The organism is Shewanella sp. SM23 (assembly GCF_025654295.1).
GTDB classification, from domain to species: domain Bacteria; phylum Pseudomonadota; class Gammaproteobacteria; order Enterobacterales; family Shewanellaceae; genus Shewanella; species Shewanella oncorhynchi.
Map to the genome: position 1 here is coordinate 1 of NZ_JAKKRM010000025.1, position 56,522 is coordinate 56,522.

The following is a 56,522-nucleotide window of genomic DNA, read 5'->3' on the forward strand; positions in this document are numbered from 1 at the left end:
AAGATAGGTTCTCTTGGCCGAATTCTTCGATAGCTTGCCAGCCATCGCAACCTGAAGCGATAGCGGCTAAAACAAGAAAAATAATATCAACTAAATCATGGTCTAGGTTGATGTGAGAGCGAGGGTCTTCGATGAGTTTCAAGTGTTCAAACAGTGACATTAGGAATAGGTCGTTAGCATAACATGCTTGCTCTGATCCTGTTTAAGCCTAAAAGTTTCCGTTAGTTAACAAAGTATGATCCCGCCCTGCATGATGAACGGGTTCCAAACTCGCAATGGCGACCATTTGTCGGCAAAAAACAACTCGGGCAAATCCAGCCTTATGTGTTAAGCGATAATGCGTTAAAAACAAAAATGGCCATTTTGTCTTCGTTTTATTCGTATCTGACAAGTGAAGAATATTGTGAGCGGAATCCTGCTCAAATCTGGCTTAATCACAGTCGATTTGCAGCAAACAGGCAATATCAGCGTCAAAGTCATGAAGATGAAAATAGTCTCGCATTCACTGAATTACAGTGGTCATATATTATGGCGACCGTTACTGGACTAGCAGAAGAATTTCCTGAGTTACATCAAAGAAGTTTATTCCTCATTACATTGATTTATTGCTGTTATTTACGCGTTTCAGATGTGTCTGCACGTGCGGGTTATTCGCCGGTGATGAACCAGTTTAAACGTAATCAGCAAACGGGCATCTGGAGTTTTCATATTCCGTTGAGTAAAGGTGGTAAAAGACGCAGTGTTGCGATTTCAAAAGCCTTGCTCGATGCGTTAGTCAAATATCGTCAGTTTTTAGGATTAACGGATTATCCAGGACCAAACGAAAATCATCCTTTGTTTGTACGGCACAAAGCTGCTGGACGCGGCCGAGATGTTGGTATCCTCAATGCCAATCTAGGCATTCGTCATGTTCGCGACGAAATTCAAAAAATAATTAATCTGGCTGCAGAACGTATAGAAATCGATGGCTTTACACAAGATGCGGCGCAGATGCGCAAACTAACTGCCCACAATATTCGTCACACTGGCATTACGCACGATATCAATATCAACCGCAGACCGTTATCCCATGTACAAGCCGACGCTGGCCACGAAAGTATCGACACTACATCGCAATATTTGCACACAAGCCAAATTGAACGTCATGAAAGTGCATTCAACAAACCAATCGACCATTTGAAAGGTATAGAGTGATTCGACATGAAGATGCGCACAATGTATATTATGTTAAATATGCTCTATATGGTTCCCATCGCCGCTCTGTTTTTGTGTGGCTTGTCATTCCAAATGAGTTTTGTGTCATTTCGTGAGTCTGACTTTTGTTATTATATATCAAGGCTATAACTCAATCCGCCGACAGCTTTGCTCCATTATGGTGCAAAGCTGTTCATCCAGAGCGCATTAAACTTTGTGTTTGCTGCTTTTTGACAAAGTGCATCTCACACGCAGCTACGCGAACACTTTTGAAGTATAGATATTAATTTTATGAAACTGGGCATCACTTCAGCATCTGTGACACCTGATAAACTGAGTTCTGCGGCAATAATTTCATGGCTATGTGTATCTACGGCAATATGCAGTTTACGCCACACTCGGCGCTTTCCATCTGTGCCATGTTTCTTTACTTTCCACTTACCTTCGCCATAGACCTTCAGGCCTGTCGAGTCGATAGCTAAGTGCTTAATGGCGCCGCGAGTCTTGGTTTTAAAAGCAATATTGACCGTTTTCGCGCGTTTACTGATGCAGGTGTAATGCGGGCAAGATAATGGGATGTCACCCAGTTTAAACACCGAATTGATTAAGCCCTGTAAGGCTCGCAGTGGTATAGAGAAAATACGCTTAACCATCAACGCAGTGGTAATGGCTGAGTAGCTAAACACACGAGGACGACCTTTCTTGGGCTGCTCGACCTTGGCTTCCCACTTAGCAATTGCATCCTCATCAATCCAGAAGGTAAGTGAACCGCGGTTGATTAAGGCTTGGTTGTATTGCTTCCAGTGGGTTGTTTTATAGCGAGGTTTTGACACGGTTAATGGGTAAGTTGATAGGCGATGCCGATCAGATCAGCGGCTAGGGTTTTAGTTCAACCTATTTAGGAAACAAAGCCTATTGGACTCGCAAAACTCGCAAACTAGCCAGAATCACCTAGCAATGCGCTTATGCTTGTTCAAAAAATCACAATAAAATACTAACATTTTGCCGATTTTGAGCCGCCATGGGCATAAGTATGTCATTTTCAGGAGTTTTTATAGATATCGAGTGAAGCGCCCTAACCTTTTTTGGACAAAAATAATTATGTGTACTAGCTCATATATGAACTGATAGTGTTGATTAAATAGCTAGACTTAATCGGACAATCTCAACTCGACACCACCCAGCTCATTTCTGTCGGATAGACGGCACCTGTTACCAAGTGCCGCCTATCCGACATCATAATTTTCATTAAATGAGACTGCTATTGAATACTCAGAAAATATCGCCTGAAATTTGTCTGTAAATTCAGCCCATTTCGATGCACTTTTTGATAGTAATAACAGTATGTTTCTGAACACACTGTTCGCATCACCTTTTGCAGCGGCTTTTCTAACAATCGATGGTGGTTTGTATTCTTCGAGCGCAGGAATGCCTGCTAAACCTGGGACAATTATTGAGTAAGTATTTTCTATATCCTGCAATCTTTCACCTAACACCTGCAATCTTTCACCTAACAATTGAGCAATACTGAACGGTTGATTTTACGATTAAAAGCAATGGTATTGTCATGATTGAAGGCCGCCACTTGGAAGACAGTTTTTGCCAAATCAATGCTGATGAGTTTATAGTTCATATCGGTCACCTCGAGTCAGATTTTGTGCACCTAAATCATGGCACATTGCGATGCCGAGACCGATGTGACCATCTCAACAGCCATTATAGACTGTGTTCTCGTCATCAAATCAGTTATGGATAAATTAGATGTACGATGTCAAGAACATCTCTGAATAATTTTAGAGATATTCATCGTGCATAATTTTAATGATAAATATATATTGCTCAATATCGAATCTGTCAAATCTTTTTGAGTTATATTTCAGCAAGCACAGCATACTCTGCCTCATCTCTGATTTTCGGATTAAATATTGTTTCACGATTTGTATTGTAATAAATATAACTTTTTGCGTAATTTTCAATTAACTTTGTCGACTCATAGTTCAAAGGTTTCTTCCCTTTTAATAGTCCTCGTGTATAGCAGAACATATCAGCCATAGCTTGTGCATTTTTTACTGGCACACTAAAATCATTACACGTTACTTGTGGTATTATTTCAACGAAAGCGTTTTTGAAAGTCTCAGCGGATAAAAAACTATTTTTTGATCTATATATACTATCTCTTATATGAATAGCAATATTATATGTTTGGAAATTGACATCTTTTACAGATTTTGCAGTATGCTCAAATTTCGTAATGTCTGTTTCCAGAGTTAAAATGACTATAGTCTGTAACATTTGAGATCCATATTCTGTAACAAAATACACCTTTTTACCTCCATTCTGAATCATATCCCTTAAGTACTCGAATAAAACAGGGAGCATCTTAGTGTGCCGAACTGGGGTTGAGAAACTTAATGTTTTTGAATAGACTATCACTCTATCTATATCTTTGTAATATTTTGCGGCGTTAATTATAAAGTCTGTGGCTGCAACGTAAGGATCAAAAAACTCTTTATAATCGAATCTGTAGTCAAACACTTCCATAAAATCTTTGGATCCTGTGATATGTTTATATAAGTCTGATAAGCAGAACCCATTTGAAGACAATGCAAGTATTAAGAGCTCTGCATCACCTATATAATTGTCACAAGTGCAACTTTTTGAGCCCTCACGAGCACTTTTTACTTTACAAAGAATACACGTGTTAAAATTATCTAAAAATGTTGTTCTAGATGGCATATTGGCATTTCCTGTTATTGCAACTAAACTCTCTTTTAGGGATTTCAGCCTATATTGTTTGCTCTTTATCTCCAATAGGAACATACAGATCAGGGAACTATTGTGCGTCTAAATGGAGGTAGCTCAAGGGGTTCAGTTCTTATCTTACCTAGGCCTGTTATAAGGAACAGAGATAGTTATCACATGTAACCTTGTTGCGTTTTAACGTTGTCAATAAATTTTTCAGTATTATCACTATTTATTTACCGCTTACTGCAAAATATCAATTATTCGACCTTACTCTTTGAATAATCTTCTTCCATAGTCACTCTCCCTAAGAATCAGCTATATGATATTACGTTCTTGGATCAAGGTTGATTAGATATTGCAGAAATTGTACGAACAATCCTGCTTAAGTCAATTTCTTGTGTTTTTTTGTCCATACTGGTAACCATTCCTTTTTTATTGAATCGATAAATTCAACCAGGACTTTGATGCAAGTCTTAGTCTCGAGCAAACAATGAAGTTTTTGATATCCACATGTAGACCAGTTTGATTCATCAGCACCGCATACTGGCCTATTGCTCGCTGAGACACTGACCATCTAAAATGGTAGCCTCAAACTGTTTTAATCACTGGTGTAACAGCGCTTATCGGCAGTCTACCTCTGATTGTCTCGACTTCCAGCTTTTTGCTGACAAGCATCTTTTGCAGCTGTCAAGCTAGTCTTAAACTCACTCAATCGTTTCGCATTATTTATTTTTAGTAGGCCGATTTGCCCGGTTGCTTTTATAGCAAAACAGATGTTTTATCTCTTATCTGTTTTTATTTCTAGTTTTATGAGAACTATACTGTTTCTGGGCTATCGAAATACTATTAAAGTCATTGCCTGAAAATTGACGCAGGAAAAAGGAGGCTGCTCCTCCTTCCATTTTACCTACATGATGCAGGCTTAAGAGCCAGAGTAACATCTACAGGAAACCAGGCACCGCAATCATCATTCTGGCATACCTTGATTGCGTAATCTCGGGTGGCTGGAGTCAAGCTATGCAGCACAACACTACCGGAGGTAAATTCACCTTCAAATAGAGCATTTGAGCTCATGACTTCACCTGAAGAAACGGAGTACAAGCGATAGCTTATGCCCTCTCTAGTGATACCATCCATCATAGTTAGCTTGTACATTTCACACAGACGAGCCGCATTGCCGAAGTGGTCAAGATACCATTCTTGCTCACAGGTATCTTTGCCTGACAGGACGTGTTCCAGGCGGTTGGCGGTGCCAGCAGTGATCGCGTTGGTCAGATTGAACAGCTTGGTCGCGTCCATCAAACCATCACCACACACGCCAGAACCACAGGTTGAACCCACAGTGTCAGTACGGGCAGTGAATGACAGGGCTTCAGTCAGCTGTGCAGGGGTCGCTTTGGCCACGTACTTGGTCACTGTCAGTGCGGCAGTTACCAGTGGTGCGGCGTAAGAGGTGCCCTGACCATAGCAGGCACTGGTGGAGTCATTGCACATAATCGCCATATCTTCGCCTTGGGCGACGATGTCGACGTGTTCACCATAGTTACTGAACCCAGCCCTACCGCCGGAGCGGTCTACCGCGGCTACGGTGATGACGTTGTCGCACTTGGCTGGAACATAACCGGCAGTATTCGCGTTGTAGTTACCTGCGGCAACCACGATGGTCCAACCTGCGGCGGTAGCGGCATCAATCGCTTCCTGCAAATACGCTGGACAGGCGTCCGTTGTAGCAATCGCTGCGGAGATACTCATGTTGATAGAGCCAGGCTTGCCGGCATATGGAGTTACACCATCGAATGAACGGCCGGTCGCCCACCACAGCGCATCGGCAACATCACTCAGCCAACCGTTACCGCACGTCAGGGCTTTGATAGCGTGGAGTCTGACGTTATTGGTTACACCAGCCATGCCGGTGCCATTATCCATCTTGGCGGCGATGATGCTGCTGACGTTCAAACCATGACTCTGACACATACCAGCCAGTTCTGCGGGAGGGGTGTAGTCGTCACTGCGCTTCTGTTCAGGTCCTCCCTGAACAAGGGCTGTGGTAGAGAAGTTGCGTCCACTGTGGTAAGACACTTCGTCGTTTGCCACAAACTCAGAGTCAATCACCAGTACATCTGGGGCGTCACTGGCCTGGTTGGTGATCTTGCTCATACCAGCGGCATCCCACATACCCACGATATCAGAGCCAGAAGGGCTAATTTCGGCATTCTCAAAGTAGAAACGCTGGGCATAGCTGTATGCTGGATCGTTGGTGGCACTGCTGCTCACGTCACCTGCACTATTGGGCATGCTGTCACGACTGGATACTTCTAGGTCAGCTTCGACATGACCGAACACGCCTTTAGCATTCAGGTGTCGGGCCACTTCGGTAGCTGAATAACCGTAGCTTGGCAGGGTCACAACTTGCATAGGGCTACCACTGGCCACGGCAGACTGCGAGCGCATCTGGGAGGCGTCATTGCCGCTGAGGCACCATTGCGCTTCACCGTGAGGGGTCGCCACGCAGGTTTCACCTGGGGCAACAGGGGCTCGGTTCTGTTGACGACTAGTGCTTTGGATCTCAGTGGTCTGGCCTTTGGTTATCACCGCTCGCACGGTGTCATTGGCTATGGCGGCGAAGGAGGCCACCAGAGCCAGGGTCAGAGTAGACAGCTTATAAGTGACGTTTTTCATGTTATCATTCCCATTCAGAATTCAATTAGTTTACTGAGCACATGTTGGTATCAGTACCGACAATGGCAGCCAGGAAGGAAACTGGTGCTGCGTATTGCCATACGCCGTTTTGATAAGAGCCCAGCGCTGGATTACCTTCGAACATCGACATTCCGTAATCCACTTCATCCAGATACACCCCCGTCACCGTGAAATAGCCGGTGGCGACGCGGGCAAGTGCAGCAACCTCGGCCAACACTTGTGCGCCAGCTTCTGAGTGGATCTGAGCCTTGGTGAGGATGTCATTCATGGCTGTGTTCAGGGCAGTCTCCCCCACCTGACCTGCGTTGTAGGAGGCAATAAGCGCTGGGCCACTGGTAATCCACGCATCGAGCAGCGCTTTGGCATCGCTGCCATTCACTTCAGCCTGAAACTCCGTGCCATAATCGCGGTCAATGGTTTCACCCATTACCATGGCGATTTCTGAAAGTTTGTTCACTAAGGCCAGTGACTGGGTACGCTCCGTAAACTTTGTCATCTCTGCTGCGGTACCGCTGATTTTTGCGATGATGGGACCAGCAGTGTTGTCTTTCAGCACAGCCTTGCTGGTATGAGTTACCTTGCGGTTGGTGCCATCAGTAACTGTCACTGTATTGGTGATTGCTGCACTGGCGTAATCCACGCCACCGGCAGTGACAGTCAGTGTGACTTTGTCGCCATCAGTGACGTACTGAACCGTTGCAGCACCACCAGTTACCGAAGACGATGTATCTACTGAAAACACTTGCTGAGCGCCAGAAACCGCAAGTACATATTGTGCTCCGCCGTTTTCCTGGATGACGTTGGGCAATGCATTCACTATACTCAGCGACAATGCCGGTATACTCGTTCCGCCCCCATTCGAGCCGTTTCCGCCACCCGAAGAAGGCGGTGCAGTAGCAGCGTCGTCACCTCCACCACAGGCTGATAGCGCAAACAACGAAGCAGCGGTTAAAAATAGAAGTGGATTATTGTTGTTCATGAGTTACTCCTGCTGGTTGTGCAATGTCAGACACAGCGAATAATTGATGAGCCTGACAAGGGGTAATTAAAGTCCGATGCGAAGAATCAGCTATCTATCGCGATTATTGTTTTAACTTTTTGGATATTAGAATCATCACCGATTCGAGTATGGGCGCCGCGACTTATTTAGATAGTTCTTGATATTCAATTAAACTTCTACACTCCGGTTGGTTCATGGTGCTCTCATTGTTGTGAGTGCAGATCGGATAAGTAGAACGGAGTTAAGCCGCCAGTTCCTGTATCTGCTCCCAAAACAGCACTTAGCAGTCTGATTCCCAAATCCTCAGAATTTCTCCCGGTGTCAGCTTCGCTGCACACACAGGCCCCAAGGCAGTTAGCTGAAAGTTTTCAGCTAAGTCGTTGTGACAGTAAAAGTACCGTCAGAGCGCATGCTTTAGAACAAAAGTGATTGATTCTGTTGCTGATTACATGATGGCTCTTTTCGCTCGTTATCTCACGTTGATGGCATCATCTTAGGCGTTGAAATTAAATGTTTAAATCTGTATAAGTTGTATATACACATTTCTTCACTACGGCTTACGTGATGGATATTAGAATGGATAAGACCAACACTTTACAAAGAAATCTACTGAGCGAAATAGATATCTACTGTGAGCTGATTATTACTACTGAACTTAGGAAAATGGGCATAGAAATTACGCCTGAAGCTAGCGTTGATGTACTTTGGGAGCAGATTGACCTCGTGTTAAGTAATCTGTGGTTAACCTTGGGCCGAGAGTTGCAACCAAACGCAGGCAATCACGATACTGAATGGATCGTTGGGGAAAGTGTGAAAGAATGGATTGAGCGGAGGGTACGAGATAAACAGTATACTTATGAGGTTCTTCCTGAAATTACAGGACTTAGCGGATTAACCATAAAGAAATTAAAAAGTTCGGAAGAATACTTTCTCTATTTACACAAGAATACTGAAGATAATCTAAGCCAAGTGCTCGGAAATTATGGCTATCCATCAGCTATTCAAACTCTAATACGACTAGCTAAGATCAGGTTGTCCAGCTCATTTGGCCAGATAATTAAAACAATTATAGATAGGGAGGATGATAAGATAGCTCTGCTACGAAAGCAGATTCCATCGTTGGAAACTCATATTGCTAGACAATGGTTATTTGAGTTGCAAAAAATAATTAATGGAGTTGGCGTAAAACTATCTAATAAATTAAAAGCGTTACGAAGCGATTGCGATGTAGGAAATATCATCAGGTTAGCATTGTTAGATGGTGAAACTAGATTGCAACGTCACTTAGGTATAGATGATGCTCGTACATTGAAAAATGAAATTGAGAAAAGTTTCTTTGCTGAGGTAGAAAGGTTAAATACAAATATTTTACAGTGTAAATTGAAGAAGGATATTCCAGTTGGAGTGCTAAATTTTGAAAAAGCACAAATTGAGCAAGAGGTCTGGGAAGATATAGAAGGAAGTAAAAGAGATTTCATTGAGAAAATTAATAGATTTTGTTCTATATATGAGTTTTATACAAGAATAAAAAAAGAATCTGATCTTGTTAATAAATTTGATGAGTGTTCTTATTCGAGGAAACATTGTGATTTTTGTGATCCTTCGATTGGTGTATTCGCTGATAATAACAACTTTCCTTCTCCATTTGACTTGCATATTGAACGCGAATATAGTTTTGATGAGATAAAAGAAACGCGTGATGCTGGGTTTAGCACATCCATAAAAGAAGTTAAATTAGCAGATCTTAACTTAAATAGCTGTAAAATTTTGTATCTAACGACTCAATGCAAAAAAAAGTTTGGCGCATTGAGAACATTGGAAGATGCATCCTTTCGTATTCCATTTTCGATCTGTAGACACTGTGCTGAAAATTTTTCCAGTATTATTGTAGAGCCTGTTTCATCAATTTTGAGACAAATACGTTCTAAATGGGGTGTAAGTCAAAAAGCAATAGCTTCTGAGTTAAAAGTTAATCAAGGTATTATTTCTAGGCTGGAAAATGACAAGATACCATTTGTTGACCCGTTTTTATTAAATAGACTATATGGTCTTTATTTCTTAGGGACATTAAGCGAACAACAGTTTATGGGCCGACAAGAGCGATTTTATATTTATGAATTGCTGAAAGAGCTAGAGATGAGTGGGTTTGAACGGAGTAGAATCAGCGTAGGATATAAGTCAATTAACCCTTCTTCTAGATACTTGAAATCACATGGGTCTATCGGAAGTAAGATGGAGTGTTGCTGTGATGCATTAGTGAGGGATGATACTGGCAAGATAAGAATTGCTTGTTTCCTTTCAGGGTGGCAGACGCATGAAGCTCATGTGCTTATCGCAGCAGGACATAGAATGAGAGCTACACATGTTTATTTTTTTCGCCATGTTTGTTTAGATATCAGGACTGGACATTCGAAAGTCTGCAGCTTGCCTTTTAATAAATCCTTTATGGTCGTTAGGAGCTTAAATGAAAGAAAGAAGTACGCTGAGCTGGATAGAGCGCTACTGAGGGTTTATGGCTTGGAAAGTATGATTAACGATTTTGAATATGCTTCTTTTTCCTTTAATACGGAACGGTTTAGGAGTGGATTTCGTTCTTATGATTTGGAGAATCTATCGCCTGGGTCGATTAATCCTATGCACACCACAAAATGGTATTTTTCTTCATTGCCAAGGATAGAATATGGCGATGGTATGTGGTTAAGATATTTGAAGGATTATAGTCTTGACTTTTTGCTTATTCCCATCTCCTGGGAAGAAAGTGCTCGTGGAAAATTTAGCCAGATAGGGGCTATTTTGCAAGAAGAGATTTATAGGTCAATATTTTCAGGTTTTAAAAGATTTAATGAGGTAATGGATGACTATGAAGTCGACAAAGAGGTTGTAGACTGCTGGATTAATCATTGGAAAAAATCATGAATATGCTAAAAATCACAATTTTTTAAGACCGGGTATTGGTGAGTAAAAATCATCAAACTAAAGTCAATATTGGCATTATTTTGTTGCTGCTGGATGTACTACCTCCAAGAGCAACAAACACTAAACTAAGCAGCATGCAATGTCTGATAAGCGCGAGAAGTAGAGAACAAAATAACCCCCAGTATCGTTTGTCCAGTTGCTCCGTATAACTTAATCCACTGTAATCGCAGCTGTATTTCTCTATTCATAGACACCAATTATATTGAAATGATGTCTATGAATCACACAATTTAGGCAACAACGCCATCCAACTCACACACAATATCGTTGCATTTTGCACCCGTCCAGCTTGAGTTCTGCTTAGAAAAGCTACCTACCATAGCCCTTTCTGAGCTTCAGATAACTGCAGCATAATCCAATTCAGTGCTTAGTTCATCTATCCATCTCCAAATGTACTATAATATCCAGCGGCTTATCTTTTACTTCGTAGATTTGGCGATGCGTTTTATAGCCTTTTGCAGATACTTTTATATCATATTTCCCGGGATTAACATGCATACCATGACGATATTTCTCATTAATATTCATTACTTGAACTACGGCATCAACACCATAACTTGCAAGTACCCGGATATATAAAGGAGCATACTGATAAGGTGGGTTTTCTTGCTCGGCCGGTGTCATTTTTTTTAATGTAATGAGTTTTTCAAACAATCCAGCTTTTACATCGTAAATTTCATAATGTGTGAAATACCCCTCTTTTTCGATACGAACTTCATACATTCCCGGGGGAACGTCATAACGCTCATCTGCGTTCACTATTTGAACTTTTGCAGTCGGACGTGACGTTACTTTAAGCCTTGCCATTTTTTTGACTTTAAGTTCTTTATCAATTAGCTTTTTCTTGGATTCTTCTTCGCCATCTACTTCAAATAGCTCTTTTACCCAAATAATACCATCTGCCAATACGTACTCGACAGACCCCGCATAATAAGCCAACCAATTCTTCGGGCCTTCAATATTGCCTGTCATCCATCTAGCTAGTTCCCAACGGGATTCGCCAAAAGAACCTTTATTAAAGTTGATTACTTTTCCATCAAACTTGACGGGTTTATCTCGAGCACGGTAATCATTCATATAGAAGTTATATGAAATGAATAGCGAAAAAAATAAAATAATATTAATTAGGTTAATTAATTTATTCCAACCTTCTTGACGATGGTAATAATGAAAAATGGAAATAATTCCAACAATAATTGGCCCAATAAAAGCAAAAAATATAAAGGCAGATATCGGCAGGAAGAAAAACAGAAAACCCCAACCCTTGCTTGAGACAACGCCTATTTTTGAAAATTCAGAAGTCAAATAAAAAGAAAGCCCCCCGCCAAGTGCGAGAAAAACAATAGCTGGCCATGATTTTTGTTCTTTTTTTTGTGAGAGATAAACTTCAATACATTCCTTATCTAAAGCTGCAAACGTCCCAGGCAGACAAAAAGACATTAGTATTATCAATGGACTAGCTATCAATAAGCTAGATACTTTGAGCACCATAAAGCCAAGCATCATTAGCCAAGCAAAAATAAAGAAAAAAACTATGGCAGGGCCTAGTGAGCCTCTTTCTGTTGTCGTGTAAGTCGAACCGTTACTACGACGATAGGTGGTCTCATAAATTGTATTTGAATCTGTCTTCGCATATTTCCCCCAGGTCTTGAGTGTAGAATAGGCAGGCAAACCAAGCGCCATTAATCCACCGACAACGGGTAAGCTCATATATGGAAATTTTTTAATGTGCCTTAAAAACATTACTCATCCCTCTTTCTAGCAAGAATTAATGCCAATTATTAACATCACTCAAGGAAGGTGCGGTTAGTCGTTCGCTTCTCCCTACATGACGCCCCATTCCATCTTTATCGACGTCAACTGGGGCTTTGTTTCTTTATAGCGAAAACACTAAGATTAAAAAAATTAGGATGATATCTTGTCGAACCGCAAACAATCAACGACGGTTCAAGAGCTTCAAGCTTGATTTTTTTGTGTTAAAAGAGGCTTTGTTTCCTAAATCGAGTCAGCGAACAAAATTCTCATCATTGTTCAAATATCAAGCTATATAGTGGGTTTCAGGCATACCTAGCCCAGTAAGTTTGTTCAAAGCCCTAATCATCGCGTAAGTTTCTCCCACCTGAGCGTTATAATTCCGCATGCTCAACGTGCCTCCTAGCAGTTGTTTTATCCTGTACATAGCGGTTTCTGAGATTGAGCGGCGATGATAACCATACCGTTTTTTCCATTGCTTATTTGAGCCATGAAGCTGTTGCCAACTGACGGCTAAGTTTCGTGGATGCCCTTGTTTCCATAGTGCAGCACCTTCCCTAGGTGGAATGAGCACTAAAGCGCGTTTTCGACGAACGGCTTCGTGACAGGCTTTCGTGTCGTAAGCACCATCACCCGAGATATTGCGGATTTTTCGATGGGTTTGCTTAAGTAAATTGGGCATCACTTCAGCGTCTATTACACCTGATAAACTGAGTTCTGCGGCAATAATTTCATGGCTATGTGTATCTACGGCAATATGCAGTTTACGCCACACTCGGCGCTTTCCATCTGTACCATGTTTCTTCACTTTCCTGTGGCTTGTCATACAAAATGAGTTTGGGAAATGCGTAGAAACAACGAGTTAGAAAATACGATTTTCTTTGGGAGGCTTTAAATAGTCATAATTTATAATTTTAAGCGCTAATAAATCAATTAGCATCTGATTGAAGATGGCCGAAATATGACTTTATTTATATTTAACAATATAGTTTTTTAAGTAATTTATCACTCTATTTTTATCAGAAGTGTAAGCATGGAATTAAAGTGAAGACTATTTGAACTCAACGAAGACAATCTTTTGAGAAAAAAGCATGGGCTTTGTTTCCTAAATAGGTTGAACTAAAACCGTAGCCGCAGATCTGATCGGCATCGCCTATCAACTTACCCATCAACCGTGTCAAAACCTCACTATAAAACAACCCACTGGAAGCAATACAACCAAGCCTTAATCAACCGCGGTTCACTTACCTTCTGGATTGATGAGGATGCAATTTCTAAGTGGAAAGCCAAGGTCGAGCAGCCCAAGAAAGGTCGCCCTCAAGTGTTTAGCGACTTAGCCATTACCACTGCGTTGATGGTTAAGCGTATTTTCTCTATGCCACTGCGAGCCTTACAGGGCTTCATAAATTCGGTGTTTAAACTGGGTGACATCCCATTATCTTGCCCGCATTACACCTGCATCAGTAAACGCGCGAAAACGGTCAATATTGCTTTTAAAACCAAGACTCGCGGCGCCATTGAGCACTTAGCCATCGACTCGACAGGCTTGAAGGTCTATGGCGAAGGTGAGTGGAATGTGGCTTGTCATTCCAAATGAGTTTTGTGTCATTTCGTGAGTCTGACTTTTGTTATTATATATCAAGGCTATAATTCACTCCGTCAACAGCTCTGCTCCATTATGGTGCAAAGCTGTTAATCCAGAGCGCATTAAACTTTGTGTTTGCTGCTTTTTGACAAAGTGCACCTCACACGCAGCTATGCGAACTCTTTTGAAGTATAGATGACGTGTTAGAAATGAATTTTATGAAACAATGCCCCAATTACTTACAATAATTCATCGGTTTACCAAGCTTAATTGAAATTGGTTCGTAGTTATATTTCCACTGCTTAATCTTACCTATTAATTTGTTGTAATGTTGATGACGTGATTTATCAACATCGGAGTCGCTCGAACACATCACCAGTTTCACCTGACTGTATCTTAAACCATTTAATCGTCGCTACGTGAATGCTTTGGTATATTGGACTCGAAAACTAGCCAGAAACACCTAGCAACGTGCTTATGCTTGTCCAAAAGTCACAATAAAATACTAAGATGTTGCCGATTTTGAGCCGCCATGGACATAAATATGTCATTTTCAGGAGTTTTTATAGATATCGAGTGAAGCGCCCTAACCTTCTTTTGGACAAAAATCATTATGTGTACTAGCTCATATATGAACTGACAGCGTTGATTAAATAGCTAGACTTAATCGGACAATCTCAACTCGACCCCACCCAGCTCATTTCTGGACATTTTCAAGTTAGACTTTTAGCTCGAATTAGTGAATTTAGAATTAAAATTTCTATGGATAACGCCTACTTAAGCAGTTTAACCTCCATAACTTCTGAGTAGCTTAATGTTGAACAGTTACGGTTAGTTATTATTTTAAATGGGATTGATATCCATAACACTGCCCCTGATAGCGTGTTCTGGTCTAATCCCATCGGACACTTAACTTTGAGACAGTATGGTCAATAAATTAAGAGGTCAATATGAGTCTGAACAAATCACATAAGAGTTATCCGCAGGCATTTAAGGATGAAGCCGTCTTGATGGTGCTGGAGCAAGGTTATAGCGTTGCCGATGCGAAAAAGCCTCTTGGAGTTAGCACTAGTCTGCTTTACAACTGGAAGGAAAAACACGAAGCCTTGCAGCAAGGCCTTACCTTAGAATAGTCTGAACGTAATGAGTTGAAGAAATTTCGTATATAAAAAAATTATTACGCATGGAGAAAGAAATGATAAAAATACCCAAGGGGCACACCGAGGCCAGCGCCTTCTTTGCGAGAGAAATAATGAAGTAAAATTTAGTTTCATCAAACAGCAATCTAACCGGTTTCCCATAACACTGTTATCCATCGTTTCACACTGATTCTACTGACCAGCATACTTGCGAGAGCGGTACGAGAATTACCTTCGCTGAAATGGAGTAAGCCTAAATAGCGCCTACGTTTGCGTGCACTTTTCTCCGATTTACTAAGGCTACGATGTTCGGATTATTCATATTTTTTATAATTAAAAAGCGAATATCAATTAGGCCACATAATTAATGTAAATTGTATTGCTGGCGTTGGCTTTATACCTGGGCTGAAAAACAAAAAATGAGTATCGCGCTTAGCGTAATTTTATTGAACATTCATCATATAGGTCATCCTCTGGAGCTGGTTTTGATTAGTATTGGTTCTTGTACAGAACTTGATGATTGTGCTTTTTGGGCTTCTTCGATGCGTAAGTCAATAGTGGCAACTAACTTGGAAAACGCCGCCATCGAAGAAGCTCACGAGTTAGTCACCGTGGCGGACGATGGCGTGACGATGGCGTGACGAGGCGGGTGTGTCACTCCCAAATCGAGGTGTTCTATGTGGAACTTGCGAACGTTCTTTAGCTGCAGCGCTTGGCTCAGCCAAATCCGCAAGGATCGGGCAATCCGGGCGGCCATCGCCATGGCAATTTTCAGCTAGCTGCTCGAGCGTTTGCACCATAGCTTGTAGTTCAACGATCTTCGCCTTCAGTCCGTCGGCATGGGAGAGCGCCAACGCCTTAACGTCGGCGCTCGCGCGATCTCGGTTGCACCACAAGACCAAGAGTTCCGAGATTTGTTCGACAGAAAAGCCAAGGTCGCGTGCGCGACGGATGAAGCGAAAGCTTTGCGCGTCCGCCGAGTTGTAATTTCGGTAGCCAGCATCAGAACGGTTAGCTTTGGGTATCAAGCCAATCTGTTCGTAGTAGCGAATCATCTTCGCCGAGATGCCGGACAACTTGGCTGCTTGACCAATATTCATCATTCTCTCCTTCTAGTAAATTAATCAAATACGCCCAAAAACTGAGGTTTACCTACGCACAGATATTTCTCTGGGCGTAAAGAACACGTCGGCATACAGGTATTCAGATCGCATTCATGTTGTCTATATTCCATCTGAAGATTGCTCAGAGCTAATGTGGTGATCAAATGCATATAGTCCCGCCACACCTCAGGTGTGACGACTCTTGCAGTGGCAAAGAGATGTTCTCGGGCGTCGCTATAATCGTCCTTGAGGTGATCCAAGGGCGTATTTGGTGAAAACATGTTGTGTTACTCCTTCAACAATATTCGTCTACCAAGCGTGACTTTTGCGCTACCACCCCAAAAGCCAATGACTTGGTGTGGGTTTAAACCATCATCGGAGCCCTGAAACGCTTGAGTCGGAGCGCGTTGCCGAGCACAAATATACTGGAAAGTGCCATTGCGGCCGCTGCGAAAATTGGCGAAAGCAAGGTGCCATTCAACGGGTAGAGCGCACCCGCCGCAACCGGGATCAACACGGCGTTGTAGGCGAAGGCCCAGAAAAGGTTCTGCTTAATGTTACGGATCGTGGCCTGACTAAGCGCGATCGCATTCGTCACTCCACGCAAGTCGCCCGACATTAGCACCACGTCAGCAGCTTCTATCGCTACATCGGTTCCCGTGCCGATAGCGAGCCCAACATCAGCTTCGGCGAGTGCTGGCGCGTCGTTGATACCGTCTCCCACGAAGGCGACTTGCGCGCCATTGTTCCGGAACTTCTTCAGCGCCTCGACTTTACCATCGGGGAGGACCTCGGCTAAGACTTCATCGATGCCAAGCTGCTCGGCGATCGCCGCAGCGGTCGCCGCATTGTCGCCAGTGATCATCGCGACTTTCAGTCCGAGCGCGTGCAGCGCCTTGATTGCTTCAGGCGTTGTATCTTTGATTGGATCTGCGACTGCAATCACCGCTGCCAAGCGGCCGTCGATCGCGGCATAAAGTGGGCTCTTGCCTTGCTCGCCAAGACGCAGGGCGGTGGACTGCAAGCTCGACACATCCAGACCGAGCTGCGTCATAAACCGATCCGCACCGACGGCGACGGTACGACCTGCGACCTTGGCCGACACGCCGAAGCCCGGTGTTGCGTCGAAGCTCTCAATAGGTGCAAGGGCGAGGTTCAACTGCTTTGCGGCTGTGACGATCGATTCGGCAATCGGGTGCTCGGAGCGGGTCTCGACGGCCGCAACAAGAGCAAGAACTTCGTTGTATTCAAATCCCTCGGCAGGCACGAGATCGGTCAGCTCGGGGCGTCCTTTGGTCAGCGTGCCAGTTTTGTCGAGCGCGATAACGCTCACATCGCGCAACGCCTGCAAGGCTTCGCCCTTACGAAAGAGTACGCCGAGCTCGGCCGCACGGCCGGTGCCAACCATGATTGAGGTCGGCGTTGCCAGTCCCATAGCGCACGGACAAGCGATAATAAGAACCGCGACCGCATTAACGAGCGCAAAGGTCAGCGCTGGGGACGGGCCGAAGATTAGCCAGACTAGGAAGGTCAGCGTGGCAGCTGCCATCACCGCTGGGACGAACCACATGGTCACTTTGTCGACCAGCGCCTGGATCGGCAGCTTTGACCCCTGCGCTTGCTCGACCAGACGAATGATCTGCGCGAGCACCGTATTCGCGCCGACCTTGGTGACGCAAAAACTGAAAGCGCCCGTCTTGTTGATAGTGCCACCGACAACTTCGGCTCCCACCCCTTTAGATACGGGCACCGGCTCACCGGTGATCATGCTCTCGTCAACATAGGAGGCACCTTCGACGACTTCGCCGTCGACCGGAATCTTCTCGCCCGGACGAACGAGCACTATGCCACCAGTCATCACCTGATCGAGCGGTATTTCAAACGTTTCGCCGTTGCGCTGGACGCATGCGGTCTTAGCCTGAAGTCCGACGAGCCGCTTGATCGCTTGCGAGGTTCGCCCCTTGGCGCGCGCCTCCAGCATGCGTCCGAGCAGGATCAAGGTAACGATGACAGCAGCAGCTTCAAAATAGACGTTGGCAGTGCCTTGCGGCAGCGCTTCAGGGGCAAAGGTTGCGACGATCGAATAACCATAAGCCGCCGCGGTGCCGACCGAGACCAGTGAGTTCATGTCGGGAGCACCACGCAGCAACGCCGGTACCCCTTTTAGGAAGAAGCGCAGACCCGGACCGAACAGGACCAGGGTGGCGAGCACGAACTGCACATACCAGTTGGTCTGTTGCCCCAGAACCCCCATCACCCAATGATGCATGGCGGGAATAAGGTGAGAGCCCATCTCAAGGATGAATACGGGCAAGGTGAGGATGGCTGCAGTGATGAAAGAACGTCGCAGTGCCCGCGCCTCGCTCTCACGACGCTCAGTGTCCTGATCGCCAGCATTCGCCGTTTCGGCGGACAAGCGACGGGACTTGTAACCCGCCTGTTCGACAGCGGCTTCAAGATCTGCCGTGGAGACGACCCCTGCAAAATGGCGCACCCTCGCGCGCTCGGTCGCCAGATTTACAGTGGCTTCGAGCACACCCGGAATTTTTACGAGCGCTTTCTCTACCCGGCCCACACACGATGCGCAGGTCATGTCCTCGATCGCCAACTCGATGGTCTCTTCGCGAATGGTGTAGCCAGCGTTCTGAATGGCGTGGACAACCGCCTGCGGATCGGCTACGCCGGTGAAAGTCATGTCGGCGCGTTCGGTAGCGAGATTGACCACGGCCGTCTGCACCCCGGGGACCGCTTTCAACGCTCGCTCGACACGGCCGACACATGATGCACACGTCATGCCTTCGACAGGCAGGCTCAGACGAGTGCCTGCGGACACGGATTGATTGGCGTTTTGTGGCAAGGAAACAGAAGCCATTGAACTACTCCTTAAATGTTGAGTTAAAAAAAGCTTAATGCTTCCAGCTATGGGAAGGTCAAGTCCTATGTGTGATTTATTTCACGACGCGTCCGTTCGAAATGCCGTCGGCGCCACTGCAGTCCTGATCCGCCTGCGCGCAGATCTCCCAACCGCCACCCAGCGCCTTGTAGATACTGACAACGGCAAGCCGTTGGTGGGTGCGAGCGATTGCCAGCGCACGCCGGCTTGCAAAGTCGGACCGTTCGGCTTCGAGCACATCAAGGTAGATGCCTTCACCAGCTGAGAACCGCACATGGGCAAGACGAGCCGCCTCGCGATTTGCAGCTGACTCAAGCAGACGCAGCTCAAGCGTGCTACCCGCGGCGCCATAGGCTTTGAAGGCATCCTCAGTTTCCTGCAGTGCGCGCAACACGGTCTGGTCGTAGACGATCAACGCCTCTTGGGTACGTGCCTCGCTGGCGGCGATGCGGGCACGCACGCGCCCAGTATCGAAAAGAGACCAGCGAATGACCGGGCCAAGGAAGCTGGACAACACTCCGGAGCCATTTACTTCATCGAGACTTCCAGCAACAAGCCCGATTGAACCATGCACTTGGATCTCGGGGTAGAGACCAGCCGTCTCGAACCCAATCCGAGCGGTCGCCGCAGCAAGAGTCCGTTCAGCCGCCGCAATATCAGCACGCCGAGAAAGGAGTGCTGCGGGATCGCCCACGGCGATTATTCGAACAGCAAGCGCTTCACGCGCAGGCGTTACAGCGGGTGGTCTAAACGTCTGGGGCGTTTCGCCAAGAAGGATGGCCAGTGCATTGCTGGAGGCCGCACGGCGGCGCTCCAATTCTGGCACGGCCACCTCGACATGGTGCAACAAGGCCTCGGCACGGAGCTGGTCGAATTCGCTGGCAGAACCGGCGTGCACGAGACGTTCGACCAGGCTCAGGCTTTCGCGCTGGCTTTGGCTGATGTCGGCGGCTACAGCTAGTTCGGCCTCGATACCGCGTAGCTCGAACCAAGTGGCAGCCACCGCAGCAGCGACCCCCGCCTGCACACCACGCAGCAGAGCCTCGCGGGAACCTGCTTGCGCCTGAGCGGCCTCCACCGATCGCCGCACACGGCCAAAAAGATCGATTTCCCAGGAAGCGTCTACCGCGCCGCGATAGGTTTCTATCTGACGCGACTGACTATGGGGCGTCTCGACCTCACTCCGGCGACGGTTCTCATAACCAAGCTCAGCGCCACCGCTCGGCAGGAAGCCCTGACGGCTCTCACCCAACATGGCCTTTGCCTCTTCGAGCCGAACGACAGCGATACCTATGTCATGGTTCGCCGCGAGCGCCTGCTGGATCATGATGTTCAGAGCTGGATCGTCGAAGGTGCCCCACCACTTCACCTCAACGGCCCCTGTTCCAAGACCGGCGGGAGGCTCACTGAAACTGGCCGGAAACTGCGATGAAGGTAGTGAGTAGTTTGGGCCCACCGCCGCGCATCCAGTCAAGATGAGCGCACTCAGGGGTAACAGAACTGCTTGGTAGGGGCTTCTCATGACATGCTCTCCTCAATGTGCGGCTTAGCACTTGAACTGTGCCGCTCGAAGTGAGCCTCCAAGCCACGTATCACTACATAAAAAACCGGCGTCAGGAATAATCCGAACAATGTCACGCCGAGCATACCTGCGAAGACCGCAATCCCCATAGCCTGACGCATTTCGGCCCCAGCACCGCTTGCCAATATCAACGGTACGACGCCAGCAATAAATGCCAATGAGGTCATCACAATAGGCCGCAACCGCAATCGACAAGCCTCAACGACCGCCTCCAGCGCACTTGTTCCTGTAGCTTCGAGGCTGCGTGCAAACTCGACGATCAATATTGCGTTTTTGGCCGCCAAACCGACGAGCACGATAAGCCCAATCTGCACAAAGACGTTGTTGTCGCCCCCAGCCAGCCAGACACCGGTAATCGCGCTCAAAAGACACATCGGCACGATCAGCAGAACCGCCAGAGGCAGCAGCCAGCTGTTGTATTGCGCGGCGAGGATGAGATAAGCGAGCAGCACGCACAATGGGAAAATGAACAGCGCAGAATCGCCAGCCAGTTTTTGCTGGTAGGTAAGATCAGTCCATTCGAAGCTCATGCCTTCAGGCAAAACCTCCTTGGCTAATCGTTCCATGACCGCAACAGCCTGCCCCGAGCTGACGCCAGCCATCGCACCGCCCGAGATGTCGGCCGTAGGGTAACCGTTGTAGTGCATCACGCGGTCTGGGCCGGCACTTGGCGTCACAGTGACAAAGGATGACAACGGCAGCATATCTCCGGCCGCGTTGCGCACCTGCAGGCGGCCGATAGATTCGGCTTGCATGCGGTGGTCTGCATCGGCTTGGGCCGTCACCTTATAGGTTCGACCGAAGCGGTTGAAGTCGTTGATATATAGAGAGCCGAGATAGACCTGAAGCGACTCAAACACATCCGCCAGACGAACCCCCTGGCTCATGACCTGAGTGCGATCGATGGTGACATCTAACTGCGGCGCATTGATGTCAAGACTGGTCATAAGCCCAGCCACCTCGCCCGACTCGGTAGCTTTTGTCATCAGGATCTGGGTCTGCTGCACCAGAGCTGCTAGCCCAGCACCGCTGCGGTCCTCGACCTGCATCTTAAATCCGCCCGTCGCGCCAAGGCCAGGCACCGGAGGTGGCGGGAACACGCCGAGGAAACCATCGGGGATGCTGGCAAATTGGGCTTGCAAGCGCCCCGCAATCGCCATCGCGCTGAGATCGGGTGTAGTGCGATCTTTAAACGGGTCGAGCATGATGAATATGACCGCGGCATTTGGCACATTGATGAAACCATTGATAGAAAGGCCGGGAAACGCAACGACGCTTTCGACACCTGATTCGGTCAGCGCGATCTTCGACATCTGTTTGACGACTGCATCGGTGCGGTCCAGTGACGAGGCGTTTGGCAGCTGGGCGATTGCGACAAGATAATATTTGTCCTGCATGGGCACGAAGCCGGGCGGGACGGCCTTGAATCCGAAGAAGGTCAATGCAAGGAGTCCGGCGTAAACCAGAAGCGCCACGCCGCTAATCCGCACGACCTTGCGCACCGTATTGCCATAAGCGTCAGGTGCATGCTGGAACGGCTGGCCTAGTGTCCGAAACAACTGATCGGCGCGGCCACGCAAACTGCGCGGAACTCGCACTATTGCCGCCTGGCGCGGGCGCAACAAGAGTCCTGCGAGCGCAGGGCTGAGCGTGAGTGAATTAACTGCTGACAGAATGGTTGAAATCGCAATCGTGAGCGCAAACTGTCGATAGAACTCACCCTGCAAGCCGCTTAGAAAAGCGGTCGGAATGAAAACGGCGGCAAGTACCGAGGTGATCGCGATAATAGGACCGGTGACTTCGTCCATGGCAAGCCGTGCGGCCTGAATGGGTTCCTCACCATTTTCGATGTGACGTTCGACATTCTCGACCACTACGATCGCGTCATCGACGACGATCCCGATTGAAAGCACCAGGCCAAACAACGACAACGTGTTCAGTGAGAAGCCCATCAGATGCATGACGGCAAAGGTGCCGATCAGCGACACTGGCACCGCTATAAGGGGTATGAGCGAAGCACGCCAGTTGCGCAGGAACAGCACCACCACGATAACGACAAGAAGAATCGCCTCCAACAAGGTGGTTACCACCGACTCCAGCGAGGCACGGACAAACACCGTCGGGTCATACGCGATGCGCGAGCTGAGTCCTTCCGGAAAGTTGCCTTCAAGCCGCTGCATGGTTGTACGCACCGCCTGCGCAACGTCGAGTGCGTTAGCGCCCGGACTCTGGATGATTTGCAGCGCGACGGCAGGTTCACCGTCAAGCAGACTGCGCAATGCGTAGGTATCGGCCCCCATCTCAATGCGGGCGACATCGCGCAAGCGCGTCACCTGGCCGTCGCCGCCTGTTCGAATGATGATGTCGCCGAACTGCTCCTCATCAGTTAACCGCCCGAGCGTGTTCACTGTCACTTGGAACGCAGCACTGGAATTGGGAGCCTGACCGACGGAGCCAGCCGCCACCTGTACGTTCTGCTCGCGCACAGCGGCAATCACATCGCCCGCTGTCAGCCCTCGTGCGGCGATCAGGCTCGGATCGAGCCAGAGCCGCATACTATATTCACCAGCTCCCCAAACTAGAACGTCGCTGATTCCCGGGATACGGGACAGATCATCGCGCACCTGGAGGTAAGCGTAGTTCGAAATATAGAGAGGGTCGTAGCGTTTGTCTGGCGATAATAGGTGAACCACCATCAGGATGTCCGGCGAGGTCTTCTGCGTGATGACGCCTTGGCGCTGCACCTCCTCCGGCAAACGCGGCAGCGCTCGGGAGACGCGGTTTTGTACCTGGATCTGTGCCATATCGGCATTCGTCCCTTGCGCAAACGTGACGGTCAGGATCATTCGGCCGTCAGTGGCTGATTGTGACGACATGTATAGCATGCCCTCGACCCCGGTGATCGCCTGCTCGAGTGGCGCGGCTACCGTTTCAGCAATCACCTTGGGATTGGCGCCCGGGTAGGAAGCGGTCACCTGAACCGTCGGCGGCGTCACGGTCGGATACTCGCTGAGCGGCAATTGGAAGAAAGCAACGATGCCAGCGAGCACCATCAAAACTGAAAGAACGATGGCAAAAATCGGGCGATCGATGAAGAAACGTGGGAATGTCATTGTACGGCTCCCGAGGTTTGTGACACCGCAATAGGTGTACCGTCAATCGCAGCGGACTGTGGCGTGACCTGCATGCCCGGGCCTACCAGCCCCTTGACGACAATGTGCTCGCCGGGCTGTAGACCTTGTTCGATCACGCGCAACCCCTCGACCACAGGACCCAGATCGACGGGCCGGTATTCCGTCTTGTCGTCTTTGCCGACAACGAGCACATAGTGGCTACCTTGATCGGTACCAATCGAATAATCGGAAACCAGAACCCTAGCTTGCGGCGCTCCGGTCTCTAGTTTGACCTTGGCAAAAAGACCGGGCGTCAAATGCCCATCGGGGTTGTTGACAACGGCGCGGATACGCACTGTTCCCGTCCCACGATCGCTGGTGTTGGAGAGGAAGTCGACACGGCCTGGCCTCGAATACGTCTTGTCGGTGAGCAGTGCCACCATGACCTTTTCCGCCTGTGCACCATGCGTGGTAGTGTGGTCTCGGCCTGCGGCGAGCGATCGCAAATAAGTGCGTTCGTCTACATCGAAATAGACGTGGATGGGATCGATAGAAACAATAGTCGTGAGTGGCGTCTCGCCGCTGAAGACGTAGTTGCCTTCTGTAACGAGGGCTTGGCCGACACGTCCACTGATCGGCGCCGTGACACGTGCGAAACTCAGATCCAATTGTGCGGCATCCACCGCTGCCTTTGCGGCGTCGACCTGTGCTTTGCTTGCATTCATAGAGGCGGTTGCGATGTCGAAGCGATCACGAGCAACGATCTTTTGGGCAAATAGCTGTTCGGCTCGTGCATATTCCGTTTGGGCAAGTATCGATGCCGCTTCAGCCTGGCGCAGGTGCGCCGTCGCGGCGTTCAGCGCGGCTTGGAACACCCGAGGATCAATGAGAAAGAGCTCGCTGCCCTTTTCGACGAAGCGTCCCTCGGGCAGGCTTACGTTCTGAATATAGCCAGCAACCCTCGGGCGCAGCTCAACCCGCTTGACCGCGGTCAGCGAACCTGTGAGTTCGACAAATGGCGTCACCGGACGAACGATCACTTCGGCCACCGGAACGCTTGGTGGCTTTGCGGGACTGACAGAGGGCATCGCCTCCTTGCATCCTGCGATAGCGAGTGCAACGCTTAGCGCCACAGTGGTTATGGTTATGCGTTTGACCTTCATCATTTTTTCCTTTCTCGATAGCAGTCGACAGTTAGTTTTGCTGAGCCGAGGTAGCTCCTACTGTATTTATCCGGCTTACTACGCTTAGAAGGTCAAGTGTTTTTTTTTGATTAGTAAGGGGGGCCTTGCGAGACGCAGCGAAGTCTAACTCTGATGACGAAAAAATCATGATCAGCGACGAAAATCGCTAAGTATTAAGGCATGCACATAGAAGAAAACTTCCTCGACAAAAAAGCCAGACATACGGCCTTGGCTGCTACGACCACTGCACTTACAAATGAGAGCGATTGGAAGTGTTATTACTGCTGGCAGCTTTAGCCTACTGGTTGCATTCATGTTAGGGCTGACAGCAGAAATGGCCTGATTGCAGTTCCAAGCAAACAGCATTAAACACTGGCGAGTTTTACCGTTCGACTACTTGGGTATGAGGAATGTAAGCTCGCAAACTTAGAGCTTAGAACTAAGCAGATACAGGCTGAAATAAGGAAATGATGTTCTGGCCTTAAGTGTCAGACTGAGCAGTAATCAAAATGAAGAAGAGCTGATACTATGATTAAATTCGTGGTGATCACTCAGGTGTTTGAGCAGGGCTAGCGCATGAGTGCCATTGCCTTAATTGCATTAGATTTACTTCTGTCTGTGAGCGTTCAGTGTACTGTTCAACCCATATTAGACAATTTTAATTGAGAATTTTTGAACTCTACAGGTGACAGATCACCATTAGCAGAATGACGTCACTCCAAGTTCTAATATTTCATTTAAACAGTCACATCTAGCTTAAAAACTCCCTTGTTGGTTGAGCAATGTTAAAAATCCAATCGAGTTTTAAGCTACCAAAGAAACGCTCAACGAAGGCATTATCCCAACACGCACCTACCCATACTGTCTCAAAATTAAGTGCTGAAATAAAATTAGACCGGAGCAGGTGCAGTGGTATACAGAGTCTGACCATTATATTGGCGGTGATATTACATTTTTGGAAACAAATTCAATTACTCTGTCTTTAAATTATATCCATTTATAACTCGTTATGGGCGGATAAGCAGCACCTCTGTTACTAGGTGCTGCTCTCCTAAAAACTGTACATGCAACTTTCACTGCCACAGCTCAAGCCTCCACTAAGATGCACTGTCAATTGGCGGTATTTTGCGACTTGCAGCTTCTATCTACACTGCAACAGGTTGACTCAGGTTTGGCCGGATATCCAATTTCCTCCAGAGCGTCGAGTATTTCGTCTTGCGATTGGCTGCTTTGTACATTGATACTACGGCTGGAGAGATCTGCTGTTACGACTGCATCGGCGTCAAGTTCCTTTATTGCACGGTTGATCAAGCCAAAACAGTGGTTGCAGGTCATATCGGTAATTTTTAACGTTAACATCGTAAATCTCCTTTGCTAAAGTGGGCAGCTAAAATTCTGCACCTTGCTACAGGGAGAAGGTCAAGGCTTATTTTCTGTGATGTTACCCAGTACCTGTTGTGCCAAAATGGCATAATGTGAGCAGGGGTCGCCAGTGCTGCAATCTGATAGCAGCTGCAGTACTTGCTGCATTTGCTGTAGCTCACTGCTCTTCCCTTTAATGCTGCTCTACCAGCTGTTTGACTTTACGGCTTTCCCGCTCTAGATCGCACCAGAGCTGCAGTAAGGATAAATGTCATTTCATGAAAACCCCTATCTTCTAGCGCGAGCTATAAACTCCAACAGTTGTAATTGCTGACAGTTATACAGTAGCTGGCTTTAGTGCGTGGAGCCTTATTTAACCTGAACTCGGGATAAGAAACTTTGAACTAATAGCCCCCCAAGGGATCGGAACTTTCGACCAAGAAAAACCCATTATACCGGAGGGAATATAGTTATTTTGATCATGATTTTTTATCTCAAAAGATTGTCTTCGTTGAATTCAAATAGTCTTCGTTTTAATTCCATACTTACACTTCTGATAAAAATAGAGTGATAAATTACTTAAAAACTATATTATTAAATATAAATAAAGTCATATTTCGGCAGTCTTCAATCAGATGCAGATTGATTTATTAGCGCTTAAAATCATAAATTATGAAAATTTGAAGCCTCCCAAAGAAAATCTTATTTTCTAACTCGTTGTTTCTACGTATTTCCCAAACTCATTTTGTATGAAAAGCCACAGTTTTGTGTTCGTGGCCACTCAGAATGAGATTTCGCAGCAGACTGAGATTTGCTTTTTTCGCCGATATCTTCTGGCCATCTTACCTGCTCTTATTTGGGTATTAGTACGATTAACTAAGTTTGTGCTTGGGGACTTGATGATGGTTTGTTGCTACCTCTCGTCGCGCGTGCTGGCACTTTGCCAATTTGAAGATGTACTGCAAATACGCCAGCAACAAAAACCGATGCAATTATCACTCATATAATGAAGCAATGTTGCCTGTTAAAACTATATAAATACTTACGATTTAGCTTAAAGCATAGACTCTAAGGTTAAAACCCACATTCGTCATCGGTAATGATGTGGGTTTTAAGAAGCATGATCTTAAAGTCGTTAGTATTTATGCAAAAAATTCAATTTCCTTAAATAAGGTCGAGCCAACCCCCTGCCCCGAGCTGTAAAATCAACAATAACGTTTTTTACTACAGCAAACGGCAGCTTGCGAAACATAACATCAGATCGGTATATGGAACATCACCCACTTCAAGCAAGGTCAGTAGGCTGATTGACTCAATAACTAGACCATCCATAGTGCACCTCAATTCGTTATTTTTTAATATTATACGCATAGATGCGACAGCTTGTGTCGCAACTAAAAGGTATTTGTACAACGGACTCTTATATCATCGCTAGGCACTGAATTTGCGATAGCTTGTGGTACAGAAAGTGGTTTAAGTGGCTTGTTGGATGACGATAATTAATTTATCGCTCATCTACTACTAACATGTGAAGTGGTTCAATGCCACCGTCAAATACGACAAGCTGGTGATTTGACATAGGGCGGATGAATGAGAATAATACGCGGCAGGTTGCAGAGAAGCCTGTCCGCAAAAGATGATATCACTCTGATAAATTAACAGCGTTGCGAATCGATTTCATATCGAACCCACAGCAATCAAATAAGTTTGGCTTAGCGGAATGCCAATAAACTTAGGAGAATTGTTTGTGAAACATGCAACAGCTAACACTTTAAAGCCCGCCGGTATCAATGTTGAACCTTCTGACATTGTTCCCTTGGCAGTCACCGAAACACCCTCCCACGGGAAATATCACTCAGGATCTCAGCCAACTGAGTCCTTAGGTACGTTAGCTATCCCCACTTTGTATTTGCGCTTTGCGTTACCCATGGCATTGGCCATGATGCTCAGCGGAAGCTACAACTTAGTCGACTCTTATTTTATTTTAAAATACATCGGTGCCGATGCATTGGCTGGGGTGACGATTGCCTTCCCGTTACAAATGATGATTTTTGCTTTGGCCTGCATGATAGGAAATGGTACTGCGACCTTAGTGAGCCGATTTTTAGGGGCAAATGCGTTTGATAAGGCGAGTCAAATCGCGAACACTGGTTTTGCGTTAGCCCTATGTTGCGGCGTGATAGTGACTATCTTGTCACTCGCCCAGCTTGATCATTTATTGGCGTTTATTGGGGTAAGCTCAACACTTGCCTTAGTTGCTACAGAGTATCTACAACCCATTCTCTATTTTAGTCTATTCACTTTTTTGTTATCTCTTAGCGGCGATTTACTCAGAGCACAAGGCAAAGTCGTGGTGATGCTGCTGGTTATCTTGTTGTCGGCGGTCATGAACATCTTGTTCGATACACTCTTTATTGCCGTTTTAGATATGGGCGTTAGCGGAGCCGCGTGGGCAACGGTGGCGGGTCAATGTGTGAGTCTATTTATTGCAGCCGTCTATTTTGTCCCCAATAACCGTTTTGCCAGTAAACAGGCGCTTTATAAGCAAGCTGCCCAGCCTATTTGTTTTAGAATTGAGCAGATAAAGCTCAACCTCACTGAGATAAAAGCGATTCTTGGCTTAGGTAGCCCTATATTATTGTCATATCTTGGGATTGCCTGCGTGATCTCATCGGTAAATCATATTTTAGTCAGTCATTTAGCCAATGTAGTGCCCAATACGCCAGCGGCGAATGAGGTCGCGTACATGATCAGCGCTTATGGTTTGATCGGACGCTTTAATATCTTTATCGCCCTGCCGCTCATGGCACTTACCAGCGCAGCGCAAACGATCAGTGCGTATAACTATGGGGCGATGGCATCTTCTCGGGTGTTAGCGTGTGCTAAATGGGGAATCGTCTTGACCTGCTGTTATCTGAGTATAGTGACAATTGTATTTATGGGTTTTCCTACCTCGGTTTTTGGTATTTTCACCGATGCCCCCGCACTCATTGCCGCCTGTATTAAAATCTCGAGTGTGACGTTTATCACCCTACCTTTGGCGGGGATCACAGCTATTGCGATTGCTGTGTATCAAGGCACAAATCGCCCTAAGCTTGCATTGCTATTATCTGGGATAAAAATCTATGGTTTGTTACTGCCCCTGCTGGTTCTGTTACCTCAACTATCCTTTACAAATATTTCATTTATCACAGGTGCATTAAACATTAATATCATGCCAAACGCTTTGACTGAGTTATGGATGGCCTTTCCAATTGCGGACATCTTAGCTTGTCTCTTGAGTTTATTGATCATCAGTATTTGGCCTTTCATTCACGTGCCGCGAGCAAATCGAGTCAGTCATGGAGGTAATGCAAAATGAAGTTAGCCAAGATGAAAGACTCAAGCGCCATCGCATTAAATGAAACCAAAGTTCGCGCTAAAAAACTGCTCAAAGCTTGTCAGCAGGATGAGCCGTTAGCCAAGCAAAGAGTCGCGACCTTAATGGCGAAATTGGGCATATCACACTCAGATCTCCAGCTTAAGCATTGCCAACAAGTGATTACACGTGAGCTAGGTTTTATCGATTTTCATCATTGCCAGCGAGTCCTGTCGGGTCAAGCCATACTAGGGGATGATTGGGGAGGCTTATTCCACACTAAGCAATGCGACACATTACTCAATCATTGGTTTACTGGCTATTTAGCCGCGCGTGAGTTTAATGCGCAAGCTGAGGGCACATTGCTACTCCCCTACAAGAAGCAGTTTTTTGTAGTGGAGCGGCGGGATTACTGCAATGCGCTGAATTTGCAGATAATTTTTCAACCAGTGGATAATGCTGGCGAACCGACTATCCTGCGAGATCTGGTGAGCAGCTATGCTAATGCAGATTGGCATTCCTTTGCTCTTGCCATGGTCTAACACAAACTCCCCAAAGTGTAATGATGGCTGAGATTGTCTGGCATCATGTTGAATGAGCAAATCTAGAGTTAAATGATAAAGACCAGCAAGGTCATCAGTGCTGACGGCCTTGTTGGTGAAATATGGTGGAGGCGCTGCGTTTCAAATCAGAAACTCAAGGCTAGAATAGCTAAAATGCAAAAAGCCGCTAATTGCTTAGCAGCTTTTTTGACGAAATCTGGCGGAGGAACTGAGCTTAGAATGAGGAACCTAGGGTTCAAATTATATAAACAAAAAAGCCATCATTGCTGATGGCTTTTCCGTAAAATATGGCGGAGGAGCAGGGATTTGAACCCTGGGTGGGCTATAAACCCACGCCGGTTTTCAAGACCGGTGCATTAAACCACTCTGCCACCCCTCCGAACGAGGCGCATAATATAAGTAAGTCTGTTGACTGTAAAGCACTAACTCTCAATTATGCGCCAATTGTTGCTATTACACTCAATCCGCTGGATTTTGCTTCACATCGGACATTATGCCTACCCGTGCGGGATCTGGCTTAGTGAAATGTTTGGCAAAGTCGCCCCACTCTTGTTGACTCTTAAGTATATAGCCGGCCACCACTAAGATAGCGCAACATAGGATACCCCAACCAATCGCCACTTCACCTAGGCTTGCCCACATAGCAACTAAGCTAGATGCCCCAAAGGCAATGCTGATCTGTAAGAAGTTCTGTAATCCTGCGGCCTTAGCGGCATTCTGACTAAACTGCTGTAGCGCGCTGTTAACTACTATTGGATAAATTGCACCATTGGCCGCCGCTAAAATAGAGAACGAAATCAGCAGTGGGAAAATCGTGCTCGCGGGATAAATCAGCGTGAACATGATGATTGAAATAACACAGGCTGCGAAAATCGACAACAAGATATTGAGTGTTTGATGCCCGCCAATGCGTTTTATCAGTAACTTACTCGCATAACCACCGACAATAAACATGATGGTTTGCGGGATAAAACTTAACCCAATTTCAGTCGCTTGATAACCGTGCATTTCCATCACAATCGGCCACACAGTTAGGTAGGCAAAGAAAGCACCGGAACAGGCACCGAAGATCACGACGTTGCCTAAATAGCGGGTGTTTTTCAAAATTTGCCCATAAGATACAGCGACATGTTCACTGTGTTTATGTTGACTCTTGCCTGGAACAAAGTACAAGGTCATCAATACCAGCAGAAAAGCGATAACACACAAGGAGATAAAGATTGCACGCCAGCCTAATTGGTTCAGAATATAAGCGCCAAGGATCGGTGCTAATGCAGGCGATAATGCGACCAATGGCATAATGTTGCTGAAAATACCTTGGGCTTTATCGGCATCATATTGCTCAACCACAATCGCTTGCCAAATAACCCCTGCACTACAGGCGCCAATCGCTTGGAAGAAGCGCGCGGTATTGAGCATTAATATAGAATCACTGTTGGCAATAAACACGCTAGCAATGGCAAATAAAACAAGGCCAAAGATCAATGCCCAACGTTTGCCGATTTTATTGACTAAGGGGCCATAAAGTAGCTGACCTAAGGCAAGACCCGCAAGGAAACAGGTCAGTGACATCGCCACCTGTGATGGTGTGCTGTTAAATGAGCCTTCAATTGCTTTGAAAGCAGGCAAATACATGTCAGTGGCAATAAAGCCAAGCATGCTCAACATGGCTAAATAGAATAGAAACATAAAGAACTTTATGTTTACAAAGGTGTTACTAGACGTTTTCATAAAATAATCGGGTCAGATTGACTAAAGTGTGCAGTCTAAAGACTTGTTAAATTTATTGGAAACGTTTATTTTTGACTTGTGCTATCAATTATTTTCATTGGAATGGACGTCAGTTATGCTCTCAGAACAAGCGCTAGAACTCATTGATATTGTGGCTCGTGTAGGTAGTTTCACCGCGGCGGCGAATCGGCTACATAAAGTGCCCTCTGCCGTGAGCTACGCGGTCAAGCAAATAGAAGAAGAACTCGGCGTCATTCTTTTTGAACGGCATCATCGCAGCGTAACATTAACACCAGCGGGTGAACATTTTGTGAAGCAAGCCAGAACCTTGCTCACGCAGATGGACGAGATGAAACGTGGCACTCAGCGCGTGGCAAATGGTTGGCAACCCACCTTGTCCATAGCCCTTGATAATATCGTCCGTGCCGACAGGATCAGCGTATTAATTGCTGACTTTTATCGACACTTCCATGATATTGAATTAATTATTCGCATTGAGGTCTTTAACGGGGTTTGGGAAGCGCTCGCCACGGGTCGCAGTGATATTGCTATTGGTGCGACAACCGCAATTCCAGTCGGTGGTGTTTACCAATATAAAGACATGGGGGATATTGAGTGGGCGTTTCTTGTTAGTAAAAATCATCCCTTGGCCAGTATTGACCGCCCATTAAGTGACGATGAGCTGCGCCCTTTTCCCTCGATTTGTTTAGAAGATACCTCTCGGGAAATTCCAAAACGTATGACTTGGTTGCTAGAGAATCAACGCAGGTTAGTCGTACCTGATTGGATCCGTGCCATTAACTGTTTCCGCGAAGGTTTAGGCGTCGGTTATATGCCAGTGCATTTAGCGAGCGTGTTTATTAAGGCGGGTGCGCTTGTTGAAAAACAACTGGAAAATCCAAAGCAGACAAGCCCTTGTTGCTTGGCCTGGAATGCTGACAAGATGTCGCCTGCTCTCGCTTGGGTGCTGGAATATCTTGGCGATACTGAAAAATTGCACAAAGAATGGCTGGCTTAAGCTTGGTTTAAACTCAATATGCTGATTTAGTCATTGAAATCAGCATTGAATGTGATTGTGTATCGTCTGCTTATGTACAGACTAAATCTTTACCTTCATAGTGGATGAAGACGCAGATACAAGAATCTTATTTTTTATGCTTTGCAGTTAAAGTTGAAATAAATAATTGAGTAAAATTTTGAAGATTAACAATTTGTTATTCATGGTTCTATGACTTTCACCCGTATCTCATGTACGGTATCATTGCACCAGTTAAGTTCATTTTAGGATTTTACGGGAACTTAGTGTGCTGTAAAAAATCAAAATGATCAGTTTGGAAATGTGTCAACGGAGATCAACATGACCCAAGAAACCTTATATTCGACGAGTGCGTCAACACTGGAAGTGAACAAACTTCTTAAAAACACTTATATGCTGTTATCGATGACATTGGCCTTCTCTGCACTGTGTGCGGGTTTGGCAATGGCATTAAATATCAGTCCATTAGTCTCCATTGGTTTATCGATTGGTGGCCTAGTACTGTTGTTTGTCACTTTACGTAAAGCCGAGTCTGCAGCGGGTATCTTCTGGGTGTTTGCCTTTACGGGTATGGAAGGTGCTTCACTGGGCTACATGCTCAATCACTACGCGGGTATGGCAAACGGTCCACAGCTGATCATGCAAGCACTGGGGTTAACGTCAGTGATTTTCGTTGCGTTATCAGCCTATGCCGTGACCACTAAGAAAGATTTCTCTTTCCTACGTGGATTCTTGTTCGCCGGCTTGATTGTGGTGATCGCCGCCGCTGTGATTAATATTTTTATGGGTAACAGTGTTGCCTTTATGGCAATTAACGCAGGCTTGGCGTTACTGATGACAGGTTTTATCCTGTTTGATACTAGCCGTATCGTCAATGGCGGCGAAACTAACTACATTCGCGCGACTATCTCATTATACCTAGACTTCTTAAACCTCTTCATCGCGCTGTTGCACCTGATGGGCATAGGCAACGATGACTAATCCTAGTTAGCGATTTTTAGCTTAACTTGCGTTAGAATGGCCCTACTTTTAGGGCCATTTTTATTTTAAATGAGCAAATTTATTATCCAAGTGAACGGGCCCGCTTATGGCACGTCGGCGAGTGTTAACGCCTTACGCTTCTCCCAAGCTGCACTTTTAGCTGGGCATCAGATTATCTGTGTGTTTTTTTATCAAGATGGCGTGTATAACTCCACAGATTTAAGCTTACCCGCCTCCGATGAAAACGATGTGATCAGTGACTGGAAACAGCTGGCGCAATCCCATCAGGTCCCGTTAGTCAATTGCGTGTCTGCAGCGCTACGTCGCGGCATTGTGAGTCAGCAAGATGCCCGCGAGAATGGCCTTAGCTACTGGAATGTGGGCGAGTCATTTATCATGGGCGGTTTAGGTGAGCTAATCACAGGTATTGAATCGGCCGATCGTTTGATCAGTTTTTAACTCTCAGGGCTACTATGAAAAAATTGTGTATTCTATTTCGCTGCTCGCCACATGGTACTGTTCGTGGCCGCGAAGGTTTAGATCTTGCCCTGCTTAGCGCTAGCTTCGAACAAGAAGTGAGTTTAGTGTTTGTGGATGAAGGTGTGTTGCATTTGATTAAAGATCAACAGCCTGAGCTTATCGGTGCTAAAGATTACATCTCCACCTTTAAAGCACTGCCGCTGTATGATATTGGATCTGTATTTGTCTGTAAGCAATCCTTAGCCGATTACGGCTTAAGCCATGGCTTACTGTCGATCCCAGTGACAGTCGTCAACGATGAAGCCATCGCAGCCCATTTAAACCAAGTGGATGAGGTCTTAGTATTCTAATGATTTTACATCATATTCAAACATCTCCCAGTCGAGATAGCGCGCTGAAACTTTGTTTACGTTACGCCTGTAAGGAAGATGCGATTTTATTATCGAGCGATGGCGTTAACGCGTTACTGCTGCGCCAGTGGGCAATGGCATTATCGCCCTTCAAGTTGATGGTCTTAAAAGACGATGTTGTCGCACGTGGCCTATCCGAACGTTTAAAGAACGTCATGCTTATCGATTACAATGAGTTTGTGGCTCAATCATTACTCCATGACAAGGTGATAACGTGGTAAATCCATTGCAATTTAATGGCGCAGAAATCGCCCGTGACCATCAAGGTTATTTAAAAAATCTTAACGATTGGCAACCCGATATAGCCCTGTTGTTAGCGGCAGAAGAGCAAATTGTACTTACGCCAGCCCATTGGGAAGTGATTAACTTTGTTCGAGATTTCTATCTCGAATATAAAACGAGCCCTGCTATCCGTGTATTAGTTAAAGCCATTGGCCAAGCCTTAGGACCAGACAAAGGCAATTCAAAATACTTATATACCCTATTCCCGATTGGACCTGCGAAACAAGCAACGAAAATCGCGGGCCTGCCCAAACCAGCTAAGTGTATTTAATGGCATAGGGTTAAGTCGTCACGTAAACATGACACAAACAAAAAGGCATGTTCCCTTGGGAAACATGCCTTTCTTTTTACTTGAACAAAGTTGATAGGGTTATTTGACGTTTTCTAACACAACCCAGATGGCTTTGCCTACGGTGGCAAGCATTACAGCAAAAAATACTGCAATCACAGCGGTATAGGAAAGCCAACGGAGATAGCGCTGGCCTTTATCCATAGTATTATTTTGTGTTCCATTAGCCTATTTGAGTCAAACCGCCCATGTAAGGACGCAGAACTTCAGGGACTGTGATACTGCCATCAGCATTTTGATAGTTTTCTAAAATAGCCACTAAAGTACGACCTACAGCTAAACCTGAGCCGTTTAACGTATGCAATAGCGCAGGCTTATTATCTGCTTTCACACGGTAACGCGCTTGCATACGACGGGCTTGGAAATCCTTCATGTTTGAGCAAGAAGAAATCTCACGATAGGTATTTTGTGCTGGTAACCAGACTTCGATATCGTAGGTTTTGCTTGAGCCAAAGCCCATATCGCCAGTACATAAAATCACAGTTCGATACGGTAAACCTAAACGCTGCAGCACGGTTTCAGCATGACCAGTCAGCGCTTCAAGTGCCGCCATTGAATCTTCAGGCTTAACAATTTGCACCATTTCAACTTTATCGAATTGGTGCTGACGGATCAGACCACGGGTATCTTTGCCGTATGAGCCCGCTTCGCTGCGGAAACATGCAGTATGCGCAGTTAACTTTATTGGCAGCTCGTCTTCATCAACAATGCTATCGCGAACTAAGTTCGTTAATGGCACTTCTGCGGTTGGGATAAGGCTCAAGCCTTGGCCTTCTTCAGTCGCAGGTTTAGTGTGGAATAAGTCTTCACCAAACTTAGGTAGCTGGCCTGTGCCGAGTAAGCTTGCCTCGTTAACCAGTAATGGCACATAGGCTTCGGTATAACCGTGCTCTGTGGTATGTAAGTCCAACATGAACTGACCAATGGCGCGATTTAAGCGGGCGACTTGGCCTTTCATTACGATGAAACGTGAGCCAGTAATTTTAACGGCATTTTTAAAATCTAAGCCGTTTAAGCCTTCACCTAAATCGATATGATCTTTAATCGGGAAATCAAAAGTGCGTGGCGTCCCCCAACGTCTCACTTCAACGTTCTCTGTTTCATCGGCACCCATTGGTACTGATTCATCAGGCAGGTTAGGCATAGACATGGCAATGGCATTGACTTCTTCAAGTACAGCGGCCAGTTCAATCTTTTTGGCATCCAACTGTGAACCTAAATCGCCCACTTGCGCCATGATTGCGTCAACATCTTCACCACGGGCTTTAGCTTGGCCAATGGATTTGGAGATGGCATTACGCGACGCTTGTAATTCTTCGGTAGCCACTTGCAGTGACTTACGCTTTTCTTCTAATTGAATGAGATGAGCTATGTCTAAAATAAAGCCACGGGTAGCCAGTCGCTCAGCGGTAACTTCTAATTCGTTGCGCAAAAATTTAGGATCTAACATGTGATATATTCTTAATAGTTAAATGCGAGAAAAAACCAGTTGTTGACCTAAGTACACCATGAATAAACATAGACTTAGATTCAACACCACATTCAAAATCGCCTTCAGCCAATCCCCTTCTTGCATCAGCAACAAGGTTTCATTAGAGAAAGTCGAAAACGTTGTCAAAGCACCTAATAGACCGATACCTATAAGCGCTTTGAGTTCAGGGCTGATATGACTCATTTGCCCCAGAGCGTAAATTACGCCCATAAAAAATGAACCTATAACATTAACCAACAGTGTACCAAAAGGAAAACTGCTGCCAAATACTTGGATCATGAATATTGAAATAAGATAGCGTAAAACTGCTCCAATTGACCCGCCGAAAGCCACTAATAAGATGTTAGTCATATCTTTTGTTCTCACTGGCTTGATCTAACTGGGCTAATTGCGCCAATTTATCTTTGATCCGCTTCTCAAACCCTCGCTCAGTCGGAAAATAAAACTGTGCTGTTTGCAGGGATTCGGGGAAATAATTTTCACCACTGGCATAGGCATTGGCTTCATCGTGGGCATATCGATACCCAGCTCCCATGCCGATGTCTTTCATTAACTGAGTCGGTGCATTGCGTAAATGGTGCGGCACTTCGACTTGCCCTGTTTCGCGAGCTAACGCACGCGCCGCCTTAAATGCGGTATACACAGCGTTGCTCTTAGGCGCACTGGCAAGATAAACAATGGCTTGTGCTATTGCTCTCTCACCTTCGGCGGGGCCAACACGGTGAAAACAATCCCAGGCATTTAGTGCGATTGTCATCGCCGCAGGATCGGCATTGCCCACATCTTCAGAGGCAATCGCCAGTAAGCGCCTTGCCACGTAAAGCGGATCGCCACCGCCTTCTAATATTCGACAAAACCAATACAACGCGGCATCAGGTGCTGATCCGCGAATGGATTTATGTACAGCCGAGATTAAATCGTAAAACTGATCACCGTTCTTATCAAAACCAGCAACTTGGTGCCCCGCCACTTGAATTAACATTTCAGTGGTAAAGGTGCCACCGTCGATGAGCATATCACTCATCAACTCAATAAGATTTAACGCTTTACGGGCATCACCATCACAAAGTTGTGCCAATGTGGTGAGCACATCGGTTGGCATTACAAATTGTCGTAGGCCTAAACCGCGCTCGTTATCGTTTAAGGCTTGAGTCACTATATGGGCGATTTCATCATGGCTTAAGCGCTTGATAAGATAGACCCTTGCCCGCGAGAGTAAGGCATTATTGATTTCAAAAGACGGATTTTCTGTGGTCGCGCCGATAAAGATCACTGTGCCATCTTCAATAAATGGCAGAAAGGCATCCTGCTGACTCTTATTAAATCGGTGGACTTCATCGACAAACAATAGAGTACGTTGGCCACGGGATTCTGCAACGGCTTTTGCTTGCTCAATCGCGGCGCGAATGTCCTTAACGCCAGAGGTGACCGCGGAAATGCGCTCAACGTGAGCATTTGAATAATGTGCGATTAATTCAGCTAAGGTTGTTTTACCTGTGCCCGGCGGTCCCCACAACATCATGGAATGGGCGCGCCCAGCTTCCAATGCTTTGCGTAGTGGTTGGCCCTCACCCAGTAAATGGGCTTGACCTATGTACTCGCCAATCGTTCTTGGCCGCATGCGTGCGGCCAAGGGACGAAAATCGGGTGCAAAATTAAACGATAAACTGCTCACGCGATAGCCTAATGCGCTGCTTTACGACGTTGATCATCAACATCGACGCTGTCTGGGATCACAAAGGTGAACAAGGCTTTGTCTTTATTTGTGATGGCTTGCTGATTGCTTAAATCAAACAGGCTTAAATTACCTTTATCATCGGCAACATTAAAGTTGACTAACTGGGTATTTTTGAAACACACATTGACGGACAATATGCCCGAATCAATCGCCTTAGGTTTGATCTCATAGCAATCTTGTTTCTTGGACACTGAATACTGTGACCAAGTCGCATCGTCGCGGTGGACGAGCAATGCGATGGGAGATGCATTGATTGCTTCAGCAAAATCCATGATGACCACCTCCTCGGCGAAAGGATTGTAGATCCACAAATCTTTACCATCAGCGACAATCTGCGATTCATCGGGCTGGGTTAAATGCCAATAAAATTGATTCGGATACGCTAAGGCAAAAATGCCAGACCCCGTTTGAATAACCTTTTTATTGACATCTGTTACGGTTTGTTTGAAATCGGCTTTTAGTGAAGCGGTACCAATCAATTTTTCCCTGAGCTGCTGCGCATCATCGGCAAACACAGCCGCGCTAAATAGCAAAGGTGAAGCTAACAACACAGCGCATAATCGTTTTTTCATTTTATTCCTTACCCTGTAAACCCTTGGGTGTATCAAAGCTACGCCTTAGCGCGGCTTAATAATGTTTTGGTGCTGGCGGCGCTAAGACTTCACGGTTACCGTTGTGGCCTTGAGCAGAAACAATACCTTGTGCTTCCATCTGTTCAATAATGCGGGCTGCACGGTTATAACCAATCTTAAATTTACGCTGTACGCTTGAAATCGAGCCGCGACGAGTTTCAGTCACAAAGGCGACTGCTTCATCGTATAACGGATCATATTCTTCGTCTGATTCAGCGGTTTCACCAGGCAATAATACTTGTTCACCATCACTGGCACCGTTGAGGATTTCTTCGATATATTGCGGTTTGCCACGGGCGCACCAGTCGGCAACGACACGGTGAACTTCATGATCATCAACGAACGCACCATGAACACGATTCGGTACCGCGGTACCCGGTGGCAAAAATAACATGTCACCCATACCAAGCAAGGTTTCGGCACCCTGTTGATCTAAAATGGTGCGCGAATCGATACGAGATGACACTTGGAACGCCATACGTGTGGGAATGTTGGCCTTAATCAAACCTGTGATCACATCCACTGACGGTCTTTGGGTTGCCAAGATCAAATGTATCCCTGCAGCACGCGCTTTTTGGGCAATACGGGCAATCAACTCTTCAACTTTTTTACCAACAATCATCATCATGTCAGCAAATTCATCGACCACGACAACAATCGATGGCAGCTTATCTAACGCAGGCGCTTCAGGCTCCATGCTGTCGGATGACTTCCACATAGGATCTAAAATCACTTCGCCATTGGCTTTCGCTTCGGCAATTTTAGCGTTATAGCCCTTGATGTTACGCACGCCCATCATAGACATCAGCTTGTAGCGACGTTCCATCTCGCCGACACACCAACGCAGCGCATTGGCAGCTTCTTTCATGTCGGTCACGACTTCACATAGCAAATGCGGAATACCTTCATAGACAGACAATTCCAACATTTTGGGGTCGATCATGATAAAGCGTACATCTTCTGGGCCAGACTTATACAGTAAGCTGGTGATCATCACGTTTACACCCACAGACTTACCAGAGCCTGTAGTACCGGCTACCAATAAATGTGGCATTTTACCAAGATCAACAACAACGGGGTCACCAGCAATATCTTGGCCTAACACCATAGTTAAGTTGGATTTACTCTCAGTAAAGGCGGCACAATCTAACACATCGCGCATAAACACGGTTTCGCGGAATTTATTGGGCAATTCGAGTCCGACATAAGCCTTACCCGGAATAACTTCAACCACGCGCACACTTTCAGCCAGTAATGAACGAGCTAAATCCTTTGATAGATTAGAGATTTTTGACGCTTTAACGCCCGGCGCTAATTCTAATTCAAAGCGTGTGATCACAGGACCTGGATACACACCCACTACATTGGCGATGATGTTGAAATCGGCCAGTTTAAGCTCAACAAGGCGGGCGACTTGATCCAATTCCTCTGGGCTGATCGGATTCTTCTTACGGTCAGGTATGTCGAGCAAGTTAATACTCGGCAGAGGATCCATCGGTTTTTTCGGTGCGGGTTTATCTTCTTGTCCTGGCAATACCACAATGCCATCGACAATTTTAGCTTTTTGATCTTGCTTATTACGCTGCGCTTGATTCACTGCACCTGTTGACACTTTAGTATCAAAATCAATGACGTCATCATCGCTAAAACCTAGACTTTCATCATCATCCTCATCTTCTGTAAATGCTTGACTGCTAAACACTGGCTCATTGTCATCATGATCGAATGAATGCGAATTAAAATCGGCACTGTCTTGCTCATTGGCATTTGAATGTTGAGGCTCAGCTAACCAAGGTGGCGCTTCAAAATTGCCATGGGCGGCCAAATCATCATTATCGATTTGTGGCTCAACCCGTTGTGCACTCTTACTTTTACTGCCATTCAAGCTCAGAATTTTTGCAAGCGCCGATAGTTTGTTTTTTGGCGACGAATTATTCTCAGTTTCAGTAATAATACCTTCTGGTTCAATGACCATATCATCAGTGGCAGCATATAGCGTTGGGGTTATCTCAGCTCTACGACCAATATGACGCTCACGCACCTTAGGCTTTTCAACTATGGGGGGCTTTTCTAGCACATATTGGGATTCACGGCGCTGTTTAAACTTATCCACCACGGACATAAAACCACGGGTATCCTCGGTTTCATGCTCACGCTTCATCGCTTGCGGCAATAATTTTAACTTTTTATAAATCCAAATAGAGACTAAGCCGATTTTCTCGACCACAGTCAGCCAGCTAATCCCAGTCAACAGCGTAAAGCCTGAGCCCAAGAAACACAGCAGTAATAAGGTAGTGCCGAGTTTATTAAAATACGGCAACATGGCTTGGCCTATGACATCACCCGCCACTCCGCCTGCCGAAAACTCGTAGATGTTGTTGGCATTCATACTCGCCAAAGCAGAAAATCCTAGAATGATCAGTAAAAATCCAATCAATCTCAGGGCCACAGAAAAGTAATCAATTTCAAGTAAATGATGGGCACGTTTGAACAATAACCAACCTGTCGATGCGACAATGATTGGCATGATATAAGCCGTAACGCCGAAGAAATATAACAGAATATCGGCAATCCAAGCCCCTACTGCCCCGGTCCAGTTTTTAATATCGCCTTGAAAATGCGACTGACTCCAACCAGGATCAGACGGACTAAAACTCGTCAATGCGAGCAAAATATAAGTGGCGAGAACACAACAAATGATGAGTCCGCCTTCCAGCAGACGTTGCAGGCCAGTGAGCGTGCGTACACTATTTCCTTGAGACAAACGACGTAATCCATAAAAGTGAAAACAGGTGGGCTAACGATACCAGAATCCCACTAAATGTGGAGCACATTAGCCTGTTTTTCTATACAGAATTGGTCATGATTGGCAAAATTTAGTCTATTGAGGTGTTTTAGTGTGCTTTTAGGGAGGAATGAGTTATTACACAAACACTTCCGTTAACAAATTTGTTTAAAAATGCCACAAAAAGAAGCCCCTAAGTTAGCAAACTTAAGGGCAATACAAGGCTAATAGCAATAAGCGTTAAATGAGATGGATATATCGACGTTACTGATAAATAAGGGGCCTAAGCCCCTTATTGTAAAACCAAACAATCAGGGTAATTTAGATATCTGAGAGTAGATGATTTATCGCTACACGACTGGTGTGCTTAACTTCTTCCATCACAACATAAGTACGCGTGTCGGAAACAGAAGGTAATTTCAATAAAGTTTCACCTAACAAGCGACGATAAGCCGACATATCTGAAACACGAGTTTTCAGTAAGTAGTCAAAATCGCCTGAAACCAGATGACATTCTTGAATATCATCTAGTAGTTGCACTGCACGGTTAAACTTATCAAACACTTCGGGAGTATCACGGCTTAATGTGATTTCCACGAATACCAGTAGGGATGCACCCAAGAAATGAGGATTCACCAATGCGGTATAGCCATTGATGTAACCTTGCTTTTCGAGACGTTTTACTCTTTCTAAACACGGAGTTGGACTTAGTCCGACTCTTTTTGACAATTCCACATTTGAAATGCGGCCATCAAGTTGTAGTTCATTAAGAATGTTGCGATCGATGCGATCCAAGTCTTTTACAGGACTCTTTTTATTATATGCCATTTATTTAACCTTGCTTTATCACTAAAACAACATTTTATTCTACGTATGCCGAAAGTTCAGCAGCATAAACTGCGTCGCCGATACTATACTAGATATCCCTGAATTAATCACGTTCAGGTCACGATAAAATAACAATTATGCCCATTAAAAGTGGGATTTCAGGCAATTGAGGCTCAAAGATGATTATTGGTGTTCCCAAGGAAATTAAAAACCACGAATATCGTGTCGGTATGGTTCCTTCTAGTGTTCGCGAGTTGGCGATCAAAGGTCACGACGTTTTTGTTGAAACAAATGCAGGCATAGGTATTGGTTTTTCAGATCAAGATTATATTGATGCTGGCGCCACAATTTTAGCGACTGCTGCTGAAGTTTTTGCTAAAGCGCAGATGATTGTAAAAGTAAAAGAGCCTCAAGCAGTTGAACGCGCTATGTTGCGTCACGATCAGATTTTATTTACTTATCTGCATCTTGCTCCAGATTTACCGCAAACTGAAGATTTAATCAAAAGTGGTGCCGTATGTATCGCTTACGAAACTGTGACAGACGATCGTGGTGGCCTGCCTTTGCTTGCTCCTATGTCTGAAGTCGCTGGTCGTATGTCAATCCAAGCTGGCGCTATGGCATTAGAGAAATCTTCTGGTGGCCGCGGTATGTTGCTGGGCGGCGTACCGGGGGTTGAGCCTGCTAAAGTCGTCATTATTGGCGGCGGTATGGTTGGTACTAATGCAGCACAAGTAGCAGTTGGCATGGGTGCTGATGTTGTTGTGCTTGATCGCAGTATTGATGCTCTACGTCGTTTAAATGTGCAATTCGGTTCTGCTGTAAAAGCCATTTACTCAACTGCGGATGCAATTGAACGTCATGTTATTGAGGCCGATCTTGTGATCGGTGGTGTACTAATTCCTGGTGCTGCGGCGCCAAAATTAGTTACTCGTAGCATGATTTCACGTATGAAACCTGGCAGCGCTATCGTTGACGTGGCGATCGATCAAGGCGGTTGTGTTGAAACTTCACATGCCACTACTCACCAAGATCCTACCTATATCGTTGATGATGTTGTGCATTACTGTGTTGCAAATATGCCTGGTGCGGTCGCTCGTACTTCAACATTTGCGCTTAATAATGCAACCTTACCGTACATTCTCAAGTTAGCAAATTTAGGCTATAAAGAAGCGCTGTTGCAAGACAAGCATTTTCTTAATGGCTTAAACGTCATGCACGGTAAAGTGGTGTGTAAGGAAGTGGCTCACGCCCTAAACTTAGCGTTCACATCTCCTGCGACACTATTAGTATAAGTTTTTAATTAACTTAACTTTTTATGTGGATTTAAGCTGGCTTTACTTAGTATGTAATTCAAATCGGTCTCGATACTATTGAGGCCGATTTTTTATTGGGTAGAAATAGGCTCCACTACGATCGCACCATCATATTTATACAAGCTCATCCCGTGCTTCATTTCGTGGTTCACACTTAAGCTATTTATTCACAGTAAAGTAAAACTGACACTCTCCATACTAAAACGGATGGACTCGATTAGTGCAATCTAAAAGAATCGCCCTCCAACACTTTACCCCCACAGGTAAATTCCCTACAATCCTTGCAATTTGCTAAAGGCACGGAGATAAAAATGAGCCAGGTCAGACATTGTAACTTATTGATTTTGGGTTCAGGCCCAGCAGGATATACCGCAGCCGTTTATGCTGCGCGTGCGAATTTAAAACCTGTGATGATCACAGGTATGCAGCAAGGCGGTCAATTAACCACGACGACTGAAGTTGAAAACTGGCCAGGTGACGCGGACGACTTAACGGGTCCAGCCTTGATGGAACGTATGCAGAAGCATGCTGAAAAGTTCGATACTGAAATCTTGTTCGATCACATTAACGAAGTCACCTTAACCGAGCGCCCTTTCCGCTTGAAAGGCGACAATGGCGAGTACACCTGTGATGCACTGATCATCGCAACTGGCGCTTCTGCCCGTTACTTAGGATTAGAGTCAGAAGAAGCATTCAAGGGCCGCGGCGTATCAGCCTGTGCGACCTGTGATGGTTTCTTCTATCGCAATCAAAAAGTCGCTGTGATAGGTGGCGGTAACACTGCCGTTGAAGAAGCATTGTACTTAAGCAATATTGCCGCTGAAGTTCATCTGATCCACCGTCGTGACACCTTCCGCTCAGAAAAAATTCTGATCGACCGTCTGATGGACAAAGTTGCCAATGGCAACATCATCCTTCACTTAGATCAAACCATGGATGAAGTAGTTGGTGATGCTATGGGTGTGAACGGCCTGAAGATGAAGAGCACTAAAGATGGCTCGATCACTGACTTAGCCGTTGCTGGTGTGTTCGTCGCCATTGGTCACAGTCCTAATACCGGTATTTTTGAAGGCCAGTTGGAAATGAACCACGGTTATTTAAAAGTACAGAGCGGTTTGCAAGGTAACGCCACGCAAACCAGTATCGAAGGTGTTTATGCTTGTGGTGATGTGATGGACCAACATTATCGTCAAGCGATTACTTCTGCGGGCACAGGCTGTATGGCCGCACTCGATGCAGAGCGTTATTTAGACGCTAAAAAGTAACTAGACTCGATTTTTCAACGAATAGCAGGCTTAGCCTGCTATTTTTTTAGGTCAAAATTGTTAAGCAATAGCAAAAATTTTTGCGGGCTGTGCCAATCGACATTGTTCACGCACATGTCTTTCCTTCACCGATTCTTAATCTTGTACCAGTTAAATGAGCGCTTATAAGTGTTTAGGTTGGGTTAAGCCTAAAATGGCGCACAAAAAAAGGGACCAAATGGTCCCTTTTCTACAGCAACAAACTAATTTCTTAGTTTAACGCTTCTTTTGCTTTTTCAACTAAAGTTGCAAATACAACTTTATCGAATACAGCGATGTCAGCCAAAATCTTACGATCGATTTCGATAGACGCCTTTTTCAGACCGTTGATGAAACGGCTGTAAGACAGACCATTTTGACGAGCGGCAGCATTAATACGTGCAATCCAAAGTTGACGGAATTGACGTTTTTTCTGACGACGGTCACGGTAAGCATATTGACCAGCTTTAGTTACTGCTTGAACAGCAACACGGTAAGTACGGCTACGAGCGCCATAATAACCTTTAGCTAGTTTTAAAACTTTCTTGTGACGAGCACGAGCGGTTACACCACGCTTAACTCTTGGCATTTTCTAATCTCCTAAATTAAGCGTAAGGTAATTGACGCGCGATTGCTGGAACGTCAGCTTTTGATACTAAACATTTGGCACGTAAGTGACGTTTACGTTTAGTGCTTTTTTTCGTCAAAATGTGACGTAAGTGTGCTTGCTTGCGCTTGAAACCATTAGCGGTTTTCTTAAAACGCTTCGCTACACCCTTGTCTGTTTTCATTTTAGGCATTTCTAAAACTCCGCATTGGGATGTTTAATAAAAAGCAAGGCGAGCAAAGGCCATAGACCTTTGCTACTTTAAGTTTTGCCCTACTTATTTCTTTTTAGGTGCTAGCACCATAATTGCTTGTCGGCCTTCCATTTTCGGGAAAGATTCAACAACCGCATACTCGTCCAAATCAGCCTTGATACGGTTCAATAGATCCATACCCAGGTTTTGGTGTGCCATTTCGCGACCTCGGAAACGAAGCGTAATTTTCGCTTTGTCCCCGTCTTCCAGAAAACGTATCAGGTTGCGTAGTTTTACCTGATAGTCGTTTTCGTCAGTTCCAGGACGGAATTTAATTTCCTTGACCTGAACCTGCTTTTGCTTCTTCTTTTGTTCCTTGGCTGACTTAGCCTTATCAAAAAGGAACTTACCGTAGTCCATAATGCGACATACTGGAGGTTCAGCATTTGGGCTGATTTCAACTAGGTCTACACCTGCTTCATCTGCCAAATTCTGAGCATCTCTGATGCTTACCACACCAATAGCTTCACCATCAATGCCTGTTAAGCGTACTTCTGGTACACCTGTGATTTCTTCATTGATTCTATTAGGGGCCGGCTGACGCCCTGCTGTTTTTTTGATCTTTATGACCTATTCCTCCAACAATTTGAGACTACGGAGCGAAATCTGTTGATGGATTTTAGTGGCGAAATCTTCAAGTCGCATCTTACCTAAATCGATACCATCACGGGTACGCACCGCTACTTCCTTATTTTCCATTTCTTGATCGCCAACGACCAACAAATAAGGGACACGCCTTAAGGTGTGCTCGCGTATTTTAAAGCCTATTTTCTCATTCCTCAAGTCAAAAGACGCTCGAATACCTTGTTCTTTGAAGAATTTCACGACTTCTTCAACATAATCAGCCTGTTTATCGGTGATATTCATCACGACAACTTGCATTGGGGCTAACCAAGTTGGGAAACGTCCTGCATATTCTTCTATCAAGATACCCAAGAATCGTTCCAAAGAGCCTAAAATAGCACGATGGATCATCACTGGGGTCTGACGGCTGTTATCTTCGGCAACGTAAGTTGCACCAAGACGGCTTGGCAACGCATAATCGAGCTGCACAGTACCACATTGCCACGCTCGGTCCAAACAATCGTGTAAAGTAAATTCGATTTTTGGTCCGTAGAACGCACCTTCGCCAGGCAAAATAGTGAATTCAATATTATTGGCACGCAGAGCTTGCTTAAGTGCTTCTTCCGCTCTGTCCCACATCGCATCGTCACCGATACGTTTCTCTGGGCGAGTAGACAGTTTTACTACGATATTTTCAAAGCCGAAGGTGGCGTAAGTATCGTAAACCATCTGGATACAGGCACTCACTTCTTCTTGAACTTGGCTGTCAGTACAAAAAATATGGGCGTCGTCTTGCGTAAAGCCACGCACACGCATTAATCCGTGTAACGAGCCTGAAGGTTCATTACGGTGACAGCAACCAAATTCCGCCATACGTAATGGCAGATCGCGGTAAGATTTCAACCCTTGGTTGAAGATCTGCACGTGGCCTGGGCAGTTCATTGGTTTGATGGCGTATTCGCGGTTTTCGCTGCTGGTCGTGAACATGGCTTCTGAGTATTTATCCCAGTGACCAGAACGTTCCCACAACACGCGGTCCATCATTAATGGGCCTTTTACTTCTTGATAAGTGTATTGGTTTAGCTTACGGCGAATGAATCTTTCTAATTCGAGGAAGATGCTCCAACCGTCGTTATGCCAAAACACCATACCCGGTGCTTCTTCTTGCATGTGATACAAGTCGAGCTGCTTACCGATTTTACGGTGGTCACGCTTAGCCGCTTCTTCAAGACGGGTTAAGTGTGTGCTCAGGGCTTTTTTATCTGCCCAAGCAGTACCATAGATACGTTGCAACATCTTGTTTTCTGAGTTGCCACGCCAGTAAGCGCCGGCAATGCTCATTAATTTAAAATGCTGGCAGAAACGCATGTTAGGTACGTGCGGTCCACGACACATGTCAGTGTATTCTTCGTGATGATACAGCGCAGGCGTCGCGTCTTTGCTGATGTTCTCATCCAGAATGGCAATCTTATAATCTTCACCGCGCGCAGCGAATGTATCACGGGCTTCTTGCCAACTAACGACACGTTTTACTACGTCATAGTTGGTTTTTGCCAGTTGAAGCATGCGCTTTTCTAATGCGTCGATGTCATCTTGAGTCAACTTGTGCTCAAGGTCGATATCATAGTAGAAGCCATTATCGATAACAGGACCAATCGCCATCTTGGTTTCTGGCCACATTTGCTTAATCGCGTGACCTAATAAATGCGCGCAAGAATGGCGAAGAATTTCAACACCTTCTTCGTCTTTGGCGGTAATGATTGATAGCTCAGCATCGGTTTCAATGAGATCGCAAGCATCTTTTAATTCGCCATTAACGCGGCCAGCGATACAAGCTTTCGCTAAACCAGGGCCAATATCGGCGGCAACATCGAGGGTCGATACAGCATGAGCAAACTCGCGTTTGCTACCATCGGGAAGTGTAATTACAGGCATGAAATGTCCTTTCCAGTGGTGACCCACACGTAGGGCCACTTGGTTTTAGTTAATGTAAGAGAAATGCTCGCTAGGTTAAGACAGTACAGGAGTCTTAGCCGCCTTGCGTAGCAGGGTGTTTATTCTAAGGGATTGTAGCTAAAAGGCGCAAGCATATTGACCAGAATTGGGATTGGAAACAAAAAGCAAATTCATGATTTTGCAGTGTCTTGGTAACTTCTTGGTCATCTAACTCCCCTATTCTAGCGCCAGTTTATTGGGCATCACTGAAAACATGACAAGGGAGTTGATATGTTGAACTGCATTCTACTGGCTGTGGCGCTCACGCACACTGCAACCGCTTTACCTGAGCCTCAGGTGAAAAGCACAAGCAAATCTTTGATTGATACTCAAGAGTTACTCGTTGATATTAAAAGTGAACTTGAGCAACAAATGCAGCTTTTAACGCTGGATATTACCCAAAATGCCCGCGATGGCGTGTTACATAGCAGTGAAATGGAGGGGTTAGTGACGGTAAAGGACTAGTTTTTAGAAGAGATAATGATCCAACAAGAAAATATTTAACCAGAAGGTCTATCATGCTGCGTTTTGAGACCGACTTCATCTAAGTCAGTGCACTGCACTCTGCTGTATACTCAAATAGGAAGCACATAAAGCGCACTCAGGTTTCGAATATCGACAAAGCGCAGACAATATAAGCGTACGAAGTGTGAGATGCGTTGATTGAGCAGAGCGATTCGCTCTATTGGCGATAAGGAGTTGCACCATGAGAGTCATGAACAAAGTTATTGCTTGTCCCCACTGCGGGCACCATCAAGATATCAGTATCGATGCCAGCTGTGGAGACCAAGATTATTACGATGACTGCCGAATTTGTTGTAATCCGATTCACTTACGCTTACACATCGATGAATCGAGACGGACGGTTGAGCTGTATATCGATTCAGACGACGAGCAAATCTATTAAACGAGATTGCACTACCCGCTGCGATGTCACGAAACTAACGTGCTTGTTCGTTAAAACGCCTGGCCAGCACGCGCTCGACTGTGTCGACGATAACTTGCGTTTGGCTGTCGATCTCGATATTGAGTTCATCCCCCACTTTGCACTGGCTTAAATTGGTCAGTTTTAGGGTTTCAGGAATTAAGTGCAACTTAAAACCGGAGTCACTCACCTCGCCAACCGTTAAACTACAGCCATTAACGCCAACAAAACCTTTATAAAAAATGTAATCCATCCATTTAGGCTCAATGCCCAGTGTCAGATCATAATGCTGTTCTGTATGGCTAATATCGATGACTTTGGCTTTAGTATGGATATGGCCAGAGAGAATGTGGCCACCAATTTCACTACCAAAAGTTAACGAACGCTCAACATTGACGCTTTGACCTATAGACAAATTAGCCAGATTCGTCAGTCGCAAGGTCTCTTCCACTACGTCGAAAAATATCCTATCATCAACGACCTGAGTCACAGTAAGACATACCCCGTTATTTGCCACACTTGCACCAATCGCAAGTCCCTCATGCAAATCAGGTTCGAACGCTACCTCAAGGGTATTTAGGCCATCTTTCTTATGTATTGCAACCACCTCGCAGGTGGCTTGAACTATACCTGTAAACATTTTCTGCTCGCTTAATCGTTAAAGGCTGTATTTATGAATCATTCAGGCTATCAAGCCAAACGTTTAATCCAATTGGCGCTGCCGGTGCTAATAGCTCAGGTCACTCAGACCATGATGGGCTTTATTGATACCGTTATGGCGGGCCGTGTTAGCGCGGTTGATATGGCCGCTGTTGCAGTCGGCACTAGCCTTTGGTTACCCGCTATTCTGTTCGTCCAAGGTTTACTGATGGCTTTTACGCCTTTATTTGCCCACTACAATGGAGCGAATAATCAAAAAGCCATCCAACCTTTGGCCTTTCAAGGTGCCTATCTTGCCATCATTGGCGGCATTGGCGTGATGGTTTTCCTCGCATCTGCGCCCTTTGTGCTTAGCCATATGGATTTAGAACCCGAATTATACCGCTTAACCATAGGATATCTCGACGGTATTTTATGGGGCGCACCCGCATTTGTGCTTTATCAAGTGCTACGTGGCTGCAGTGAAGGTATATCCTATACCTTACCGACCATGGTCATTGGTTTTGTCGGTCTAGCCGTAAATATCCCCGCTAACTATATTTTTATTTATGGACACTTTGGCGTACCGGCCATGGGCGGCGCAGGCTGTGGTATCGCCACTGCTCTCGTATTCTGGGCCATGCTAGTTGCCATGACCATTTACATGCAGTTACATAAAAAATTCGCGGCTTTAGCTCCCTTCAGTAAATTTCATCGTCCAGACTTTGAAACGATGAAGAAAATGACCAAACTCGGCATGCCGATAGCAATGGCGCTGTTTTTTGAAGTGAGTTTATTTGCCATCATAGCGCTGTTACTCGCGCCACTTGGCGCAACAGTGGTCGCAAGTCACCAGATTGCGCTCAACTTTTCTGCCATCGTATTTATGCTGCCGTTATCGATAGGTATCGCGGTATCGATTCGGATTGGTTATTACTTAGGCCGTGATCGCGCCGATATTTCCGCGGTGGTCACTAAAGTGGGCTTATGGCTGGCACTATCCCTTGCTCTAACGACAGCGGTCTTGACCGTATTATTTAGATTCCAAATTGCGAAACTTTATAATGGTGATCCTGAAGTGGTTGCCTTAGCCGGCAGCTTGATGTTGATGGCAGCCCTGTATCAATTATCTGATTCAGTTCAAGTGGTCGCAGCGGGTGCTCTTCGCGGTTATAAAGATACACGCAGCGCCTTTTATATCACGCTGTTTTCCTACTGGGGGATTGGTATGTCAATCGGTTATACCTTAGCTTATACGGACCATATCGTTCCCGCGATGGGCGCCCATGGATTCTGGGCAGGATTGATTGCGGGCTTGACCTCAGCAGCGCTGTTATTTTTCATTCGTCTGCGTTACATCCAAAAGCATGGCGTGCATTTGAGCCTTATTGAAGGTGACAGTGTTCACCATTGATTGCATTAATGGCGAGCGACAGTGCTCGCCTTTTGGTTTATCAGTTTGATTTCGATGCATTCTCTGAAGTAAAGCGAATAAGAAATTGCGGTTTTATCGGCGGCGTTGTTGAAACACTGGGCAAGTTGCACAGCAATTCACCATTTGACGACAAATTTGTTTTTTTTGCTTGCCAGCCCTGCGCTATGCCCCTAATATAGCGCTCGTTCCAAGGCGCAACGCTTTTGAATAGCTTGTTAAATTTTGCGATGCACCCGTAGCTCAGTTGGTTAGAGCACTACCTTGACATGGTAGGGGTCGGTGGTTCGAGTCCACTCGGGTGTACCACTCTCTTCACAGAGTATAAAAAGTGAAATTCAAACAGTGCACCCGTAGCTCAGTTGGTTAGAGCACTACCTTGACATGGTAGGGGTCGGTGGTTCGAGTCCACTCGGGTGTACCATTTCTTATTATGTATTTCATTAATCCCGCTCTGCTTATCAAGCTAAATACAATTAATCTACCTTTGTTTTTTTATTTAAAATTCATTCCCAAATATCTCAAAGTTCAAAATCCAAAGTAATATCCAGTGCTAAATCAAATATTCGCAGTGGTATTTCTGCGCCCTCTCCAATCCTTTTAAACGAGCTGCCTAAAAATTTTTGACTAAGTACGGCATCGAACAGACACTCGACGGTTAAGGTCGCAGAATAATGCATTCAAAGTCTGTTCGTTGAAAATAGCGTTCAGACAATCATCTGCAATTATCATCACCGCTCAATAGTGAGCGATCCTATCTGCATTTAGCGAGGAAATCCCAATGTCGAATGAAGGTTATCATGAACCCATTACTGAACTCACCGATAAAACCAAGGACATGCACCGTGCACTTACATCACTGATGGAAGAGCTTGAAGCAATAGACTGGTATAACCAAAGAGTTGATGCGTGCAAAAATAATGAGTTGAGAGAGATACTTATACATAATCGAGACGAAGAAAAAGAACATGCTGCAATGCTACAAGAATGGATAAGGAGACAAGATCCGAGCTTTGATAAACAGCTAAAACATTACCTTTTTACAGATACGCCTGTTGCTCACACACCTATTGTTCACAAATAAGTATTCAATCTGGCTGTTTGAGCAAGCCATTTTCGTGAGCAAACGCCTTTAGCCACTAAGTTGCCGTTCTTATAATACAAACCTCTGCATGTGTTATTGCACCATTTAGCTCATTTCATACAGTCTTGCAGAATACTAGCGTGCAAACAGTCTTGCAGAATACTAGCGTGCAAACTGTATTACTACGGACACTGTATTCTACGGACTTAGTGACTTTCATTTTTAGCGTGAAGGACTTCACCTAATGCTACCTTAACGAGATATCTCGCTAGGCGTACAGAACCTTTCAATCTCAGTATAGCGAGCACTGCCGTACAAGAAAAACGAGCGATGTCAGCCATTTTTAAACGACTAAAAACATCACTCACTATTTTTAGCTACCTACGGCAATTAGAAATGATGACTCAATATTGAAGTCATACATCACTTAGGCTTTATCGCTCAAATTTTACCGAGTAGAAGGAATATAACGAGGATCAATACTACCAAACCTAATCCACCGCTCGGGCCGTACCCCCAGCTCTTACTGTGTGGCCAAGTCGGAGCCACACCGATCAGCATCAGAATCAAAACCACCAATAATATTGTTCCTATACTCATGAGAGTCTCCTAGACATTATGGATATAACTCGAACCAGAAATCTTAATCAATATGACTTGAGCACTACAGACTAAGATCCTTTTAAATACCCACATAAAGCTGCCAAACTTTATGCTTAAGGTGCTTACTTAATTGTAAAAGCCTCTGACATCAACTGTGTTTTTCGGCATCCTTAGCAGCTTCTTTTACATTACCAATTGCTTTTTGAGTTTTACCTTTTATCTGTTTCTGAACCCCTTTCATCTGCTGTTTCGGGTTGCCAACGATCTCACCAATTTTTTGCTGCACTTTGCCTGCTGCGTCTTTTATTGAACCTTCTATCTGGTCTTTGTTCATGGTCAATTTCCTTTTGTTGTTGATATAACATCTAAATAATAATGATCGCTAACAATCAGCTATGAGTCATTGTTCATTTTTAGTAAATAGCGTTTAGTAAACATCTAAATATTTTTAGTAAAAATCTTAGTTGGTAAAATATCAGTAAAGCGACATAGAAATTAGGCTAAAATTAATTCCGCGGTGTTTTCATAAAATTGTGTGACTGGCTCCACATCAATCATACCGTGTCAACTTAGGTATTAATGCTACAATATGACATTGGTTTAAATAGGAAAATATTTTGTGGCGATCATTTTATTTACTGAAATCTAGTATTAACCATGACTGAATTCCATTATTTAATTACCTAGTGATTTTCCAACTAAACGACATCCTAATGATGAGCCACAACATCAAGATAAATAACATAAAATATCTTATTAAGATAAAATTTACCCATTAAAGGCATATCAATCTAAACTCTGTATCCAATTTATAATTTATCTAAAAGTGTGTCTGTGCGATAGCGTACACATTATAAATATTTTAATACATAATTTAACTTAAAACATCATCTGATACCTAATATAGCTACATTTGCGTATGTCATAGATGCCATTAAAAATATGAATATGAGTATTCAGTGGCTAAACTAAGAAGGAACTAAGAGGTATAACTCTAAAAACGTTAAAATGGTCTAGAGGTGTTCATAGCATCTTGTAGAACTTAGAGAACCACAGTTGGTAGTCTAAGGTTTTTAGCACCAACTAGCCTCGACTGCTGATTTTTACAATAATGCTTCTATATTCGCAAGAAGAACACGATAACCTACGTTACCATAAAATATTTGTCTACCTTCGTCGATAATATAACTTGGACTGCCTTGTAGATTTTGTTGTGCTGACTTTTGATTTAACTCCTCAATACGTTGTTGTGCAACCCAAGCCCACACACAAAGAATATCAGAATAGTAATCAATGTTCAGGGGTTGATTCATGTTAATCCTTAATAATGTGGCAGTTTAAGTCATACACTCTAGTTTCAAGGCTAATCAATAATTATTGTGATGGCAGATCTACTTGTTACCCACATGAAGTCAAGATTTCAATATCTGAACTACAGAATAAATACCGAAGCTACACCGAGCAATAGGTACAAGGATGTGATTTTTAGCAGACATACTAGAAGTCATCGATTTGTTTCATATTACGTGCCAGTAATCGCTTTTCAGCTTCTTCAAGGGACAGTATATTGCTAAGAAATTCTGTTACGGAAGGTGCAGAACTGCAGTTTTGTAGATATTCAAACAGCCCTACAATATTTTTATGATACTCAAGTGTGGCCATCGCTATTTCATCGGTATCCATCCTCTTAAACGGATGTTCACCTATGGTGTTAAAAGGAATAGCGGTTTTTTCATAATAATGCCGACAATAAGTGTTAAGTGCATTGCTATTGCCATTATCTTCGAACTGTCTGATAACCAGAGCCATTTTTTGCTCGTGGGCTGAAATATACTCCAACAGTAATCCGCTTCTTTCGCTATCATTTGTAAGTGCGCAATGTGCCGCAAATGCATGCAGCTGTTGGTGTATATTTCTAGTCCATTGCATAACATCATAAAGCGTTTCTATTTGCATATTATTCTCCTCAAAACGGGAGTCCTTGGTCTTTACTGTGAAAAATGAATCACTTTTCTATGCATTGATGAAAATAAACTTACTAAACAAGCCTATATTTACTATGACATTATGTCTCATTAAAAGTGCAGTTTTGAAATGATTATTGACTAAATAGTCAAACACTTATGTCTATTATTAATGATATGAATTGTTAACAACTTGTCATCAACATAAAATACTTTATAAGTCCAACAACGGCTTAATTTATGTAACATCTGGTCTTTAGCTTAAAAAGCTGGCGATAAGCCATAACCTTGTAATGAGGCTAATGACATGAGTATACCTATATTTTTCTATTGACTCTGTTCGTTGCCGCACTGATTGTTGACAATACAATGCGCACAAGAAAGAAGGAAAACTACCAATATAATATGTGCCATTCCATAACTAGATTGAAGGGCATCATCTTCCCGCTTTCAGTTAATAACAGTATTAGATTTTGGAACGAACCATAGGTGAGCTAGCCCAATTTTTACCGATGTCAGTACTGAGTCGTTAATACGCACTAAACGAGCCATCAAAATATTGGGAATAACAATAATAGAAGATATAAAAGGAGTCGCCGATAACTCGGCTACTCCTTTTATTGTCATCCCAAAACCACCGCCTCTGGCGGTGGTGATTGTTCCTTGAGGCTATAGCCTGAATTATGCCCATGCTAAAAGAGACTTCTTATTCACCACAAGTAAGAGGAAACGAAAAGCATGGGCGATTATAGAAGTTCATCACATGTTTATTGGCGTTGCAAATATCATATTGTTTGGACTCCGAAGTACCGTTTTAAAATGTTAAAAGGAAACCTTGGTAAGGAGTTATACAGGTCAATTTAT

General features: G+C 45.1%; 47 protein-coding genes, 3 tRNA genes and 8 pseudogenes. 21 read left to right on the plus strand and 37 right to left on the minus strand.

All coding sequences use genetic code 11. From position 1 onward, the window contains the following. Positions 1–160: transposase family protein (locus L5L98_RS20390; protein WP_263139880.1), on the minus strand; the 160-nt coding region annotated here is incomplete at its 3' end. An 86-nt stretch (positions 161–246) separates the two neighbouring features. On the opposite strand from L5L98_RS20390, the pseudogene L5L98_RS20395 reads away from it, so the two are divergent. Then, positions 247–1,194 (plus strand): annotated as a pseudogene (locus tag L5L98_RS20395) (tyrosine-type recombinase/integrase); the annotation flags it as partial. 287 nt (positions 1,195–1,481) lie between these two features. Here the strand turns inward: L5L98_RS20395 and L5L98_RS20400 are convergent. The 6 genes and pseudogenes from L5L98_RS20400 to L5L98_RS20425 form a co-directional block, all read right to left on the minus strand. Beyond that, positions 1,482–2,027, minus strand: a pseudogene (locus L5L98_RS20400) (IS5 family transposase); the annotation flags it as partial. 393 nt (positions 2,028–2,420) lie between these two features. Continuing rightward, entirely contained in the window at positions 2,421–2,690 is a 270-nt protein-coding gene (locus tag L5L98_RS20405) for a hypothetical protein (RefSeq protein WP_263143163.1), read from the minus strand. A 20-nt stretch (positions 2,691–2,710) separates the two neighbouring features. Continuing rightward, positions 2,711–2,827, minus strand: a pseudogene (locus L5L98_RS20410) (IS110 family transposase); the annotation flags it as partial. A gap of 236 nt (positions 2,828–3,063) precedes the next feature. Next, on the minus strand, positions 3,064–3,930 hold the full coding sequence (locus tag L5L98_RS20415; protein WP_263143164.1) for a hypothetical protein: 867 nt from the start codon (positions 3,928–3,930) through the stop codon (positions 3,064–3,066). Positions 3,931–4,842: 912 nt separating this feature from the next. Continuing rightward, positions 4,843–6,540, minus strand: coding sequence for a S8 family serine peptidase (locus L5L98_RS20420; protein ID WP_263143165.1), 1,698 nt, complete (start codon positions 6,538–6,540; stop codon positions 4,843–4,845). A 103-nt stretch (positions 6,541–6,643) separates the two neighbouring features. After that, positions 6,644–7,447: a hypothetical protein gene (locus L5L98_RS20425; protein ID WP_263143166.1), complete on the minus strand. Its 804-nt coding sequence runs from the start codon at positions 7,445–7,447 to the stop codon at positions 6,644–6,646. Positions 7,448–8,215: 768 nt separating this feature from the next. On the opposite strand from L5L98_RS20425, the gene L5L98_RS20430 reads away from it, so the two are divergent. Beyond that, positions 8,216–10,555 (plus strand): helix-turn-helix domain-containing protein, encoded by a 2,340-nt coding sequence (locus L5L98_RS20430; RefSeq protein ID WP_263143169.1) that lies wholly within the window; start codon positions 8,216–8,218, stop codon positions 10,553–10,555. Between the two features lie 432 nt (positions 10,556–10,987). Here L5L98_RS20430 and L5L98_RS20435 read toward each other — a convergent pair whose 3' ends face one another. Both L5L98_RS20435 and L5L98_RS20440 read right to left on the minus strand, forming a co-directional pair. Next, positions 10,988–12,358 (minus strand): hypothetical protein, encoded by a 1,371-nt coding sequence (locus L5L98_RS20435; protein ID WP_263143171.1) that lies wholly within the window; start codon positions 12,356–12,358, stop codon positions 10,988–10,990. Between the two features lie 295 nt (positions 12,359–12,653). Beyond that, positions 12,654–13,178, minus strand: a pseudogene (locus L5L98_RS20440) (IS5 family transposase); the annotation flags it as partial. Positions 13,179–13,541: 363 nt separating this feature from the next. Between L5L98_RS20440 and L5L98_RS20445 the strand changes: the two are divergent. Both L5L98_RS20445 and L5L98_RS20450 read left to right on the plus strand, forming a co-directional pair. Further along, positions 13,542–13,955, plus strand: a pseudogene (locus L5L98_RS20445) (IS5 family transposase); the annotation flags it as partial. 947 nt (positions 13,956–14,902) lie between these two features. Beyond that, positions 14,903–15,263: pseudogene (locus L5L98_RS20450) on the plus strand (transposase); the annotation flags it as partial. On the opposite strand, the pseudogene L5L98_RS20455 reads toward L5L98_RS20450, so the two are convergent. The 10 genes and pseudogenes from L5L98_RS20455 to L5L98_RS20500 form a co-directional block, all read right to left on the minus strand. Continuing rightward, positions 15,259–15,413: pseudogene (locus L5L98_RS20455) on the minus strand (IS630 family transposase); the annotation flags it as partial. The pseudogenes L5L98_RS20450 and L5L98_RS20455 sit on opposite strands and share 5 nt — an antisense overlap. Before the next feature lie 280 nt (positions 15,414–15,693). Then, positions 15,694–16,194: a Cu(I)-responsive transcriptional regulator gene (gene cueR, locus L5L98_RS20460; RefSeq protein ID WP_317633968.1), complete on the minus strand. Its 501-nt coding sequence runs from the start codon at positions 16,192–16,194 to the stop codon at positions 15,694–15,696. Between the two features lie 17 nt (positions 16,195–16,211). Then, the gene (locus L5L98_RS20465; protein WP_263143173.1) at positions 16,212–16,475 is read right to left on the minus strand and encodes a hypothetical protein; all 264 of its coding nucleotides are present in this window, start codon (positions 16,473–16,475) and stop codon (positions 16,212–16,214) included. An 83-nt stretch (positions 16,476–16,558) separates the two neighbouring features. Then, the gene (locus L5L98_RS20470) at positions 16,559–19,066 is read right to left on the minus strand and encodes a heavy metal translocating P-type ATPase (RefSeq protein WP_263143175.1); all 2,508 of its coding nucleotides are present in this window, start codon (positions 19,064–19,066) and stop codon (positions 16,559–16,561) included. A 76-nt stretch (positions 19,067–19,142) separates the two neighbouring features. Then, positions 19,143–20,609, minus strand: coding sequence for a TolC family protein (locus L5L98_RS20475; protein WP_317633969.1), 1,467 nt, complete (start codon positions 20,607–20,609; stop codon positions 19,143–19,145). After that, the gene (locus L5L98_RS20480) at positions 20,606–23,782 is read right to left on the minus strand and encodes an efflux RND transporter permease subunit (protein ID WP_263143177.1); all 3,177 of its coding nucleotides are present in this window, start codon (positions 23,780–23,782) and stop codon (positions 20,606–20,608) included. The genes L5L98_RS20475 and L5L98_RS20480 overlap by 4 nt, the downstream gene beginning before the upstream one ends. Further along, the gene (locus tag L5L98_RS20485) at positions 23,779–24,948 is read right to left on the minus strand and encodes an efflux RND transporter periplasmic adaptor subunit (RefSeq protein ID WP_317633970.1); all 1,170 of its coding nucleotides are present in this window, start codon (positions 24,946–24,948) and stop codon (positions 23,779–23,781) included. Before L5L98_RS20485 ends, L5L98_RS20480 begins: the two co-directional genes overlap by 4 nt. Positions 24,949–25,604: 656 nt before the next feature. Beyond that, positions 25,605–25,822 (minus strand): annotated as a pseudogene (locus L5L98_RS20490) (IS3 family transposase); the annotation flags it as partial. Between the two features lie 254 nt (positions 25,823–26,076). Further along, positions 26,077–26,325, minus strand: a complete 249-nt coding sequence (locus L5L98_RS20495) for a heavy-metal-associated domain-containing protein (RefSeq protein ID WP_263143180.1) — start codon at positions 26,323–26,325, stop codon at positions 26,077–26,079. Between the two features lie 1,227 nt (positions 26,326–27,552). Beyond that, positions 27,553–27,699, minus strand: a complete 147-nt coding sequence (locus L5L98_RS20500) for a hypothetical protein (protein ID WP_219252338.1) — start codon at positions 27,697–27,699, stop codon at positions 27,553–27,555. A gap of 376 nt (positions 27,700–28,075) precedes the next feature. Here L5L98_RS20500 and L5L98_RS20505 point away from each other — a divergent pair, with 376 nt between their 5' ends. Beyond that, complete coding sequence (locus tag L5L98_RS20505) at positions 28,076–29,689, plus strand: MATE family efflux transporter (protein WP_263143183.1); 1,614 nt, start codon at positions 28,076–28,078, stop codon at positions 29,687–29,689. Then, complete coding sequence (locus tag L5L98_RS20510) at positions 29,686–30,228, plus strand: hypothetical protein (protein WP_263143184.1); 543 nt, start codon at positions 29,686–29,688, stop codon at positions 30,226–30,228. Before L5L98_RS20505 ends, L5L98_RS20510 begins: the two co-directional genes overlap by 4 nt. A 309-nt stretch (positions 30,229–30,537) precedes the next feature. Here the strand turns inward: L5L98_RS20510 and L5L98_RS20515 are convergent. After that, positions 30,538–30,628 (minus strand) — tRNA-Ser (locus L5L98_RS20515). A gap of 80 nt (positions 30,629–30,708) precedes the next feature. Then, a complete protein-coding gene (punC, locus tag L5L98_RS20520; protein WP_263143185.1) occupies positions 30,709–31,980 on the minus strand; it encodes a purine nucleoside transporter PunC in 1,272 nt (423 codons plus the stop codon). Positions 31,981–32,095: 115 nt separating this feature from the next. On the opposite strand from punC, the gene punR reads away from it, so the two are divergent. The 6 genes from punR to L5L98_RS20550 all read left to right on the plus strand — a co-directional run bounded on the left by punR (position 32,096) and on the right by L5L98_RS20550 (position 35,440). After that, positions 32,096–32,998 (plus strand): DNA-binding transcriptional activator PunR, encoded by a 903-nt coding sequence (gene punR, locus L5L98_RS20525; protein WP_028759950.1) that lies wholly within the window; start codon positions 32,096–32,098, stop codon positions 32,996–32,998. Positions 32,999–33,337: 339 nt separating this feature from the next. After that, positions 33,338–33,997: a Bax inhibitor-1/YccA family protein gene (locus tag L5L98_RS20530; RefSeq protein WP_028759949.1), complete on the plus strand. Its 660-nt coding sequence runs from the start codon at positions 33,338–33,340 to the stop codon at positions 33,995–33,997. A 69-nt stretch (positions 33,998–34,066) separates the two neighbouring features. Further along, positions 34,067–34,456, plus strand: a complete 390-nt coding sequence (gene tusD, locus L5L98_RS20535) for a sulfurtransferase complex subunit TusD (RefSeq protein ID WP_263143187.1) — start codon at positions 34,067–34,069, stop codon at positions 34,454–34,456. 14 nt (positions 34,457–34,470) lie between these two features. After that, positions 34,471–34,827, plus strand: a complete 357-nt coding sequence (tusC, locus tag L5L98_RS20540; RefSeq protein ID WP_028759947.1) for a sulfurtransferase complex subunit TusC — start codon at positions 34,471–34,473, stop codon at positions 34,825–34,827. Then, on the plus strand, positions 34,827–35,108 hold the full coding sequence (gene tusB, locus L5L98_RS20545) for a sulfurtransferase complex subunit TusB (protein WP_105252497.1): 282 nt from the start codon (positions 34,827–34,829) through the stop codon (positions 35,106–35,108). Before tusC ends, tusB begins: the two co-directional genes overlap by 1 nt. Beyond that, positions 35,102–35,440, plus strand: coding sequence for a TusE/DsrC/DsvC family sulfur relay protein (locus L5L98_RS20550; protein ID WP_263143190.1), 339 nt, complete (start codon positions 35,102–35,104; stop codon positions 35,438–35,440). The genes tusB and L5L98_RS20550 overlap by 7 nt, the downstream gene beginning before the upstream one ends. Before the next feature lie 99 nt (positions 35,441–35,539). Here L5L98_RS20550 and L5L98_RS20555 read toward each other — a convergent pair whose 3' ends face one another. The 7 genes from L5L98_RS20555 to lrp all read right to left on the minus strand — a co-directional run bounded on the left by L5L98_RS20555 (position 35,540) and on the right by lrp (position 42,993). Then, positions 35,540–35,662 carry a hypothetical protein gene (locus L5L98_RS20555; protein WP_028759944.1) on the minus strand — a complete coding sequence of 41 codons (123 nt, stop codon included), beginning with the start codon at positions 35,660–35,662 and terminating at the stop codon, positions 35,540–35,542. 19 nt (positions 35,663–35,681) lie between these two features. After that, positions 35,682–36,968: a serine--tRNA ligase gene (gene serS / locus L5L98_RS20560; protein ID WP_028759943.1), complete on the minus strand. Its 1,287-nt coding sequence runs from the start codon at positions 36,966–36,968 to the stop codon at positions 35,682–35,684. An 18-nt stretch (positions 36,969–36,986) separates the two neighbouring features. Next, positions 36,987–37,361, minus strand: a complete 375-nt coding sequence (crcB, locus tag L5L98_RS20565; RefSeq protein WP_028759942.1) for a fluoride efflux transporter CrcB — start codon at positions 37,359–37,361, stop codon at positions 36,987–36,989. Further along, complete coding sequence (locus L5L98_RS20570) at positions 37,354–38,685, minus strand: replication-associated recombination protein A (protein WP_198573993.1); 1,332 nt, start codon at positions 38,683–38,685, stop codon at positions 37,354–37,356. Before L5L98_RS20570 ends, crcB begins: the two co-directional genes overlap by 8 nt. An 8-nt stretch (positions 38,686–38,693) precedes the next feature. After that, positions 38,694–39,320 carry an outer membrane lipoprotein chaperone LolA gene (gene lolA, locus L5L98_RS20575; RefSeq protein WP_131525571.1) on the minus strand — a complete coding sequence of 209 codons (627 nt, stop codon included), beginning with the start codon at positions 39,318–39,320 and terminating at the stop codon, positions 38,694–38,696. Positions 39,321–39,375: 55 nt separating this feature from the next. Further along, the gene (locus L5L98_RS20580; protein ID WP_263143195.1) at positions 39,376–42,144 is read right to left on the minus strand and encodes a DNA translocase FtsK; all 2,769 of its coding nucleotides are present in this window, start codon (positions 42,142–42,144) and stop codon (positions 39,376–39,378) included. Positions 42,145–42,486: 342 nt separating this feature from the next. Then, entirely contained in the window at positions 42,487–42,993 is a 507-nt protein-coding gene (lrp, locus tag L5L98_RS20585) for a leucine-responsive transcriptional regulator Lrp (protein ID WP_006081649.1), read from the minus strand. Positions 42,994–43,172: 179 nt separating this feature from the next. Between lrp and ald the strand changes: the two genes are divergently transcribed. Together ald and trxB are read left to right on the plus strand one after the other, a co-directional pair. Beyond that, the gene (ald, locus tag L5L98_RS20590) at positions 43,173–44,288 is read left to right on the plus strand and encodes an alanine dehydrogenase (protein WP_028759938.1); all 1,116 of its coding nucleotides are present in this window, start codon (positions 43,173–43,175) and stop codon (positions 44,286–44,288) included. A 332-nt stretch (positions 44,289–44,620) separates the two neighbouring features. Next, the gene (gene trxB, locus L5L98_RS20595; protein ID WP_011846834.1) at positions 44,621–45,574 is read left to right on the plus strand and encodes a thioredoxin-disulfide reductase; all 954 of its coding nucleotides are present in this window, start codon (positions 44,621–44,623) and stop codon (positions 45,572–45,574) included. A 250-nt stretch (positions 45,575–45,824) separates the two neighbouring features. Here trxB and rplT read toward each other — a convergent pair whose 3' ends face one another. From rplT to thrS, 4 genes are all read right to left on the minus strand, one after another. Beyond that, positions 45,825–46,181 (minus strand): 50S ribosomal protein L20, encoded by a 357-nt coding sequence (gene rplT / locus L5L98_RS20600; protein WP_006081652.1) that lies wholly within the window; start codon positions 46,179–46,181, stop codon positions 45,825–45,827. 16 nt (positions 46,182–46,197) lie between these two features. Further along, positions 46,198–46,392: a 50S ribosomal protein L35 gene (gene rpmI / locus L5L98_RS20605; RefSeq protein WP_006081653.1), complete on the minus strand. Its 195-nt coding sequence runs from the start codon at positions 46,390–46,392 to the stop codon at positions 46,198–46,200. 84 nt (positions 46,393–46,476) lie between these two features. Next, positions 46,477–47,019 carry a translation initiation factor IF-3 gene (gene infC, locus L5L98_RS20610; RefSeq protein WP_012089240.1) on the minus strand — a complete coding sequence of 181 codons (543 nt, stop codon included), beginning with the start codon at positions 47,017–47,019 and terminating at the stop codon, positions 46,477–46,479. Between the two features lie 3 nt (positions 47,020–47,022). Then, on the minus strand, positions 47,023–48,951 hold the full coding sequence (gene thrS, locus L5L98_RS20615) for a threonine--tRNA ligase (RefSeq protein WP_028759936.1): 1,929 nt from the start codon (positions 48,949–48,951) through the stop codon (positions 47,023–47,025). A gap of 291 nt (positions 48,952–49,242) precedes the next feature. Between thrS and L5L98_RS20620 the strand changes: the two genes are divergently transcribed. Both L5L98_RS20620 and L5L98_RS20625 read left to right on the plus strand, forming a co-directional pair. Continuing rightward, on the plus strand, positions 49,243–49,476 hold the full coding sequence (locus L5L98_RS20620; RefSeq protein ID WP_263143210.1) for a hypothetical protein: 234 nt from the start codon (positions 49,243–49,245) through the stop codon (positions 49,474–49,476). Between the two features lie 241 nt (positions 49,477–49,717). After that, positions 49,718–49,918: a CPXCG motif-containing cysteine-rich protein gene (locus tag L5L98_RS20625; RefSeq protein WP_028759934.1), complete on the plus strand. Its 201-nt coding sequence runs from the start codon at positions 49,718–49,720 to the stop codon at positions 49,916–49,918. A gap of 34 nt (positions 49,919–49,952) precedes the next feature. On the opposite strand, the gene L5L98_RS20630 is transcribed toward L5L98_RS20625, so the two are convergent. Beyond that, positions 49,953–50,576: a riboflavin synthase subunit alpha gene (locus L5L98_RS20630; RefSeq protein ID WP_263143214.1), complete on the minus strand. Its 624-nt coding sequence runs from the start codon at positions 50,574–50,576 to the stop codon at positions 49,953–49,955. Between the two features lie 33 nt (positions 50,577–50,609). Between L5L98_RS20630 and L5L98_RS20635 the strand changes: the two genes are divergently transcribed. The 4 genes from L5L98_RS20635 to L5L98_RS20650 all read left to right on the plus strand — a co-directional run bounded on the left by L5L98_RS20635 (position 50,610) and on the right by L5L98_RS20650 (position 53,091). Then, positions 50,610–51,989, plus strand: coding sequence for an MATE family efflux transporter (locus L5L98_RS20635; RefSeq protein ID WP_263143217.1), 1,380 nt, complete (start codon positions 50,610–50,612; stop codon positions 51,987–51,989). A gap of 250 nt (positions 51,990–52,239) precedes the next feature. Next, positions 52,240–52,316, plus strand: a tRNA-Val gene (locus L5L98_RS20640). A 38-nt stretch (positions 52,317–52,354) separates the two neighbouring features. Then, a tRNA-Val gene (locus tag L5L98_RS20645) sits at positions 52,355–52,431 on the plus strand. 357 nt (positions 52,432–52,788) lie between these two features. Continuing rightward, positions 52,789–53,091: an encapsulin-associated ferritin-like protein gene (locus tag L5L98_RS20650; protein WP_028759930.1), complete on the plus strand. Its 303-nt coding sequence runs from the start codon at positions 52,789–52,791 to the stop codon at positions 53,089–53,091. 441 nt (positions 53,092–53,532) lie between these two features. Here the strand turns inward: L5L98_RS20650 and L5L98_RS20655 are convergent, their stop codons facing one another. The 4 genes from L5L98_RS20655 to L5L98_RS20670 form a co-directional block, all read right to left on the minus strand. After that, positions 53,533–53,685: a DUF3309 family protein gene (locus tag L5L98_RS20655; protein WP_311981184.1), complete on the minus strand. Its 153-nt coding sequence runs from the start codon at positions 53,683–53,685 to the stop codon at positions 53,533–53,535. A gap of 157 nt (positions 53,686–53,842) precedes the next feature. Then, the gene (locus L5L98_RS20660; RefSeq protein WP_028759929.1) at positions 53,843–54,028 is read right to left on the minus strand and encodes a CsbD family protein; all 186 of its coding nucleotides are present in this window, start codon (positions 54,026–54,028) and stop codon (positions 53,843–53,845) included. A gap of 769 nt (positions 54,029–54,797) precedes the next feature. Next, a complete protein-coding gene (locus L5L98_RS20665; RefSeq protein WP_263143221.1) occupies positions 54,798–55,007 on the minus strand; it encodes a hypothetical protein in 210 nt (69 codons plus the stop codon). Positions 55,008–55,191: 184 nt separating this feature from the next. Then, positions 55,192–55,650: a hypothetical protein gene (locus L5L98_RS20670; RefSeq protein ID WP_113940432.1), complete on the minus strand. Its 459-nt coding sequence runs from the start codon at positions 55,648–55,650 to the stop codon at positions 55,192–55,194. A 746-nt stretch (positions 55,651–56,396) separates the two neighbouring features. Between L5L98_RS20670 and L5L98_RS20675 the strand changes: the two genes are divergently transcribed. Then, positions 56,397–56,522 (plus strand): transposase (locus L5L98_RS20675; RefSeq protein WP_263142520.1); only part of this gene is annotated, 126 nt, incomplete at its 3' end.

Excerpts from the sequence above, each read along its gene's own strand:
- L5L98_RS20415 (WP_263143164.1), bottom strand. The coding sequence starts at position 3,930 with ATGCCATCTAGAACAACATTTTTAGATAATTTTAACACGTGTATTCTT.
- L5L98_RS20430 (WP_263143169.1), top strand. The coding sequence starts at position 8,216 with ATGGATAAGACCAACACTTTACAAAGAAATCTACTGAGCGAAATAGAT.
- L5L98_RS20435 (WP_263143171.1), bottom strand. The coding sequence starts at position 12,358 with ATGTTTTTAAGGCACATTAAAAAATTTCCATATATGAGCTTACCCGTT.
- cueR (WP_317633968.1), bottom strand. The coding sequence starts at position 16,194 with ATGATGAATATTGGTCAAGCAGCCAAGTTGTCCGGCATCTCGGCGAAG.
- L5L98_RS20465 (WP_263143173.1), bottom strand. The coding sequence starts at position 16,475 with ATGTTTTCACCAAATACGCCCTTGGATCACCTCAAGGACGATTATAGC.
- L5L98_RS20470 (WP_263143175.1), bottom strand. The coding sequence starts at position 19,066 with ATGGCTTCTGTTTCCTTGCCACAAAACGCCAATCAATCCGTGTCCGCA.
- L5L98_RS20475 (WP_317633969.1), bottom strand. The coding sequence starts at position 20,609 with ATGAGAAGCCCCTACCAAGCAGTTCTGTTACCCCTGAGTGCGCTCATC.
- L5L98_RS20480 (WP_263143177.1), bottom strand. The coding sequence starts at position 23,782 with ATGACATTCCCACGTTTCTTCATCGATCGCCCGATTTTTGCCATCGTT.
- L5L98_RS20485 (WP_317633970.1), bottom strand. The coding sequence starts at position 24,948 with ATGATGAAGGTCAAACGCATAACCATAACCACTGTGGCGCTAAGCGTT.
- L5L98_RS20495 (WP_263143180.1), bottom strand. The coding sequence starts at position 26,325 with ATGTTAACGTTAAAAATTACCGATATGACCTGCAACCACTGTTTTGGC.
- L5L98_RS20500 (WP_219252338.1), bottom strand. The coding sequence starts at position 27,699 with ATGCGTATAATATTAAAAAATAACGAATTGAGGTGCACTATGGATGGT.
- L5L98_RS20510 (WP_263143184.1), top strand. The coding sequence starts at position 29,686 with ATGAAGTTAGCCAAGATGAAAGACTCAAGCGCCATCGCATTAAATGAA.
- punC (WP_263143185.1), bottom strand. The coding sequence starts at position 31,980 with ATGAAAACGTCTAGTAACACCTTTGTAAACATAAAGTTCTTTATGTTT.
- punR (WP_028759950.1), top strand. The coding sequence starts at position 32,096 with ATGCTCTCAGAACAAGCGCTAGAACTCATTGATATTGTGGCTCGTGTA.
- L5L98_RS20530 (WP_028759949.1), top strand. The coding sequence starts at position 33,338 with ATGACCCAAGAAACCTTATATTCGACGAGTGCGTCAACACTGGAAGTG.
- tusD (WP_263143187.1), top strand. The coding sequence starts at position 34,067 with ATGAGCAAATTTATTATCCAAGTGAACGGGCCCGCTTATGGCACGTCG.
- tusC (WP_028759947.1), top strand. The coding sequence starts at position 34,471 with ATGAAAAAATTGTGTATTCTATTTCGCTGCTCGCCACATGGTACTGTT.
- tusB (WP_105252497.1), top strand. The coding sequence starts at position 34,827 with ATGATTTTACATCATATTCAAACATCTCCCAGTCGAGATAGCGCGCTG.
- L5L98_RS20555 (WP_028759944.1), bottom strand. The coding sequence starts at position 35,662 with ATGGATAAAGGCCAGCGCTATCTCCGTTGGCTTTCCTATACCGCTGTG.
- serS (WP_028759943.1), bottom strand. The coding sequence starts at position 36,968 with ATGTTAGATCCTAAATTTTTGCGCAACGAATTAGAAGTTACCGCTGAG.
- crcB (WP_028759942.1), bottom strand. The coding sequence starts at position 37,361 with ATGACTAACATCTTATTAGTGGCTTTCGGCGGGTCAATTGGAGCAGTT.
- lolA (WP_131525571.1), bottom strand. The coding sequence starts at position 39,320 with ATGAAAAAACGATTATGCGCTGTGTTGTTAGCTTCACCTTTGCTATTT.
- lrp (WP_006081649.1), bottom strand. The coding sequence starts at position 42,993 with ATGGCATATAATAAAAAGAGTCCTGTAAAAGACTTGGATCGCATCGAT.
- ald (WP_028759938.1), top strand. The coding sequence starts at position 43,173 with ATGATTATTGGTGTTCCCAAGGAAATTAAAAACCACGAATATCGTGTC.
- trxB (WP_011846834.1), top strand. The coding sequence starts at position 44,621 with ATGAGCCAGGTCAGACATTGTAACTTATTGATTTTGGGTTCAGGCCCA.
- rplT (WP_006081652.1), bottom strand. The coding sequence starts at position 46,181 with ATGCCAAGAGTTAAGCGTGGTGTAACCGCTCGTGCTCGTCACAAGAAA.
- rpmI (WP_006081653.1), bottom strand. The coding sequence starts at position 46,392 with ATGCCTAAAATGAAAACAGACAAGGGTGTAGCGAAGCGTTTTAAGAAA.
- thrS (WP_028759936.1), bottom strand. The coding sequence starts at position 48,951 with ATGCCTGTAATTACACTTCCCGATGGTAGCAAACGCGAGTTTGCTCAT.
- L5L98_RS20620 (WP_263143210.1), top strand. The coding sequence starts at position 49,243 with ATGTTGAACTGCATTCTACTGGCTGTGGCGCTCACGCACACTGCAACC.
- L5L98_RS20625 (WP_028759934.1), top strand. The coding sequence starts at position 49,718 with ATGAGAGTCATGAACAAAGTTATTGCTTGTCCCCACTGCGGGCACCAT.
- L5L98_RS20630 (WP_263143214.1), bottom strand. The coding sequence starts at position 50,576 with ATGTTTACAGGTATAGTTCAAGCCACCTGCGAGGTGGTTGCAATACAT.
- L5L98_RS20635 (WP_263143217.1), top strand. The coding sequence starts at position 50,610 with ATGAATCATTCAGGCTATCAAGCCAAACGTTTAATCCAATTGGCGCTG.
- L5L98_RS20650 (WP_028759930.1), top strand. The coding sequence starts at position 52,789 with ATGTCGAATGAAGGTTATCATGAACCCATTACTGAACTCACCGATAAA.
- L5L98_RS20660 (WP_028759929.1), bottom strand. The coding sequence starts at position 54,028 with ATGAACAAAGACCAGATAGAAGGTTCAATAAAAGACGCAGCAGGCAAA.
- L5L98_RS20665 (WP_263143221.1), bottom strand. The coding sequence starts at position 55,007 with ATGAATCAACCCCTGAACATTGATTACTATTCTGATATTCTTTGTGTG.
- L5L98_RS20670 (WP_113940432.1), bottom strand. The coding sequence starts at position 55,650 with ATGCAAATAGAAACGCTTTATGATGTTATGCAATGGACTAGAAATATA.